The 55,680-nt window shown below is 74.2% G+C and carries 57 protein-coding genes (1 of these 57 only partly in view); 17 read left to right on the plus strand and 40 right to left on the minus strand.

Going from position 1 to position 55,680, the window contains the following annotated elements:
- Nucleotides 1–45: 45 nt before the first annotated feature.
- The 3 genes from ACVJO7_RS13185 to dxr are packed head-to-tail and all read right to left on the minus strand — an operon-like array spanning nt 46 to nt 3,001.
- A complete protein-coding gene (locus ACVJO7_RS13185) occupies nt 46–534 on the minus strand; it encodes a phosphatase domain-containing protein (RefSeq protein ID WP_344030249.1) in 489 nt (162 codons plus the stop codon).
- Nucleotides 531–1,859: a M50 family metallopeptidase gene (locus ACVJO7_RS13190; RefSeq protein WP_491673102.1), complete on the minus strand. Its 1,329-nt coding sequence runs from the start codon at nt 1,857–1,859 to the stop codon at nt 531–533. The genes ACVJO7_RS13185 and ACVJO7_RS13190 overlap by 4 nt, the downstream gene beginning before the upstream one ends.
- Complete coding sequence (dxr, locus tag ACVJO7_RS13195) at nt 1,856–3,001, minus strand: 1-deoxy-D-xylulose-5-phosphate reductoisomerase (protein ID WP_491673103.1); 1,146 nt, start codon at nt 2,999–3,001, stop codon at nt 1,856–1,858. Before dxr ends, ACVJO7_RS13190 begins: the two co-directional genes overlap by 4 nt.
- Before the next feature lie 77 nt (nt 3,002–3,078).
- Here dxr and ACVJO7_RS13200 point away from each other — a divergent pair, with 77 nt between their 5' ends.
- The 4 genes from ACVJO7_RS13200 to ACVJO7_RS13215 are packed head-to-tail and all read left to right on the plus strand — an operon-like array spanning nt 3,079 to nt 4,704.
- Entirely contained in the window at nt 3,079–3,339 is a 261-nt protein-coding gene (locus ACVJO7_RS13200) for a DUF2631 domain-containing protein (protein ID WP_491673104.1), read from the plus strand.
- A 7-nt stretch (nt 3,340–3,346) separates the two neighbouring features.
- Entirely contained in the window at nt 3,347–4,327 is a 981-nt protein-coding gene (gene ligD, locus ACVJO7_RS13205) for a non-homologous end-joining DNA ligase (RefSeq protein WP_491673105.1), read from the plus strand.
- A gap of 9 nt (nt 4,328–4,336) precedes the next feature.
- Entirely contained in the window at nt 4,337–4,495 is a 159-nt protein-coding gene (locus ACVJO7_RS13210; RefSeq protein ID WP_344030234.1) for a hypothetical protein, read from the plus strand.
- Between the two features lie 29 nt (nt 4,496–4,524).
- Complete coding sequence (locus ACVJO7_RS13215) at nt 4,525–4,704, plus strand: hypothetical protein (RefSeq protein ID WP_491673106.1); 180 nt, start codon at nt 4,525–4,527, stop codon at nt 4,702–4,704.
- Here ACVJO7_RS13215 and mug read toward each other — a convergent pair.
- Nucleotides 4,701–5,300 (minus strand): G/U mismatch-specific DNA glycosylase, encoded by a 600-nt coding sequence (gene mug, locus ACVJO7_RS13220; protein WP_491673107.1) that lies wholly within the window; start codon nt 5,298–5,300, stop codon nt 4,701–4,703. The genes ACVJO7_RS13215 and mug overlap by 4 nt on opposite strands.
- A gap of 105 nt (nt 5,301–5,405) precedes the next feature.
- On the opposite strand from mug, the gene ACVJO7_RS13225 reads away from it, so the two are divergent.
- The gene (locus ACVJO7_RS13225; RefSeq protein WP_491673108.1) at nt 5,406–6,476 is read left to right on the plus strand and encodes an ATP-dependent DNA ligase; all 1,071 of its coding nucleotides are present in this window, start codon (nt 5,406–5,408) and stop codon (nt 6,474–6,476) included.
- A 98-nt stretch (nt 6,477–6,574) separates the two neighbouring features.
- Here the strand turns inward: ACVJO7_RS13225 and ACVJO7_RS13230 are convergent, their stop codons facing one another.
- Nucleotides 6,575–7,561: a LacI family DNA-binding transcriptional regulator gene (locus ACVJO7_RS13230; protein ID WP_491673109.1), complete on the minus strand. Its 987-nt coding sequence runs from the start codon at nt 7,559–7,561 to the stop codon at nt 6,575–6,577.
- Nucleotides 7,562–7,760: 199 nt separating this feature from the next.
- On the opposite strand from ACVJO7_RS13230, the gene ACVJO7_RS13235 reads away from it, so the two are divergent.
- From ACVJO7_RS13235 to ACVJO7_RS13250, 4 genes are read left to right on the plus strand one after another with little or no spacing between them, the layout of a single operon-like run.
- Nucleotides 7,761–9,170 (plus strand): ABC transporter substrate-binding protein, encoded by a 1,410-nt coding sequence (locus ACVJO7_RS13235; RefSeq protein WP_491673110.1) that lies wholly within the window; start codon nt 7,761–7,763, stop codon nt 9,168–9,170.
- Nucleotides 9,167–10,138: a carbohydrate ABC transporter permease gene (locus tag ACVJO7_RS13240; protein WP_491673111.1), complete on the plus strand. Its 972-nt coding sequence runs from the start codon at nt 9,167–9,169 to the stop codon at nt 10,136–10,138. Before ACVJO7_RS13235 ends, ACVJO7_RS13240 begins: the two co-directional genes overlap by 4 nt.
- Nucleotides 10,138–11,019: a carbohydrate ABC transporter permease gene (locus ACVJO7_RS13245; RefSeq protein ID WP_344030219.1), complete on the plus strand. Its 882-nt coding sequence runs from the start codon at nt 10,138–10,140 to the stop codon at nt 11,017–11,019. Before ACVJO7_RS13240 ends, ACVJO7_RS13245 begins: the two co-directional genes overlap by 1 nt.
- Before the next feature lie 30 nt (nt 11,020–11,049).
- Nucleotides 11,050–12,174 (plus strand): ABC transporter ATP-binding protein, encoded by a 1,125-nt coding sequence (locus ACVJO7_RS13250; RefSeq protein WP_344030216.1) that lies wholly within the window; start codon nt 11,050–11,052, stop codon nt 12,172–12,174.
- A gap of 43 nt (nt 12,175–12,217) precedes the next feature.
- On the opposite strand, the gene ACVJO7_RS13255 is transcribed toward ACVJO7_RS13250, so the two are convergent.
- From ACVJO7_RS13255 to ACVJO7_RS13265, 3 genes are all read right to left on the minus strand, one after another.
- Nucleotides 12,218–12,841 carry a DUF1345 domain-containing protein gene (locus tag ACVJO7_RS13255; protein WP_491673112.1) on the minus strand — a complete coding sequence of 208 codons (624 nt, stop codon included), beginning with the start codon at nt 12,839–12,841 and terminating at the stop codon, nt 12,218–12,220.
- A 67-nt stretch (nt 12,842–12,908) separates the two neighbouring features.
- On the minus strand, nt 12,909–14,021 hold the full coding sequence (rlmN, locus tag ACVJO7_RS13260; RefSeq protein ID WP_344030210.1) for a dual-specificity RNA methyltransferase RlmN: 1,113 nt from the start codon (nt 14,019–14,021) through the stop codon (nt 12,909–12,911).
- Between the two features lie 32 nt (nt 14,022–14,053).
- Complete coding sequence (locus ACVJO7_RS13265; RefSeq protein WP_344030207.1) at nt 14,054–14,632, minus strand: hypothetical protein; 579 nt, start codon at nt 14,630–14,632, stop codon at nt 14,054–14,056.
- Nucleotides 14,633–14,820: 188 nt separating this feature from the next.
- On the opposite strand from ACVJO7_RS13265, the gene ACVJO7_RS13270 reads away from it, so the two are divergent.
- On the plus strand, nt 14,821–15,306 hold the full coding sequence (locus ACVJO7_RS13270) for a Rieske (2Fe-2S) protein (protein ID WP_491673113.1): 486 nt from the start codon (nt 14,821–14,823) through the stop codon (nt 15,304–15,306).
- Between the two features lie 18 nt (nt 15,307–15,324).
- Here the strand turns inward: ACVJO7_RS13270 and ACVJO7_RS13275 are convergent, their stop codons facing one another.
- From ACVJO7_RS13275 to rpsB, 5 genes are all read right to left on the minus strand, one after another.
- Nucleotides 15,325–16,086 (minus strand): class I SAM-dependent methyltransferase, encoded by a 762-nt coding sequence (locus tag ACVJO7_RS13275; RefSeq protein ID WP_491673114.1) that lies wholly within the window; start codon nt 16,084–16,086, stop codon nt 15,325–15,327.
- Nucleotides 16,083–17,018 carry a phosphatidate cytidylyltransferase gene (locus ACVJO7_RS13280; protein WP_344030198.1) on the minus strand — a complete coding sequence of 312 codons (936 nt, stop codon included), beginning with the start codon at nt 17,016–17,018 and terminating at the stop codon, nt 16,083–16,085. The genes ACVJO7_RS13275 and ACVJO7_RS13280 overlap by 4 nt, the downstream gene beginning before the upstream one ends.
- Nucleotides 17,019–17,024: 6 nt before the next feature.
- Nucleotides 17,025–17,582, minus strand: a complete 558-nt coding sequence (gene frr, locus ACVJO7_RS13285) for a ribosome recycling factor (protein WP_344030195.1) — start codon at nt 17,580–17,582, stop codon at nt 17,025–17,027.
- A gap of 103 nt (nt 17,583–17,685) precedes the next feature.
- Nucleotides 17,686–18,501: a translation elongation factor Ts gene (tsf, locus tag ACVJO7_RS13290; RefSeq protein WP_491673115.1), complete on the minus strand. Its 816-nt coding sequence runs from the start codon at nt 18,499–18,501 to the stop codon at nt 17,686–17,688.
- 108 nt (nt 18,502–18,609) lie between these two features.
- Complete coding sequence (gene rpsB / locus ACVJO7_RS13295; protein WP_344030190.1) at nt 18,610–19,494, minus strand: 30S ribosomal protein S2; 885 nt, start codon at nt 19,492–19,494, stop codon at nt 18,610–18,612.
- A 1,036-nt stretch (nt 19,495–20,530) separates the two neighbouring features.
- Between rpsB and ACVJO7_RS13300 the strand changes: the two genes are divergently transcribed.
- Nucleotides 20,531–20,923 carry a M23 family metallopeptidase gene (locus ACVJO7_RS13300; protein WP_491673116.1) on the plus strand — a complete coding sequence of 131 codons (393 nt, stop codon included), beginning with the start codon at nt 20,531–20,533 and terminating at the stop codon, nt 20,921–20,923.
- A 74-nt stretch (nt 20,924–20,997) separates the two neighbouring features.
- On the opposite strand, the gene ACVJO7_RS13305 is transcribed toward ACVJO7_RS13300, so the two are convergent.
- The 3 genes from ACVJO7_RS13305 to ACVJO7_RS13315 form a co-directional block, all read right to left on the minus strand.
- Entirely contained in the window at nt 20,998–21,954 is a 957-nt protein-coding gene (locus tag ACVJO7_RS13305; protein WP_491673117.1) for a FliA/WhiG family RNA polymerase sigma factor, read from the minus strand.
- Nucleotides 21,955–22,096: 142 nt separating this feature from the next.
- Nucleotides 22,097–23,035, minus strand: a complete 939-nt coding sequence (locus ACVJO7_RS13310) for a tyrosine-type recombinase/integrase (RefSeq protein WP_344028588.1) — start codon at nt 23,033–23,035, stop codon at nt 22,097–22,099.
- A gap of 31 nt (nt 23,036–23,066) precedes the next feature.
- A complete protein-coding gene (locus ACVJO7_RS13315; RefSeq protein WP_491673118.1) occupies nt 23,067–23,399 on the minus strand; it encodes a hypothetical protein in 333 nt (110 codons plus the stop codon).
- A 109-nt stretch (nt 23,400–23,508) separates the two neighbouring features.
- Here ACVJO7_RS13315 and ACVJO7_RS13320 point away from each other — a divergent pair, with 109 nt between their 5' ends.
- The 3 genes from ACVJO7_RS13320 to ACVJO7_RS13330 are packed head-to-tail and all read left to right on the plus strand — an operon-like array spanning nt 23,509 to nt 27,721.
- On the plus strand, nt 23,509–24,669 hold the full coding sequence (locus tag ACVJO7_RS13320; RefSeq protein WP_491673119.1) for a tyrosine-type recombinase/integrase: 1,161 nt from the start codon (nt 23,509–23,511) through the stop codon (nt 24,667–24,669).
- The gene (locus tag ACVJO7_RS13325; RefSeq protein WP_491673120.1) at nt 24,666–27,128 is read left to right on the plus strand and encodes a tyrosine-type recombinase/integrase; all 2,463 of its coding nucleotides are present in this window, start codon (nt 24,666–24,668) and stop codon (nt 27,126–27,128) included. Before ACVJO7_RS13320 ends, ACVJO7_RS13325 begins: the two co-directional genes overlap by 4 nt.
- Nucleotides 27,125–27,721, plus strand: a complete 597-nt coding sequence (locus tag ACVJO7_RS13330; protein ID WP_491673121.1) for a hypothetical protein — start codon at nt 27,125–27,127, stop codon at nt 27,719–27,721. The genes ACVJO7_RS13325 and ACVJO7_RS13330 overlap by 4 nt, the downstream gene beginning before the upstream one ends.
- Here ACVJO7_RS13330 and ACVJO7_RS13335 read toward each other — a convergent pair.
- The 8 genes from ACVJO7_RS13335 to trmD form a co-directional block, all read right to left on the minus strand.
- Nucleotides 27,711–28,607 (minus strand): DNA-processing protein DprA, encoded by an 897-nt coding sequence (locus ACVJO7_RS13335; RefSeq protein ID WP_491673122.1) that lies wholly within the window; start codon nt 28,605–28,607, stop codon nt 27,711–27,713. The two genes, ACVJO7_RS13330 and ACVJO7_RS13335, sit on opposite strands and share 11 nt — an antisense overlap.
- Complete coding sequence (locus tag ACVJO7_RS13340; RefSeq protein WP_491673123.1) at nt 28,604–30,118, minus strand: YifB family Mg chelatase-like AAA ATPase; 1,515 nt, start codon at nt 30,116–30,118, stop codon at nt 28,604–28,606. Before ACVJO7_RS13340 ends, ACVJO7_RS13335 begins: the two co-directional genes overlap by 4 nt.
- On the minus strand, nt 30,118–30,483 hold the full coding sequence (locus tag ACVJO7_RS13345) for a YraN family protein (RefSeq protein WP_491673124.1): 366 nt from the start codon (nt 30,481–30,483) through the stop codon (nt 30,118–30,120). The genes ACVJO7_RS13340 and ACVJO7_RS13345 overlap by 1 nt, the downstream gene beginning before the upstream one ends.
- 147 nt (nt 30,484–30,630) lie before the next feature.
- A complete protein-coding gene (locus ACVJO7_RS13350) occupies nt 30,631–30,954 on the minus strand; it encodes a DUF2469 domain-containing protein (RefSeq protein ID WP_085912401.1) in 324 nt (107 codons plus the stop codon).
- On the minus strand, nt 30,951–31,745 hold the full coding sequence (locus ACVJO7_RS13355; protein ID WP_491673204.1) for a ribonuclease HII: 795 nt from the start codon (nt 31,743–31,745) through the stop codon (nt 30,951–30,953). The genes ACVJO7_RS13350 and ACVJO7_RS13355 overlap by 4 nt, the downstream gene beginning before the upstream one ends.
- Nucleotides 31,746–31,834: 89 nt before the next feature.
- A complete protein-coding gene (gene lepB / locus ACVJO7_RS13360; protein WP_491673125.1) occupies nt 31,835–34,222 on the minus strand; it encodes a signal peptidase I in 2,388 nt (795 codons plus the stop codon).
- A gap of 42 nt (nt 34,223–34,264) precedes the next feature.
- Entirely contained in the window at nt 34,265–34,624 is a 360-nt protein-coding gene (gene rplS / locus ACVJO7_RS13365; protein WP_344028571.1) for a 50S ribosomal protein L19, read from the minus strand.
- 343 nt (nt 34,625–34,967) lie between these two features.
- Nucleotides 34,968–35,744 carry a tRNA (guanosine(37)-N1)-methyltransferase TrmD gene (trmD, locus tag ACVJO7_RS13370; protein ID WP_491673126.1) on the minus strand — a complete coding sequence of 259 codons (777 nt, stop codon included), beginning with the start codon at nt 35,742–35,744 and terminating at the stop codon, nt 34,968–34,970.
- 146 nt (nt 35,745–35,890) lie between these two features.
- On the opposite strand from trmD, the gene ACVJO7_RS13375 reads away from it, so the two are divergent.
- The gene (locus tag ACVJO7_RS13375; protein ID WP_491673127.1) at nt 35,891–36,541 is read left to right on the plus strand and encodes a hypothetical protein; all 651 of its coding nucleotides are present in this window, start codon (nt 35,891–35,893) and stop codon (nt 36,539–36,541) included.
- Nucleotides 36,514–36,813 (plus strand): hypothetical protein, encoded by a 300-nt coding sequence (locus tag ACVJO7_RS13380; RefSeq protein WP_491673128.1) that lies wholly within the window; start codon nt 36,514–36,516, stop codon nt 36,811–36,813. The genes ACVJO7_RS13375 and ACVJO7_RS13380 overlap by 28 nt, the downstream gene beginning before the upstream one ends.
- On the opposite strand, the gene ACVJO7_RS13385 is transcribed toward ACVJO7_RS13380, so the two are convergent.
- The 16 genes from ACVJO7_RS13385 to ACVJO7_RS13460 all read right to left on the minus strand — a co-directional run bounded on the left by ACVJO7_RS13385 (nt 36,755) and on the right by ACVJO7_RS13460 (nt 55,156).
- Nucleotides 36,755–37,291: a Clp protease N-terminal domain-containing protein gene (locus tag ACVJO7_RS13385; RefSeq protein WP_491673129.1), complete on the minus strand. Its 537-nt coding sequence runs from the start codon at nt 37,289–37,291 to the stop codon at nt 36,755–36,757. The two genes, ACVJO7_RS13380 and ACVJO7_RS13385, sit on opposite strands and share 59 nt — an antisense overlap.
- Nucleotides 37,292–37,304: 13 nt before the next feature.
- Nucleotides 37,305–37,520: a helix-turn-helix domain-containing protein gene (locus tag ACVJO7_RS13390; protein WP_491673130.1), complete on the minus strand. Its 216-nt coding sequence runs from the start codon at nt 37,518–37,520 to the stop codon at nt 37,305–37,307.
- 108 nt (nt 37,521–37,628) lie between these two features.
- Nucleotides 37,629–38,201 (minus strand): ribosome maturation factor RimM, encoded by a 573-nt coding sequence (gene rimM / locus ACVJO7_RS13395; RefSeq protein ID WP_491673131.1) that lies wholly within the window; start codon nt 38,199–38,201, stop codon nt 37,629–37,631.
- Nucleotides 38,198–38,437, minus strand: coding sequence for an RNA-binding protein (locus ACVJO7_RS13400; protein ID WP_344028556.1), 240 nt, complete (start codon nt 38,435–38,437; stop codon nt 38,198–38,200). The genes rimM and ACVJO7_RS13400 overlap by 4 nt, the downstream gene beginning before the upstream one ends.
- A gap of 34 nt (nt 38,438–38,471) precedes the next feature.
- Nucleotides 38,472–38,969, minus strand: coding sequence for a 30S ribosomal protein S16 (gene rpsP / locus ACVJO7_RS13405; RefSeq protein ID WP_491673132.1), 498 nt, complete (start codon nt 38,967–38,969; stop codon nt 38,472–38,474).
- A gap of 148 nt (nt 38,970–39,117) precedes the next feature.
- Nucleotides 39,118–40,251 carry a CPBP family intramembrane glutamic endopeptidase gene (locus ACVJO7_RS13410; protein ID WP_491673133.1) on the minus strand — a complete coding sequence of 378 codons (1,134 nt, stop codon included), beginning with the start codon at nt 40,249–40,251 and terminating at the stop codon, nt 39,118–39,120.
- Complete coding sequence (locus ACVJO7_RS13415) at nt 40,248–41,363, minus strand: amidohydrolase family protein (protein ID WP_491673134.1); 1,116 nt, start codon at nt 41,361–41,363, stop codon at nt 40,248–40,250. The genes ACVJO7_RS13410 and ACVJO7_RS13415 overlap by 4 nt, the downstream gene beginning before the upstream one ends.
- 15 nt (nt 41,364–41,378) lie before the next feature.
- Complete coding sequence (gene ffh / locus ACVJO7_RS13420) at nt 41,379–42,959, minus strand: signal recognition particle protein (RefSeq protein WP_491673135.1); 1,581 nt, start codon at nt 42,957–42,959, stop codon at nt 41,379–41,381.
- Nucleotides 42,960–42,969: 10 nt separating this feature from the next.
- Nucleotides 42,970–43,530: an AAA family ATPase gene (locus tag ACVJO7_RS13425; protein WP_491673136.1), complete on the minus strand. Its 561-nt coding sequence runs from the start codon at nt 43,528–43,530 to the stop codon at nt 42,970–42,972.
- 648 nt (nt 43,531–44,178) lie between these two features.
- Nucleotides 44,179–46,581 (minus strand): [protein-PII] uridylyltransferase, encoded by a 2,403-nt coding sequence (locus tag ACVJO7_RS13430; protein WP_491673137.1) that lies wholly within the window; start codon nt 46,579–46,581, stop codon nt 44,179–44,181.
- 140 nt (nt 46,582–46,721) lie between these two features.
- Nucleotides 46,722–47,060 carry a P-II family nitrogen regulator gene (locus ACVJO7_RS13435; protein ID WP_085912388.1) on the minus strand — a complete coding sequence of 113 codons (339 nt, stop codon included), beginning with the start codon at nt 47,058–47,060 and terminating at the stop codon, nt 46,722–46,724.
- 3 nt (nt 47,061–47,063) lie between these two features.
- Nucleotides 47,064–48,383 carry an ammonium transporter gene (locus ACVJO7_RS13440; protein ID WP_491673138.1) on the minus strand — a complete coding sequence of 440 codons (1,320 nt, stop codon included), beginning with the start codon at nt 48,381–48,383 and terminating at the stop codon, nt 47,064–47,066.
- Nucleotides 48,384–48,605: 222 nt separating this feature from the next.
- Complete coding sequence (gene ftsY / locus ACVJO7_RS13445; protein WP_491673205.1) at nt 48,606–49,862, minus strand: signal recognition particle-docking protein FtsY; 1,257 nt, start codon at nt 49,860–49,862, stop codon at nt 48,606–48,608.
- An 805-nt stretch (nt 49,863–50,667) separates the two neighbouring features.
- The gene (smc, locus tag ACVJO7_RS13450) at nt 50,668–54,270 is read right to left on the minus strand and encodes a chromosome segregation protein SMC (protein WP_491673139.1); all 3,603 of its coding nucleotides are present in this window, start codon (nt 54,268–54,270) and stop codon (nt 50,668–50,670) included.
- An 81-nt stretch (nt 54,271–54,351) separates the two neighbouring features.
- The gene (locus ACVJO7_RS13455; protein ID WP_491673140.1) at nt 54,352–54,771 is read right to left on the minus strand and encodes a VOC family protein; all 420 of its coding nucleotides are present in this window, start codon (nt 54,769–54,771) and stop codon (nt 54,352–54,354) included.
- A gap of 94 nt (nt 54,772–54,865) precedes the next feature.
- Entirely contained in the window at nt 54,866–55,156 is a 291-nt protein-coding gene (locus tag ACVJO7_RS13460; RefSeq protein ID WP_344028530.1) for an acylphosphatase, read from the minus strand.
- Between the two features lie 22 nt (nt 55,157–55,178).
- Between ACVJO7_RS13460 and ACVJO7_RS13465 the strand changes: the two genes are divergently transcribed.
- Nucleotides 55,179–55,680, plus strand: partial view of a CAP domain-containing protein gene (locus ACVJO7_RS13465; protein ID WP_491673141.1) — the 5' portion only. Its footprint extends 287 nt past the window's final position; 502 of the gene's 789 nt are visible here — the first part of the coding sequence; the start codon lies at nt 55,179–55,181; the stop codon falls past the right edge of the window.

The following is a 55,680-nucleotide window of genomic DNA, read 5'->3' on the forward strand; positions in this document are numbered from 1 at the left end:
TCGCCGCGGGCGGGCCGCCGTTCCCGGTGAGCGGACGCACCCCGGTCAGGTGCGGCCGTGCTTCTCCTGGGCGTCCTGCAGGGTCGACGAGTGCGGCAGCCAGGTGGCCAGCTCGACCGGCCAGCCGTCGTCGGCCAGCACCCGCACGACGGCCGGGTCGTCATCGATGATCATCGCGATCTCCCGGTCCCGCGCGAGCCGGCGCAGCACCTCGCGCTTGACGTAGCGGGCCGGGCGGTGGTCGTCGTCGGGCCGCATGTACAGCGGCCCGGTGGCCAGGCCGAACCCGGCCAGCCAGTCCTCGGTGAGCCGCCGGTTCCGCTCCGGGCGCCCGGTCAGGTAGACGACGTCGTAGCGCTCCAGCGCCGCCGCCAGCCGCTGGGCACCCTCCTCCAGCAGCGGATCGGCGTGCGCGGCGGCGAAGAACTTCTCCCACCGGTGCACGTCGAGGAAGTGCAGCCGGTGCGAGACGTCGGCCAGTACGCCGTCGATGTCGAACACCGCCAGCGGCCGGAGGTCGTGCTCCGGGCTCATCCGAAGATCCGCACCGGGTTGACGATGTCGGCGACCGCGACCATCAGGCTGAAGCCCAGGAACACGAGTACGAACACGTAGGCGAAGGGCAGCAGTCTCGCCGCGTCCACCGGCCCGGGATCGGGTCTGCCGAGCGCCTGCGCGGTGTTGCGTTTGATCGACTCCCAGATCGCCGGGACGATCTGGCCGCCGTCCAGCGGCGGGATCGGCAGCAGGTTGAGCAGGAACAACGAGATGTTGACCGCGGCCAGCATGCTGAGGAACAGCCCGAGATTGTCCTGCCAGGGCACGCCCTCCTGGGACAGGATCTCGCCGCCGATCCGGGACACCCCGACCACGCCCATCGGGCTGTCCTGGGCCCGCTCCTCGCCGAGGAACGCCGCGCCGAACAGCGCGGGCACCCGGGCCGGGATCTGGGTGATCGCCTCGGCGGTGCCGGTGATCATCTCGCCGACCCGTTCGACGACCTGGTCCGGCCCGAGCCGGTAGTAGCCCTGGCTCAGCTCCACGCCGAGGAAGCCGGCGGTCACCGTCTGGCCGCGGTTGCGCGGGTTCAGGTCGGCGAGGGTGTTGTCGATGACGTCGACGGTCAGGTTCTCTTGCTGCCCGCCGCGCTCGACGGTGATCGGCATCGGCCCGGACGACGCCCGGATCGACTCCTGCAGGCCGGGCCCGGCGTTCTCGGCGACCGGACGGCCGTCGAAGGCGACGATCCGGTCACCCGGCTGGATGCCGGCGGCCAGCGCCGGGGTGGGCGGGGCACCGGCCGGGCACTCGGCCGGCGGCGCCTCCTGCTCGGCGACGACCGCCGCAGGCACCACGCACTCGTTGACCGCCGCCACCTGGGTGCCGACCTGGAACGTCCCGACGCCCATCAGCACCGTCGCGAACAGCGCGACCGCGAGGATGAGGTTCATGAACGGCCCGGCGAACATGACGACGATCCGCTTCCACGGCGAGCGGGTCCAGAACTGTCGGTCGGCGTCCTCGGGCCGCACGTCCATCTGGGACTGGGCCCTGGCGTCGTCCATCAGGCCCTGGAACGGCCCGGTGCGCCGGCTGCGGCCGAGCCGGCCACGGCCCGGCGCCGGGGGCAGCATCCCGATCATCCGGACGTAGCCGCCGAGCGGGATCGCCTTGATCCCGTACTCGGTCTCGCCGCGGCGGACCGACCAGACCGTCCGGCCGAAGCCGACCATGAACTCGGGCACCTTGATGCCGAACCAGCGGGCGGTCGCGAAGTGCCCGAGCTCGTGCCAGGCGATCGAGATCAGCAACCCGACGAAGAAGATCGCGATCCCGACGATCGTCCAGAAGATGGTCACGAACCCGCCTTCTCCCTCGCATGGGCGCGGGCCCATTCCTCCGCCGCCAGCACGTCCGCAACGGTAGCCGGGTCACCCGTCCAGACGTCGGCCGCCTCCAGGACCTCGGCGAGCAGGTCGGTGATCCCGAGATAGCCGATCCGGCCGCGCACGAACGCCTCGACGAGCTCCTCGTTCGCGGCGTTCAGCACGGCGGGCAGGCAGCCCCCGGCGCTCCCGGCGGCGCGGGCCAGCCGGACGCCGGGGAACGCGTCGTCGTCGAGCGGCTCGAAGGTCCAGCTCTGCGCCCGGGTGAAGTCGCAGGGGGTGGACGCACCGGGCAGCCGGTCCGGCCAGCCCAGCGCCAACGCGATCGGCAGCCGCATGTCCGGCGGGGACGCCTGGGCCATCGTCGAACCGTCGGCGAAGGTGACCATCGAGTGCACGATCGACTGCGGGTGCACGGTGACGTCGATCCGGTCGTAGCCGATGCCGAACAGCAGGTGCGCCTCGATCACCTCCAGGCCCTTGTTGACCAGGGTCGCCGAGTTGATCGTGATGACCGGGCCCATCGCCCAGGTCGGGTGCTGCAGCGCCTGCTCGACGGTGACGTCGGCGAGCGAGGCCCGGGTGCGGCCGCGGAACGGCCCGCCGGACGCGGTCAGCACGAGCCGGTCCACCTCGGTGGCCCGCTCGCCGCGCAGGCACTGGGCCAGCGCCGAGTGCTCGGAGTCGACCGGCACGATCTGCCCGGGCTGCGCCGCCGCCAGCACCAGCGGCCCGCCGGCGACCAGCGACTCCTTGTTCGCCAGCGCCAGCCGGGCGCCGGTCGCCAGCGCGGCCAGGGTCGGGCCGAGCCCGCGGGACCCGGTGACCCCGTTCAGCACGACGTCGGCGCCGCAGGCGGTGACCAGCTCGGTGGCGGCCTCCGGGCCGTCGAGCACCTCGACGCCGGGCAGCGCGGCCCGCAGCTGCGCGGCCGCCCCGCGCGCGGACACCGCGACCCGGGGCACGTCGTGCGCACGTACCTGGGCGACCAGCGCGGGCACGTCGGACCCGCCCGCGGCCAGCCCGGAGACGGTGAACCCGCCGGCGCGGGTGATCACATCGAGGGCCTGGGTGCCGATCGAACCGGTGCTGCCCACCACGACGAGTGACTTCATCACTGCCCATCATCCCCGGTGCGGTCGCTGTGCGACGATGGCCCCGGTCTGCGGCGGGACGTAACGGGAGGAAGCACGTGGCGAGCAACACACGCGAGGTCGCGGTCCGGTCGGGTGTCGATCCCGAGGCGGAGCCCTCGGTCGACTGGGGCTGGCACCAGAACTTCACCAAGGCGCTGCCGATCGCGGCCGGTCTCGTCGGGATCACGCTGCTGCTGTTCACGATCGGGCACCCGATCAGCTGGACCGAGTTCCTCTTCATGGGCGTCCCGGCCCTGGTCTGCCTGGTCGGCGCCGTCGCACACCCGATCTACAAGCGGCGCAGCTGGCGCCACTGATCCCGCCGTGGCCACCGATGCGGGTGCGCCGGTCGAGCTGACGATCGGCGACCGCGTCGTGCGGCTGTCCAGCCCGGACCGGGTCTACTTCCCGGCCCGCGGCGAGACGAAGCGGGACCTGGCCGCGTACTACACCGCGGTCGGCGACGGCGTGGTCCGCGCCTTGCGCGACCGGCCGTGCATGCTGCACCGCTTCCCCACCGGCGTCACCGGGGAGAAGGTCCACCAGAAGCGGCTGCCGCGCGGCGCGCCGGACTGGGTGCGCACCGTGCGCGTGCACTTCCCGCGCTACCAGCGCACCGCCGACGAGCTGTGCGTCGCGCACCTGGCCGACGTGATCTGGGCGGTCCAGATGTCCACCGTCGAGTTCCACCCGTGGAACTCCCGCGCCGCCGACGTCGAGTCCCCCGACGAGTGGCGGATCGACCTGGACCCGATGCCGTCGTCGTCCTGGGCGGACGTCCGGCGGGTCGCCGGTGTGGTGCACGAGGTGCTCGACGAGCTGGGCGCGACCGGCTACCCGAAGACCTCCGGCGGCGCCGGACTGCACGTGTACGTGCGGATCCCGGCCGATCACGGGTTCGCCGACGTCCGCCGGGCCGCGCATGCGTTCGCCCGCGAGGTCGGCCGGCGCTGCGACCGCGTCGACCTGTCCTGGTGGCGCAAGGACCGGGACCCGTCGAAGATCTTCGTCGACTACAACCAGAACGCCCGCGACCACACGATCGCCTGTGCCTACTCGGTGCGCGGCACCCCGGACGCGCGGGTCTCGGCGCCGGTCCGCTGGGACGAGATCGACGCCTGCGAGCCCGGCGACTTCACGATCGCGACGATGCCGGCCCGCTACGCCGAGCTCGGTGACCTGCACTCCGGTATCGACGACTCCGCGTTCCCGATCGACCCGCTGCTGGAGTGGGCCGACCGGGACGCCCGCGACAGCCCGCCCGACCTGCCCGACCTGCCCGACCTCGACGATCCGGGCACGTAGGGCCGGGCCGTGGAGGAGAACCCGGGGATCGCGTGGGGCGTGGCGTTCGGGCTGCTCGCCGGGGGCGCGCTCGCGGTGCTGTCCGGCAACTGGTGGCTGTTCCCCGGGCTCGGTCTGCTGGCCGGGCTCCTGATCGGGATGATGGTCGACCGGCGCGGCTCCGCCTGATCCGCACCGCGAACGGGAGGGGACAGCGGATGGACGACGAGCACCGCCGCAACCAGCTGCACCGGCTCGGCTACGGCATCGGCGGCGGGCTGGTGGTCGGCGCCGTCGTCCGGACGCTGACCGACACCTGGTGGTGGGTTCCGGTGTTCCTGGTCGTCGGGTTCGGCGTGGGGCTGTTCCTGCGCGCGACGACGCCGCCGGCCTCCTAGCCGCGCGCGCCGGACCCCGGCTCCCCGGCGCGCCCGCGCAGCCTGCCGAACTCGGCGGCCATCGCCGCGCGGCTCCAGTGCGCGTTCAGCCCGGACGGGTTGGGCAGCACCCACACCCCGGTGTCCCCGAGCCGGTCGGGCTGCTCCCCCACCCGGGCGTCGCGGCGCCCGAACGCGGTCCGGTGGGCGCCGATCCCGACCACCGCGAGCCATCCCGGACGGTGCCGCGCGACCAGCTCGCGCAGCCGCCTGCCACCGGCGACCAGCTCGTCGTCGGTGAGCTCGTCGGCGCGGGCGGTGGCCCGCGGCGCCATGTTCGTGATCCCCAGGCCGAGCCCGGCCAGCTCGCCCTGCTCGCCGGGACGCAGCAGCCGCGGGGTGAACCCGGAGTCGTGCAGCACCGGCCAGAAGCGGTTCCCGGGCCGCGCGAAGTGGTGGCCGGTGGCGGCCGAGAGCAGGCCCGGGTTGATCCCGCAGAACAGCACCCGCAGCGGCGGGTCGCCGGGGCCGGGGAGCACGTCGGGGATAGTCCGGTCGCGGGCCCGCTCGAGCTCGGCCCGGGACGGCCCCGGATCGTGACCGTCGGCGCGTCCCATCGGGGCAGTCCAGCACGCCGCCGATCAGTTCGCGCCGCCGGGCCGGTCCACCCGAGTGGGTGCGCCGTCGTGCCGTCGCGCCCGACCGAGAGGAGACTGCCCGCCGTGGACCTGCCCGTGATGCCCCCGGTGAAGCCGATGCTGGCCAAGCCCGCGCCGTCGATCCCGGACGGACGGCTCTACGAACCCAAGTGGGACGGCTTCCGCTCGATCGTCTTCCGGGACGGCGACGAGGTCGAGATCGGCTCCCGCAACGAGCGACCGATGACCCGCTACTTCCCCGAGGTCGTCGAGGCGGTGCTGGCGAACTTCCCGCCGCGCGCGGTGATCGACGGGGAGATCGTGGTCGCCGACCGGGCGAACAACACCCTCGACTTCGAGGCGCTGCAGCAGCGGATCCATCCCGCCGCCAGCCGGGTCACGCTGCTCTCGAACGAGACACCGGCGTCGTTCGTCGCGTTCGACCTGCTCGCGCTCGGCGACGAGGACCTCACCGGGCTGCCGTTCGCGCAGCGCCGGGCCCGGCTGGAGGAGGCGCTCGCCGACGCCGCCCCGCCGGTGCACCTCACCCCGATCACCGACGACACCGGCACCGCGCGACGCTGGTTCGAGCGCTTCGAGGGCGCCGGCCTGGACGGGCTGATCGCGAAGGACCCGCAGGGCACCTACCAGCCGGACAAGCGGGTGATGACGAAGGTCAAGCACGGGCGCACCGCGGACTGCGTGCTCGCCGGGTACCGGGTGCACAAGTCCGGGCCGGACGCCATCGGGTCGCTGCTGCTCGGCCTGTACGACGAGCGCGGCGTGCTGGCGTCGGTCGGCGTGGTCGGCGCGTTCCCGATGGCGCGGCGGCGCGAGCTGATGACCGAGCTGGCACCGCTGGTCACCGACTTCGACTCGCACCCGTGGGCCTGGGCGAAGCAGCTGGAGGGCGAGCGCACGCCGCGCAAGTCGGAGGGCAGCCGGTGGAACGCGGGCAAGGACCTGTCGTTCGTGCCGCTGCGCCCGGAGCGGGTGGTCGAGGTGCGCTACGACTACATGGAGGGGGCCCGGTTCCGGCACACCACCCAGTTCGTGCGGTGGCGCCCGGACCGGGAGCCGGGGTCGTGCACCTACGAGCAGCTGGAACGCCCGGTGCGCTTCGACCTGGGTGAGGTGCTGGCCGGCCGCGGCTGACCCCGGGCCCTTCGCTCCGGCGAACCCGTTCCGCCGATCCCGCCCGCCCCGCGACGCCGCGCTGCCCGGATCACGCTCCGGGACTCCCGGAACAGAGATCATGGTCGGGGCGGGCAGCCGCAGGACTCGCGGTGCACGAACCGGGTGGGCAGCCGCACCGACCGCGGCTCGGCGTCGGGCTCGGCCATCCGGCGCAGCAGCAGCCGCACCGCCTCCCGGCCGATCCGGGCGAACGGCTGCGCGACCACGGTCAGCCGCGGGCTGAACGCGTCCGCCCACGGGAAGTCGTCGAACGCGGCGAGCGCGATGTCGCCGGGGATGCGCAGGCCGACGTCGTGCGCGGCCTGCACCGCGCCGATCGTCATCGCGTTGTTCCCGGTGACCAGCGCGGCCGGGCGGTCCGGCCGGTCCAGCAGCCCGCGAACCGCCCGGCGGGCCGGTTCCGCCTCCGAGTGGCCCTCCACGACCAGCGAGTACGTCAGTCCGGCGCGCTGCAGCCCGAGCCGGTACCCGGCCAGCCGCTCGACCGTGGTGGCCAGCCCGGCGTGCCCGGCGAGGTAGCCGATCCGGCTGTTTCCGGCCGCCGCGAGGTGCTCCACCAGCCCGGCCACCGGCTCGACGTTCTCGGTGCCGACCTCGTCGTGCCCGCCGCCGAGCATCCGGTCCACGAGCACCGTCGGCACCTTCTGCGCGGCGAGCGCGGCCAGGGTGCCGGCCGAGTCCGCGGACGGCGCGAGCAGCACCCCGTCGACCCGGCTGCGCAGCCGGGCGACGGCGGTCGCCTCGTAGCCGGGGTCGTCGTGCGGGTCGGCGAGCAGCAGCGTGTAGCCGGCCGCGGCGGACTCGTCCTCCACCGCGTGCAGCAGCTCCCCCAGGTACGGGTTGGAGATCGCGGACAGCGCGAGCCCGAGCGTGCGGGTGCGGGCGGTGGCCAGCGACCGGGCCGCCGCGTTCGGCGTGTACTGCACCTTCTCCATCGCCGCCAGCACCTGCCTGCGGGTGTCCTCCCGGACCGGGCGGGTGCCGTTCAGGACGTGCGAGACGGTCGCGGTGGACACCCCGGCGAGCCGGGCGACCTCGGCCATGGTCGCGATGGTGCACCTCCGGTCACGGTTCGACCGCCCGATGCAGGCAAGCGCTTGCGCAAGCGGTTACTTCGCGCATACCGTACACGAGTCCACCGAATGGACGTGTGCAGAATCACAGTGTTTGCCAGAAGATCACACCCCTCGACGACGAGGAGAGCGCCGTGAGGAACGGCCGAGCCGAACGGAACCAGTCGCCGTGACCCCCGGGACCACAACCCGCCGCCGACGGCCCGCCGTCGCCGCCGCCCTGCTCGCCGCCCTCTCACTCGTCCTCTCCGCGTGCGCCGGCGCCGGTGCGCTGGGCCTGCCGGAGGGCGCCCGGGTGGTGACCATCGCGATCGTCTCCAACCCGCAGATGGAGGACGCGATCGCGCTCACCCCGCGCTTCGAGGCCGAGAACCCGGACATCCGGCTGCGCTTCGTGAGCCTGTCCGAGAACGAGGCCCGCGCGAAGATCACCGCGTCGGTCGCCACCGGCGGCGACGAGTTCGACGCCGTGATGATCTCGAACTACGAGACCCCGCAGTGGGCCGAGAACGGCTGGCTGGTCGATCTCGACCCGCTGATGGCCGACACCCCGGGCTACGACCAGGACGACTTCACCCCCAGCATCCGGGACGCGCTCTCCGGCCCCGACGGCCACATGTACTCGGTGCCGTTCTACGGCGAGTCGTCGTTCCTGATGTACCGCACGGACCTGTTCGCCGAGGCCGGGCTGACCATGCCCGAGCAGCCGACCTGGCCGCAGGTCGCCGAGTTCGCCGACCGGCTCACCGACCGGGACCAGAACCGCTCCGGGATCTGCCTGCGCGGGCTGCCCGGCTGGGGCGAGGTGATGGCCCCGCTGGACACCGTGATCAACGCCTTCGGCGGTCGCTGGTACGACGAGCAGTGGAACGCCCAGCTGACCTCGCCCGAGGTCCGCGAGGCCGTCCAGTTCTACGTCGACATGGTGCGCGAGAACGGCATCCCCGGCTCGGCGCAGGCCGGCTTCTCCGAGTGCGGCACCCAGTTCAGCCAGGGCAACGCCGCGATGTGGTACGACGCCACCGTCGCCGCCGGCCTGGTGGAGAACCCCGAGGAGTCCCAGGTCGTCGGGAACGTCGGCTACGCCCCGGCCCCGGTCGGCGACGACGGCCGCCCGTCCGGCTGGCTGTACTCGTGGGCGCTGGCCATCCCGCAGACCACCGCGGACAAGGGTCCCGAGCAGGTCGACGCGACCTGGAAGTTCCTGTCCTGGATGACGTCGAAGCCCTACCAGCAGCTCGTCGGCGAGGAGTTCGGCTGGACCTCGGTGCCGCCGGGCGCCCGCCGGTCGACCTACGAGATCCCCGAGTACATCGAGGCGTCGGCGGCCTACGCGCCGCAGACCCAGCGGGCGATCACCGACGCCGACCAGGAGAACCCGACCCGGGACCCGGTCCCCTACACCGGCGTGCAGTTCCTCGCGATCCCGGAGTTCCAGGACCTCGGCACCCGGGTCAGCCAGCAGATCTCGGCCGCGATCGCCGGTCAGCAGACCGTCGACGAGGCCCTCGAACAGGCCCAGAACTACGCCGAGACCGTCGGCGAGAGCTACCAGGAGCAGGAGGGGGTGAACCCGTGAGCACCTCGGAGACGAGCACCCCGCGCAGCGGCACGGCCGACGTCGCCGAACCCGCGCCGTCGAAGCCCGGGCGGCCCGCGGCCGGTCCCGGCTCGCGCCGGGACGGCTGGATCCGGCGCGGTCCGCTGCTGCCCGCGCTGATCTTCACGATCGTCGTCACGCAGCTGCCGTTCCTGTTCACGATCTACTACTCGACGCAGTCCTGGAACCTGGTCAACCCGGGCAGCCAGCGGTTCGTCGGCTTCGACAACTACGTGACGGTGTTCACCGACTCGCAGTTCCGCGGCGTGGCGCTGAGCTCGATCGTCCTCACGCTCGGCTCGGTGCTGATCGCGATGGTCCTCGGGCTGGCGATCGCGCTGCTGCTCAACCGGAGCTTCCCGGGGCGCGGCCTGATCCGGACGCTGATCATCACGCCGTTCCTGATCACCCCGGTGGCCGGAGCGCTGATCTGGCAGACGGTCATGTTCGACCCGACCTACGGCCTGGTGAACTTCGTCCTCGGGCCGTTCGGGGCCGGCACCACCGACTGGATCTCCAGCTACCCACGGGCCGCGGTGATCGTCGCGCTGGTGTGGCAGTGGACGCCGTTCATGATGCTGCTGCTGCTCGCCGGACTCGGCTCGCAGCCGCCCGAGGTGGTCGAGGCGGCCCGGATGGACGGGGCAGGCGGCTTCGCGGTGTTCCGCGAGGTCACCCTGCCGCACCTGCGCCGGTTCATCGAGCTGGGCGTCGTGCTCGGCGCGATCTACCTGGTGAACACGTTCGACACGATCTACATGATGACCCAGGGCGGCCCGGGGACGGCGAGCGCGAACTTGCCGTTCTACATCTACCAGCGCGCCTTCCTGGGCTTCGACATCGGCGAGTCGGCCGCGATGGGCGTGGTGACCGTGGTCGCGACGATCATCGTCGCCACCCTGGCCCTGCGCCTGATCTTCCGTAGCTTCTCCACCGAGGAGGCGTGATGACCGCGGTCTCCGACGACGCCCGGGACACCCGCACGACGCCGGGCGCGGGCACCCCCGCCCGGCCGACCGGCCGCGCCACCGGCACCCTGCTGACGGTGCTGGCCTGGGTCGTCGGCATCGGCTTCTTCTTCCCGGTGCTGTGGATGGTGCTCACCGCGTTCAAGCAGGAGCGCGACGCCTACACCGACCCGCCGACCCTGTTCTTCACCCCGACGCTGGACCAGTTCGCCGGGGTGTTCGGCGGCGGCGTCACCCCGTACCTGCTGAACTCGCTGTTCGCGACGCTCATGTCGACCGCGCTGGTGCTGCTGCTCGGCACGCCGGCGGCGTTCGCGCTGAGCCTGCGCCGGGTCAAGCGCACCCAGGACGTGCTGTTCTTCTTCATCTCGACGAAGATGCTGCCGATCGTCGCCGCGATCGTGCCGATCTACGTCGCGGTGAACTTCATCGGCGCGCTGGACAACATCTGGACCCTGGTCGTGCTCTACACCGCGATGAACCTGCCGATCGCGGTCTGGATGATGCGCTCGTTCTTCCTGGAGGTCCCCAAGGAGCTCCTGGAGGCCGCCAGCATGGACGGCGCCTCGCTGTGGCGGTCGCTGCGCGAGGTCGTGCTGCCGATCATCTCGCCCGGCATGGCCGCCACCGCGCTGATCTGCATGATCTTCAGCTGGAACGAGTTCTTCTTCGCGGTGAACCTGACCGCGTCCCAGGCCGCGACCGTGCCGGTCTACCTGGTCGGCTTCATCACCTCCGAGGGCCTGTACTTCGCGAGCCTGTGCGCCGCGGCCACGGTGGCCGCGCTACCGGTCGTCATCATCGGCTGGATCGCGCAGAACAAGCTGGTGCAGGGCCTGTCCTTCGGGGCCGTCAAGTGAGCCCCCGTCCCGTTCAGAGAGGAACCCGCCGTGGCTGACGTGGTGTTCGACCAGGCGAGCCGGATCTACACCCCGGGCGCCAAGCCGGCGGTCGACCGGCTGGACCTGACCGTGGAGGACGGCGAGTTCGTTGTCCTGGTGGGGCCGTCCGGCTCCGGCAAGTCGACCGCACTGCGGATGCTGGCCGGGCTCGAGGAGATCGACGGCGGCGCCATCCGGATCGACGGCGAGAACATGGTCGGCGTGCCGTCGAAGGACCGGGACATCGCGATGGTGTTCCAGAACTACGCGCTCTACCCGAACAAGACGGTCGGCGAGAACATGGCGTTCCCGCTGAAGATGGCCGGCCTGGACAAGGACGCGCGGGCGACGAAGGTCCGCGAGGCGGCCGAGATCCTCGGGCTCACCGACTTCCTCGACCGCAAGCCGCGGGCGCTGTCCGGCGGGCAGCGGCAGCGGGTCGCGATGGGCCGGGCGATCGTCCGCGAGCCGCGGGTCTTCCTGATGGACGAGCCGCTGTCCAACCTGGACGCCAAGATGCGGGTGTCGACGCGCACCGAGATCGCCGCGCTGCAGCGCAGGCTCGGGGTGACCACCGTCTACGTCACGCACGACCAGGTCGAGGCGATGACGATGGGCGACCGGGTCGCGCTGCTCGCGGACGGCAAGCTGCAGCAGTTCGCCACCCCGGCCGATCTCTACGACCGGCCGGACAACGCCTTCGTCGCGGGCTTCATCGGCTCGCCGTCGATGAACCTGTTCACCGTGCCCGTCACCGAGCGCGGCGTGCGGCTGGCCGGGCACGAGATCGGCCTGCCGCAGGACGTGCGGTCGACGATCGGCGCCCAGCAGCTCACCACGGTGACCCTCGGCATCCGGCCCGAGCAGTGGAGCGTCGGCTCCGACGGCGGCGAGGGCATCCCGGCCCGGGTGGACGTCGTCGAGGAGCTGGGATCGGACGCCTACCTCTACGGCACCCTCGCCGAGTCGTCCGGGGACCTGTCCGCGACCGCGTCGCTGACCGGCTCGAAGGACGACGCGGTCGTGGTCCGGACCGGCGGCCGGTCCGGGGCGCGCCGCGGGGACCGGGTGGCGCTGACGCCGTCGGTGGAGGGGCTGCACCTGTTCCACCCGGAGACCGGCGCCCGCCTGTGAGCACGCCCGCCCGGCGGCGCGAGGGGGCCGCCGGGCGGTGCCGTCACCGGTCGTTGATCACGCCGATCGCGATCGCCAGGATCGCGGCGTTGTAGACGAACGCCAGCACGCTGTGCGCCAGCAGCCGGAACCGGACGGCCGAGCCGTTGGTCTGCACGTCGGAGACGTTGAACGAGGTGCCGACGCCGAACGAGAAGTAGGCGAAGTCGACCAGCGTCGGCCGGTCGGTGCCGGGGAAGACCAGGATCCGCTCCGGCAGCGCCGCGTAGTAGTCGCGGGCGTACCGCTCGGCGTAGCCGAAGTGCAGGATCGCCCAGGCCAGCAGCACCGCGGGCACGGCGGCGAGCTGACCGGCGAGCTCCAGGTCCGGGTCCGGGTCGCCGATCACGATCATCAGTCCGGCGGTGATGCCGGCCAGGCTGGTGATGGTGGTGAGCAGGAACCCGCTGCGCCCGCCGAGCGCGGACCGCAGCCAGCCGCCGTCGGTCCCGCCGCGGTCGCGGGCGCTGCGGACCAGCCGCCGCACCCGGATCGTCAGGTAGAGCACGGCGAGCAGGTCCCAGAGCAGCAGGATCGCCAGGTTCTCGTCGATGAACACGGCGACGCCGAGCAGCACCAGTGCGAACTCGATCACCCGGGAGGTGATCAGGGACAGTCGTGCGCTCACGGACCGTTCCTCGTCGGGTGCCGCACCGGACCAACCTAGCCCGGCGACGGCCGCCGGTCGCCGGGGATCACCCGGCCGGGTGCGAGGCGGCGAGCTGGCCGCAGGCGGCGTCGATCTCCTGGCCGCGGGTGTCCCGCACGGTGCAGGCGACGCCGGCGGCCCGCACCCGGCGCACGAACTCCTCCTCGACCGGCTTCGGCGAGGCGTCCCACTCGCTGCCCGGGGTCGGGTTGAGCGGGATCAGGTTGACGTGCACCCGGGAGGTGCCGATCCGCTGCCGGAGCAGCTTCCCGAGCAGGTCGGCGCGCCACGGCTGGTCGTTGACGTCCCGGATGAGCGCGTACTCGATCGAGACGCGGCGGCCGGTGGTGGTGGCGTAGCGGCGGGCGGCGTCGAGCACCTCGCCGACCTTCCACCGGTTGTTGACCGGCACCAGGGTGTCGCGCAGCTCGTCGTCCGGGCAGTGCAGGGAGACCGCCAGGGTGACCGGGATGCCCTCCTCGCGGAGCCGGTCGATCGCCGGGACCAGCCCGACCGTGGAGACGGTGACGCCGCGGGCGGAGATGCCGAACCCGTCCGGGGCGGGCGAGGTGATCCGGCGGACGGCGGCGACCACCCGCTTGTAGTTCGCCAGCGGCTCGCCCATGCCCATGAACACCACGTTCGACAGCCGGGTCGGCTCGTCCAGCACGCCGTCCCGGGCGTCGGCGGCGGCCCGGCGCACCTGGTCGACGATCTCGGCCGTCGACAGGTTGCGCTGCAGACCGCCCTGGCCGGTCGCGCAGAACGGGCAGGCCATCCCGCAGCCGGCCTGGCTGGAGATGCAGACGGTGGCCCGGTCCGGGTAGCGCATCAGCACCATCTCGGCGAGCACGCCGTCGTGGCCGCGCCACAGCGTCTTGCGGGTGGCGCCACCGTCGCAGGCCTGCTCGGTGAGCGGGGTGACCAGCGGCGGCAGCAGCGCACCGAGCTTGCCGCGGGCGTCGGCGTTGAGATCGGTCATCGCCTCGACGTCGGCGGTCAGCCGGCCGAAGTAGTGCCGGGACAGCTGGTCCAGGCGGAACTTCGGCACCCCGAGGTCGGCGGCGGCGGCCGCCCGTTCCGCCGGGTCGAGATCGGCGAGATGGCGGGGCGGCGTGCCGCGGCGGGGGGCGTCGAAGACGAGCGGGAGGCTGGACATGGCACCCACCAGTGTGCCAGCCCGGCGCCGGGCTACCGCAGGCCGGGGATCCGCAGGTTGTAGCGCCGTGCGAGGTCCTCCAGGATCCCGAGCCTGCGCAGCGCCGCCACCCACAGCACGATGCCGGCGCCGAGCCCGATCACCGGCTGCGAGGAGCCGGTGCCCTGGCCGGTCCAGGTCAGCGCGAGGAACGCGCCGAACGCGGCGATCAGCAGCACCAGGGCGCCGGTGGCGACCAGGCTGCGCTCCTCCAGCACGGTGGACGCCTGGATGAGCAGCACCCCGACCAGCGCGGCGGACACCGCGATCGAGATCTCCCGGTAGCCGACCAGCCCCAGGATCGCGGGCAGCAGCACGAGGCCGGCGACACCGATCAGGATCAGCCGCTGCATCCGGCGCTTGCGCTCCGGGTGCAGGGTGACGGCCATCGCGGCGTTGCGCCGCCGGACGACCCACATGTAGGCGGCGAGGAACAGGCCGAGCGCGACGAGCACGGTGCCGAACCCGCTGGCCAGACCGCCGGCGCCGACCGTCCAGGCCAGCGTGCCGAGGACGATCTCCAGGCTCGGGGCCGGCACACCGAGCGAGGGCTGACGCGTGGTGTACGGCATGGGTCCACGGTAGCGAGACCGGTCGCCCGTTCGCCGCCACTCCCCCGCCGCCGGTGAGCGGTCGGGCTTGACGCCCACCCCACCGGAAATCGGACATCGTGGGACGCTGACCGCTCGGGTGGGCCCCGAACCCCGCCCGGCACACCACCACCGAGGCCGGACCGGTCCGGCGCACGTCGAGGAGCACGATGACCCACCCCGAGAAGGCACGACCGGTGACCGACGACGTCCCCCGCGCGACCCGGCCCGGAGTCGGCAGGCGCACCGTGTTCGCCGGCGCCGGCGCGGCGGTCGCGATCGGCGCGGTCGCGGCCTGTGGCGGCGGCACCACGACCACCGACGACGGCGGCGGCCAGCAGCAGACCGGCGACGTCCCCGACGGCGCGCCGGGCACCGAGCTCGGCCCGGCCTCGGAGGTCCCGGTCGGCGGTGGCACCATCTACTCCGACGAGCAGATCGTGGTCACCCAGCCGACCGAGGGCGAGTTCACCGGCCTGTCCGCGGTCTGCCCGCACCAGGGCTGCGCGGTCGGCTCGGTGGCCGGCGGCGTGATCGTGTGCCCGTGCCACGACAGCCGGTTCGGCCTGGACGGTGCGGTGCTGCAGGGGCCGGCCCGGCAGCCGCTGGAGTCGCGGCCGGTGACCGTCGCCGACGGGACGATCACCCTCGCCTGAGCCCGCCCGGGCCCGGCGTCAGGGCAGGATCAGCCCGGCCGGGCCGGTCGTGGCCCGGCGCCGGGTGTGCACCCGGTAGCCGACCCGGAGGGTCAGCCCGGCGACGTCGTCGATGGCGCGGCGGGCGGTGCGCTTCGAGAACTCGATGCGCAGCACCTCCTCCAGGTCGGAGCGCTGCTCGAAGCGCCAGGTCGCGACGACCCGGCGCAGCGCGAACCCGTGCCGGGCGAAGAACCGGTCCACCGCGGGCGGGTCGTAGCGGGGCAGCTCGGCCCGCAGCCAGGTGCCGTACGGCCGGGACGTGAAGTCCAGGTCGACGACGGCGAGCACGCCGCCGGGGCGCAGCACCCGCTGCGCCTCGGCCAGGCCCGGCTCGCAGCCCGGCCCGAAGAAGTACGCGGTGCGGGCATGCACCAGGTCGGCGGAGGCGTCCGACAGCGGCAGCGCCTCCGCCCCGCCCTCGAGCACGGTGATCCGGTCGTCGCCGGCGCACCGGCGGCGGGCCCGCCGCACCAGCGGCGGATGCGGTTCGACGCCGGTGACGGTGGCCGCGTCGTCGGCGAACCTGGGCAGGTGGAACCCGTCGCCGCAGCCGACGTCGACGACGTCCCGCCCGGCCCAGCCGCCGGTCTCCTCGCGCAGGGCGGACCAGAGGGTGCCGTCGGCGTCCTGCGCGCGGTTCTCGATCTCGTAGATCTCGGGCCAGTTCCAGATGTTCGGGCTCGGGATGGCCGGGCCCGGCCGCGGTTGCCCGCCGAAGCCGGCGTAGCTCCGGCTCACGCGACCGGGACGACGAGCCCGAGCACCGCCCAGGCTACGAACGCGGTGGGCAGCAACGAGTCCAGCCGGTCCATCAGGCCACCGTGGCCCGGCAGCAGGGTGCCCATGTCTTTGATCCCGAGGTCGCGCTTGACCAGCGACTCCACCAGGTCGCCGAGGGTCGCGGTGGCGACCAGCAGGGCGCCGACCAGGATCCCCCAGTACCAGGGGACGCCGAAGAACAGCGCCACGCACAGCGACCCGGCGATCATGCCCGCGACCAGCGAACCGGCGAAGCCCTCCCAGGACTTCTTCGGGCTGATCGTCGGCGCCATCGGGTGCCGGCCGGCGACCACCCCGGCGGCGTACCCGCCGACGTCGGAGGCGATCACGCAGAGCAGGAAGGTCAGCACCCGGCCGACGCCCTGCGGGGCGACCGTCAGCTGGACCGCGAAGGCGACCAGCAGCGGCACGTAGACCGCGACGAACAGCGACGCCCCGATGTCCCGGACGAAGTGGGCGGCGCCCTCGCGCATCCGCCAGATCAGGCAGCCGAGGACGGTCGCGGTGAGCGCGATCGCGGCGCCGCGCACACCGAACGGCCAGGACAGCCAGACGACGGCCTGCCCACCGGCCAGCAGCACCGGCAGCGAGACCCGGATCCCGGCGCCGCGGCGCAGCGCGCCGGCCAGCTCCCAGGTGCCGATCGCGGTGACCGCGGCGAGCACGACGACGAAGCCCTCGGGCACGATCAGCAGGCTGAGCAGGATGATCGCGCCCAGCCCGACACCGACGGCGATCGCCGCGATCAGGTTGCGGCCCAGCCGGGACCGCTTGTAGCCCTTCATCCCGCGGACCAGCTGGGGCTCGCCGGCCGTGGCCGCGGCGCCCGCCGGTGCCTCACCGGGCAGGTCGGACGTCACGGGGACGGCGGCGTCGGGAGAAGGGGTCACCGGGCGTCAGACCTCGAGGAGCTCGGATTCCTTGTTCTTCACCAGCTCGTCGACCTGGGCGACGTACCGGTCGGTGAGGTTCTGCAGCTCCTTCTCGGCGCGCACGACCTCGTCCTCGCCGGCCTCGCCGTCCCGCTGGATGCGGTGCAGCTCGTCCATCGCCTTACGGCGCAGACCGCGGACGACGACCCGGGCGTCCTCGCCCTTGCCGCGGGCGACCTTGACCATGTCGCGGCGGCGTTCCTCGGACAGCGCGGGGATGATCACCCGGATGATCTGTCCGTCGTTGCTGGGGTTGACGCCGAGATCGGACTCGGCGATCGCCTTCTCCATCGCCTTGAGCTGGCTGGCGTCGTAGGGCTTGATGACGGCCATCCGGGCCTCCGGGATGGAGACCGACGCGAGCTGGTTCAGCGGGGTCGCGGCGCCGTAGTAGTCGACGACGATCCGGGAGAACATGTTCGGCGTCGCCCGGCCGGTGCGTACGGACGTCAGGTCGTCCCGCGCGACGGTGACGGCCTTCTCCATCTTCTCCTCGACGTCGAAGAGGGTTTCGTCGATCACGGTTGCTTCACCCCGGCCTGTCGTACTCGCTGTTCCCACACCGATCCTCTCACCCTCCGCCCGGGCGGCGCGTACCGCACCGCCCGGGCGGGGTGAGACCGGATCAGTCCTGGCCGACCTCGAAGCGGACGAAGTCCTTGACCGTCAGGCCGGCCTCGTCGGCGACCGCCTTGACGGACTTCTTCGGGTCGAGCACGGACGCCTGCTCCAGGAGCACGATGTCCTTGAAGAAGCCGTTCACCCGGCCCTCGACGATCCGCGGCAGCACCTGCTCGGGCTTGCCCTCCTCGCGGGCGGTGGCCTCGGCGATGCGCTTCTCGTTCTCGACGAGATCGTCGGGGACCTGCTCGCGGGTGGTGTACTGCGGGCGCGCGGCGGCGACGTGCATCGCCAGGCTGCGGGCCGCCTCGTCGTCGCCGCCCTCGTAGGACAGCACGACGCCGATGCCCGGGGGCAGGTCGGTCGAACGCTTGTGCAGGTAGACGGCGGTCGGGCCGTCGACGTTCACGTAGCGCTTGAGCTCGAACTTCTCGCCGATCCGGGCGGACAGCTCCTGGACGGCCTCGCCGACGGTCTTGTCGTCGAGCTTCGCCTCGGCCAGCCCGGCCAGGTCGGCGGGCTTCTGCTCGACGGCGGCCTTCAGGATCTTCTCGGCCAGCACGATGAAGTCGTCGGACTTGGCGACGAAGTCGGTCTCGCAGTCCAGCTCGACCATGATGCCGCCCTCGGCGACGACCAGGCCGTTGGCCGTGGCGCGCTCGGCGCGCTTGCCGACGTCCTTCGCGCCCTTGATGCGCAGGAGCTCGACGGCCTTGTCGAAGTCGCCCTCGGACTCCTCCAGGGCCTTCTTGCAGTCCATCATCCCGGAGCCGGTCAGCTCCCGGAGCCGCTTGACGTCGGCGGCGGTGTAGTTCGCCATCAGGTGTCTCTCGTCCTCTGGGTCGTGACGGGAATGGGTCGCCCGGGAATCACCGGCAACGGCACCGGGGATCGGGCCCGGTGGTCACCGGGCCCGATCCCCGGACGGTCAGTTCTGGGTGCCGTTGCTGGAGGTGGCGGGCGCGGTCGCGGCGGAGGCGCCGTCGCCGCCGGTCGCGGCGGCACCGTCGCTGCCCGCGGCGGCGATGGCGGCACCGTCGGTGGCGACCTCGGTGCCGGCCAGCACGTCCTGCTCCCACTCGGCCAGCGGCTGCTCGGTGGCGGCCTCGCCCTCGCCGCGGCGGGCACCGCGGGCGACCAGGCCGTCGGCCGCCGCCTTCGCGATCACCTTGGTGAGCAGCGCGGCGGAGCGGATCGCGTCGTCGTTGCCCGGGATCGGGAAGTCGACCTCGTCCGGGTCGCAGTTGGTGTCCAGGATGGAGACGACCGGGATGTTCAGCTTCCGGGCCTCGCCGACGGCGATGTGCTCCTTCTTGGTGTCCACGATCCAGACGGCGGACGGGACCTTGGACATGTCGCGAATACCGCCGAGGGTCTTCTCGAGCTTGTCCTTCTCACGGGTCAGCGTGAGGATCTCGCGCTTGGTGCGACCCTCGAACCCGCCGGTCTGCTCCATCGCCTCGAGCTCCTTGAGGCGCTGCAGCCGCTTGTGCACGGTCTGGAAGTTGGTGAGCATGCCGCCCAGCCAGCGCTGGTTCACGTACGGCATGTTGACCCGGCCGGCCTCGTCGGCGATGGCCTCCTGGGCCTGCTTCTTGGTGCCGACGAACATGATCGTCCCGCCGTGTGCGACGGTCTCGCGCACGAACTCGTAGGCGCGGTCGATGTACGACAGCGTCTGCTGGAGGTCGATGATGTAGATGCCGTTGCGCTCGGTGAGGATGTAGCGCTTCATCTTCGGGTTCCAGCGACGGGTCTGGTGCCCGAAGTGCACGCCGCTGTCGAGCAGCTGCTTCATGGTGACGACGGCCATGGCCTGCGTTCACCTCTCTTCTCGGGCGCGGCGGACGCCGCGCGTGCGGTTCACTGCGGGACCCCGGTGGGGTGGACCGCCCTGGCGCCCGCGGCGGGACCGGACCCGGTTCCCCGCTCATCGAGACGAGCTCGACGACCGGATCCACGGGACCGCCCGGCCTCCGCTCCCGGCGCCGTACCCTGCAGGGACACTGCAAAGACGGCGACGCGGGCACGCGGGCGCGCGAAGTCACCACACAGAGCGTGGTGCGGGTACCAGTGTACGCCCGGCCCGTCCGGGCGATCGCGGCGGAGCCCGTTCGGCGCCGCACCGTCCCCGCGGGGGTGTGTCCACAGGTGCGGGATCCGTCCACAGCTGCGCGGTCCGCCGGTCGCGCGGGCCGCGGTGGCCGCAGGCTCGTGGGGTGGATCCGGCACCGCTGACCTCGCGTCCTGCGCCCGGCCCGCCGGGGCGGGCGCGGGCGGGCCCGGGTGGGCGGGGTGTGCCCTGCGTCCGGGGCGGGTGCGGGCGGAGGGCTGCGCGGGTGGTCGCGGTCGGGGTCGGGGTGGCCGTGGTGGTCACGCTGGCGGCCGCGGCGGGGCCGTGGTCCGCGCACGCCGGTTCGTGGTCCGCGCCGTCCGCGCACGCCGGCTCGCGGTCCGCGCCGTCCGCACACGCCGGGCCATGGTCCGCGCCGTCCGCACACGCCGGCTCGCAGTCCGCGCGCGCGGGGCCGTGGTCAGCACACGCGGGCCCGCTCCGGGATCGCGGCTCGGCGGCCCCGGCCGGACCGGTTGCGCCGGTTCCTCCGGCCGGCTCCGCCACCCCGGCTCCCCCGGCTCCCCCGGCCGGCTCCGCCATCCCGGCTCCCCCTGATCCCGCTGCCGGCTCGGAGCTCCCTGCCGGCCCGGTTCCACCCCCCGGTCCGGCGCTCCCGGACGATCCGGGGCCGGCGGTCACCTCCGTCGCCCCACCCGCACCGCCGCGCCCGGCGGGTGCCGGGATCCCGGCTCCCGGCGCGCGGTACGCCTGGCCACTGCATCCGCCCCCGGTGGTGGCCGGGGCGTTCCGGGCTCCCACGTTCCGCTACGGGCCGGGGCACCGCGGCGCCGATCTCGCGGGCGGGCCGGGGCAGGCCGTGCTCGCCGCGCGGGAGGGGACCGTCGTCTTCGCCGGGCCGGTCGCGGGGCGCGGTGTCGTGTCGGTCGACCACCCGGACGGCCTGCGCAGCACCTACGAGCCGGTGACGGCGACCGTGGCCGCGGGCACCGTCGTCACACCCGGGGATCCGCTCGGGGTGCTGGAGGCCGGCCACCCCGGGTGCCCGGTCGCGGCCTGCCTGCACTGGGGTGTGCGACGCGACCGGCTCGACCATCTGGATCCGCTGGTGCTGCTGCGCCCGCCGCGGGTCCGGCTGCTGCCCTGGGCGGGCGCGACGCCCGGGTGACGCGGGCCGGGCAGGTCAGGCGCACGGGCAGGGGCCGGCGGCTCGGCCTGGCCCGGCACCGTGCCACCGGGCCGTCAGCCGGCGATCGCGTGCATCATCCGGCCGCGCAGTCGGGTGATCATCCGGGCGTGCAGCTGGCACACCCGGGACTCGGTGACCCCGAGCAGCACCCCGATCTCGGCCAGCGTCAGGTTCTGCAGGTAGTACAGCTGCAGGACGACCCGGTCCCGCTCGCCGAGCTGCGCAATCGCCGTCCTCAGCTCCTGCGAGGTCTCCCGGCGGACCGTGACGAGGGCGGGATCCCCCGAGTCGTCGCCGACCAGGGCGGACAAGCCGTCGTGGCCGGGCGTCGCGTTCTCCGCCAGGTCCTCGGCGCTGATCAGGTGCCGGGGTCGGACCGCGTGGCGCAGCTCGCGCACGCCGATGCCGAGTTCGGCCGCGAGCTCCCGGTCGGTGGTCGGCCGCCCCGCCCGGGACTGGAGGACGTCGCGCGCCCGCTCGACCTCCCGGATCCGGGCCCGCACGGTGCGCGGGACCCAGTCCTGGGCGCGCAGCTCGTCGAGCATCGCCCCGCGGATCCGCTGGGCGGCATAGCCCTCGAAGCGGACCCCGCGGACCGGGTCGAACCGGTCGACAGCCTCCATCAGGCCGAACGTGCCGGACTGCATCAGGTCGGCCAGCTCGATCGAGGCGGGCAGCCGGACGGCGAGCTTCGTCCCGACCCCCCGGACCAGCCGGGCGTGGCACTCCACGAGCCTGCGCCGGACGTCCGGGCACCGGTGCGCGAGGAACGCGCGCCACAGCGGCACCTCGCCGGCGTCGACGGTCTCGATCAGGTGATCCCGCGCGGCCCCGGGCGTGTCGCCGGTCGCGCCACCCGCCGGGACCAGGGCCATCCGGCCGTGACCGCCGGCCCGGACGGGCGCCGGGCCCGGGCGTCCGCCGCGCTGCCCGGCCGGTTCCCGGGGGCCGCCCGCAGGCGGATCGGGGACGGCGGCGAGCGCGGCGTGCGGCACCGGGGAAGGCAGCACGGGGGCAGGCAGCGCAGGGGCGGGTGGCACGGGGGCGGGTGGCCCAGCCACGGGCGCAGGCGCACCGTCGACGGCCCGGTCGAGGGCGGACGCCAGGGCGTCGGGGAACGCAGGAGGCCGGACGGACGCCGGGAGCGGCGCCTCACGCCCGAGGGTGGGCCTGGTCATGAACCACCTTCAGCCGATCAACGGTCACGTGGGTGTAGAGCTGAGTCGTTGACAGCGTAGCGTGACCGAGCAACTCCTGTACGTAACGAAGGTCGGCTCCGCCCTCCAGGAGATGCGTGGCTGCGGCGTGCCTCAGGCCGTGCGGCCCCACGTCGGTGGCGCCCGGGACCGCCCGCATCGCGCGGTGCACGACGGTACGGGCCACCCGCGGATCGAGCCGCCCGCCCCGCACCCCGAGCAGCAGCGCCGCCGGCGAGCGCGGCGTCGCCAGCGCGGGCCGGCCCCGTTCCAGCCAGCGCCGCACCGCCCGTGCGGCCGGGATACCGAACACGACCGTCCGCTCCCGATCGCCCTTGCCCCGGACCCGCAGCGTGCGACCGGGCTCGTCGACCCGGTCCAGGTCCAGGCCGCAGAGCTCGGCGACCCGGATCCCGGTCCCGTAGAGCAGCTCCAGGACCAGCAGGTCGCGCAGCGCCTCCGGATCGTCCTCGGTCGCCCCGGAGATCGCGGCGTCCAGCACGGCGGCCGCCTCGTCGGCGGCCGGGACCTCGGGCAGCACCGTGACCGCGCCCGGGGAACCGAGCCGGGCGGCGGGATCGTGGGCGAGCCGCCCGGTCCGGACCGCCCACGCACAGAACGTCCGGGCGGCGGCCGTGCGCCGGGCCACCGTCGCCCGCCCGGCACCGGCGGCGTGCGTCGCGGCCAGCCGCCTGCGCAGGTGGTCGAGATCCAGCGCGCCGAGCCCGGGCAGGTCGCGCAGCAGGTCGGTGAGATCGGAGCGGTACCCGCGCACGGTGTGCGGCGAGCGGCCGCGCTCGTGCAGCAGGTGCCCGGCGAACGCCGCCACCGCGGAGGAGACCTCCGGGGCCAAGCCGTCGCCGGGATCGGTCGCGCCGGGCCGTGTGCTCGCCATGCACGGACGGTGCGCGCCCCGCGGTGCCCGGTCAAGGACCGTCCCGGCGCGCCGGGCGCTGCCAGAGCCCCTGGTGGTACTCGGCGAGGCCCCGCCCCTCCAGCTCGACCAGTGCGATCCGCACCGCGTCCGGCGCGACGCCCGCGATCTCGCCGAGCCGGCGGGCCGAGCAGGCGGCCCGGGCGGGCAGCGCGTCGTGCACCGCGAGCGTGCCCGGGGCGAGCCCGTCGGTCGGGCGGCGCTCGGCGACCCGCTCCGGGGCGAGATCGACGCCGAGCCTGCCGATGGTCTCCAGCACGTCCTCCGGTCTGCCGACCAGCTCGGCCTGCCCGCTGCGGACCAACTCGTGGCAGCCGACCGACATCGCCGAGGTTATCTACGGGGGTGATCTACTGGTATCGACTGTCAGACACGGGGACCATCGCGGCGAAGGCTGACAGTTCTACGGGAATGTCAGTGACAGGTCGGGCGGGGTGCCGGTGACGGCCAAGGGGACGTTCGCGTTCCGGCGCGTGCGGTCGTCCTCGGGCGACGTGCTTCCGGTGGTATTCGATCGTGAGCAGGGCCTGATTCATGCAGGCGCGTGTGACTGGCTGCGTTCGCTGCAGGAGTCGGGCAGCTCGCCGAACACCGTTCGCAGCTATGGGCTGCGAGTAGCCGGGTTCCTGAGCTGGCTTCCGGCGCAGGGCCTGGAGTGGACACAGGTGCGCGCGTCGACGCTCGTGCAGTGGAAGAACCATCTTGCGGTGACACCGGTGCTGCGCGCGGGCGGTGCCCTCGGGCCGCGGCAGCCAGAAACGGTGGCGGCATGGCTGGTGGTGCTGGTCGAGTTCTATCGATGGGCGGCGCTGGAGGGGCTGGTGTCGCAAGCGCTGATCGAACGGCTGACCGATGAGCAGTTCGTACGGCCGGGACGGCGCGGCGGCGAGCACGGCCACACGAGGAGCGTGCGGTCCAAGCCATTGCGGACACCGTCGGTCAAGGTTGCGGCAGCGCCGCCGTGGCTGTCGGAGGCCGCAGACCGGGAGGCGCTGCTGGCGTTGCCGTTACGACCACGGGATCGGTTCCTGGTCGCGCTGCTCTACTACGGCGCGTTACGTATCGGTGAGGCGCTGTCGCTGTTCCGTGACGATCTGCATCTGCGAGCGGAGAATGCCGCGCACGGGTGCCGCGTGAGAGGTCCGCACGTGCACATCGTCCGCAACGTCTCGAGCAACGGGGCGCGGGCGAAGTCGCTGCGGGTCGTGCCGGTGCCTGCCGGGCTCGCGCTGGCCTACCAGGAGCTGCTCAGCGAGCGGTTGACGCTGCTGGGCGAGGACCGCAGCCCGAACGTGTTCGTCGCGTTGGAGGGGCCGACCGCGGGGTGGGCGCTGAGCTACCCGGCAGTCATGGACCTCTTCCGGCGCATCTCCCGGGCACTCGGGATGCGGGTGCGCCCGCACCTGCTGCGCCACACCCGGGCGACGATATGGGTGCGCGGGATCGAGGGCGAAGCGCTGGATCTGGATGTCGTGCAGGTGTTGCTCGGGCATCGTTCGATCTCCTCGACGTTGGTCTACACGCACGCTTCGCAGGAGGCGCTGCGAGATGCCGTGGCCCGCTCCGCGGTCGGCATCCAGGAGGTGCCGTCGTGAGCGTCGTCGCGGTGCCCCTGCCGCTGCCCGCCGATCGGGCTGAGCGGTGGCGCACGTTCCTGGCGGGGTTGATCGACGATGACTGGCCGGTCGGGACGTGGGATGCGGACTCGGGGATCTTGACGATCGACCCGTTCAACGAGTTCAACGACCTCAAGGTCTGCCGGCGGGAGGGCTGCGGCAATCCGGCGAGCCGGGTCGCGTTCTGCCTGTCGTGTCGCCGGCGGGCGAACCAGTTGGGTCTCGCGGTCGAGGAGTACGCCCGGGAACGGCCGAAGACTGACCCGGCCGAGCGGCGCTCCACCTGGGGATTCGAGCAGTGCACGGTCCGGGACGACACGGGCGCTCGGTGCGGCAGAGCCCGCAGCTCCCGGGGTCTGTGTGTCTCGCACTACGTGCTGTTGAGCAAGCAAGCCCGAGCCCGGGGCGTGAGCGTCACCGACGAGCTGATCGAGCAGTTCGCCGCCCCCACGCCAGGGCGGGTGCTGCACCCGACGGTCGCCTGCCGGGTGCCCTCCTGCGAGCGGTTCCTGTCGCGGTCAGCATCGAGCGGGCTCTGCGACTTCCACGACACCGGGTTCCGGGCCGCCAGACTGCGAGATGCCACGCTCACGCCCGACCACTACGTCCGCTCCGACGACGTGCTCGACCGTCACCAGCTGCCGTTGCGGACGCTGCCGGAGCCGATGCGCACCGAGCTGCTGTTCGTCATCCAGCAGTACGCCGCCCGCGGATACGGGCGAGTGATGGTGGGCAAGCTGCGCCCGTTCATCCAGGACGCCCGCCATGACGGGCACGCCAGCCTGCTGGAGTGCTTGCGTTCGCACCCACACGCCCACCGGCTCAAGGGCGTCCGAAGCGTCGGAGTGCTCTTACTGGAGAAGGCGCAGCGGCAGTTCACCGGCTACGACTCGCTGCGCGAGGACTTGGTCTATCTGCAGGACCTGCCCCTGCGCAAGATCAACTCGAACCAGAATCCGGACCTCGCCGGCGAGCCGCTGGACATGCGCCTGTTGATCCAGCCGTGGCTGGCGGCCGGGTTCCGGGCCTGGCTCGGGTCGACGCTGGAACCGCGAGTCAGGGTTCAACGGTGCTTCGAGACCTGCACCGAAATCTCGCACGCAGTGGCTGCCAAGCGCAGTGACGCGGGGATGGACCCGACCCGATTGTCCTATGACGACATGGCGGCCGCAGTCGCCCGCGTGGAGCAACGCTGGCAGGCCAGCGCCGCGAAGGGGCGACTGGCGAGCTGGTGGGAGCTCTGCCGAGCCGCTCGCGCGGTCGGGGCCTGGGCCGAGGTCCCCGAGAGCTTCGCGCAGCACTACGCCGCCCAGAAGCGGGGGGCCCAGCGTCGCGGCCGCACCGATCAGAAGGTCGAGAGCGATCGGGTCACCCCTACCGCGGTGATCGCGCACCTGCGTGCCCACACCGCAGCCCTGAACGTCGGTCGGCACTCGGACATGTATCGGTGCGTGCTGGAGCTGCTGATGGAGACCGGCCGTCGCCCCGGCGAGATCGCCTCGCTGGATGCCGACTGCCTCGTCCAGGACCGCCACGGCGGCTGGCTGCTGCGCTACACCGCCCACAAGACCGGCGGCGTCATCAAGGAGCTGCCGGTGGAGACGCCCGTGCTCGACTCCATCCGCACCTGGCAGGCGCTGCGAGAACAGCGTGGCATCCGCGCCCGGCATCTGTTTCCCTCCGGGCGGCGTCGGATGCAGGACGAGCACGTTCCCCACATCGGCGAGCGCTACTTCGGCAAGATCCTTCACCACTACGTTCAGTCGCTGCCGCCGGTTCCCGGACCAGTCCTCGACCAGGACGGCAACGCCGTCGACTTCGACCTCGACACGGTGCAGGTCTACGACTTCCGCCGCGCCTACGCGCAACGGCACGCAGACAACGGCACCGACCCCGACGTGCTGCGCCAGCTCATGGACCACATCTCGATGTCGACCACGATGGGCTACTACCAGGTCAGCTCGAAACGCCGCCGCCGCGCCGTCACCGCGCTCGCCCCGCTCGCGCACGACCGCCGCGGCCAGCAGGTCGGGATCGGGCGCGGCCGGGTGCAGATGAAGCTCACCCCGGTGCCCTACGGCGACTGCAGCGAACCGAGCAACGTCGCCGCCGGAGGGACCGCCTGCCAACTGCGATATCAGTGCGCCGGCTGCGGGTTCTTCCGTCCCAACCCCTCGCACATCCCCGAGATCGAGAAGGAGATCCTCAAGCTCCGCTCCCAGCTGCGGATCGCCGAAGCGGCCGACACCGCCGGCTATCTCCTGGACGCGCAACGCGGGCTCATCAACGACTACGACAACGTCCTCGCTGCAATGCGCGCTCGCCTCGAGCAGATGCCCGAGGCTGAACGTCAGGAGATCGACACGATGTCCGAGGTGGTGCGCCGCACCCGCAACGCAGCCCTGGCCGGGAAACTGATCGAGGTGAGAGAGCTATGACGACCAGCCCCGCCACCCGCGCCGGGAACGCAGCAGCACTCGCGAACGCGCGCGCCGAGACCAGCGCCCGCAAACACCGCGCCGTGCTGGCCGCGCTCGACCGCGCCGAGGAGCACGGCCACCCGCTCACCGTCGCCGGCCTCGCCGCCCAGGCTCGGGTGAGCCGCCAGTTCCTCTACAGCAAGCCCGACCTCATCAAGCGCCTACGCCGCCACCAGGAACAACACCCCGGCGACGGCGGTGAGCCGCTGCGCGCGGCCCGCACGGCCGATCTGGTCCGCGCCACCGACATCATCAAGCACCTCAAGAACGAGGTCCGACAGCTCAACCAGAAACTGGACGCGGGGCTGGCGGCTCAGATCGAACTCCGCGACGAGACCCGGCTGCGGGAACTCTACGAGCAGCGCGGGCACGAACTCACGCGACTCATCGCTCAGAACTCCGACCTGAACCGGACCGTCGAGCAACTACGCGAGACGGTCCGTGGACTCGAAGACGACCTCGCCGTCGAACGCACTGCGCTGCGCGACCTCACACGGCACAGCGACAACGTCACCGACCTCCGCCCCGCGGCTGATCCGTCTATTCGCTGACGTCGTTGACACCCGAAATCCCAGCAGGAACAGGCGAACCACTTGACAGACCCCAGATAACCGAGGTCACCGGGCCGGGCAGGGCCATGAGCGGGCGCCCGAGCGCCACCGAGTCCGACGCCGTCCGCCGGGAGCCGCTGCGGTGGCCCGCCTCCACCACCAGGCAGCCCGCCCCGAGCGCGGCCAGCAGCCGGTTCCGCACCAGGAAACGGAGCCTGCCCGGGGTGGCGCCGGGCGGGTACTCGGTGAGGACCAGGCCGGTGGCCGCGATCCGCTCGATCAGCCCGGCGTGCGCGGCCGGATAGACCCGGTCCGGGCCGCAGGCCAGCACCGCGACCGTGCGGCCGCCCGCGGCCAGCGCACCGCGGTGCGCCGCGGCGTCGATGCCGAACGCGGCACCGGAGAACACCGCGACGCCGCTGCGGGCGAGCACCGAGGCGAAGTCGGCGGCCGCGTGCAGGCCGTACCGGGTCGCCGCCCGGGCCCCGACGACGGTCACCGACCGGTCCGCCAGCGCGGACGGGTCCGCCGGGCCACGGGCCCACAGCGCCACCGGCGGGGCGAGATCGGCCCGCCGGGCGGTGCCGAACGCGGCGAACTGCCAGCCGGGCCACTGCGGGTCCTCCGGCACCAGCAGCCGGGCCCCGGCCGCCGCGGCGACCGCGAGATCGGCCTCGGAGCTGTCGGCCCCCCGCCGGGCCGCCGCCCGCTCCAGCAACGCCCCGGGCACCGCGCCCCGGCGCAACCGATCCGCGGCCTCGACCGGGCCGTGCCGCTCGACGAGGTGCACCAGCAGCCGGCTCGGCGGCTCGACCGTGCGCAGCAGGTAGGCGCGCGCCCGGATGATCTCCTCGGGCACCGGCGCGGGTGCGGTCGCCGCGGTCATGCGGCACCCCGGTCCCGGAAGTAGAGCGCGGCGTCGACGTCGGCCCGGCCGGGCCGGGCCGCACCGGCGAGATCGGCCAGCGTCCATGCCACCCGCATCGCGCGATCCGCTCCGCGCGCACTCAGCTCCCCCGCGTCCAGCCGCGCCTGCAGGGCGGCCAGCACCGCCGGGGGCAGCAGGAAGCGGGACCGGAGCACGGTGCCGGGGACCTCGGCGTTGCACCGCCAGCCGTCGGCCGACCAGCGCTCGGCGGCGGCCCCCCGCGCCGCCAGGACCCGGGCCCGGACGGTTGCGGTGTCCTCGCCGCGCTCGTCGGCCGCCGCCAGCACCGTCACCGGGGACATCTGCACGCGCAGGTCCACCCGGTCCAGCAGCGGCCCGGACAGCCGGGCCAGGTAGCGGCGGCGGACGTCGGGCCGGCACCGGCAGTCCCGGTCGACCGGCGGCGCGCACGGGCAGGGATTGGCGGCCAGCACGAGCTGGAAGCGCGCCGGGTACCGGACCGTCCCGTCGGCCCGGGACAGCCGCACCTCACCCTCCTCCAGCGGGGTCCGCAGCGAGTCCAGCGCCGTCGCCGGCCAGTGCGGGCACTCGTCGAGGAAGAGCACGCCCCGGTGGGCCAGCGACACCGCCCCGGGGCGCGCCACCCCGCTGCCGCCGCCGAGCAGCGCCGCGATCGACGCCGAGTGGTGCGGCGCCACGAACGGCGCCAGCACGCTCAGCGGCGCGGAGTCCCCGAGCCGCCCGGCGACCGAGCGGATCGCGGCCAGCTGCAGCGCCTCGGACCGGCCCAGCTCGGGGAGCAGGCCGACGATCCGCTGCGCCAGCATCGTCTTGCCGGTCCCGGGCGGGCCGACCATCAGCAGGTGGTGCCCGCCGGCGGCGGCGATCTCCAGGGCCCGCCGCGCGTCGTCCTGCCCGAGCACGTCGGACAGCTCGGGGACCGCCGGTCCGTGGCCCGCGGTGTCCGGCGGGCCGGCCCGGTCCAGCTCGCGCTCCCCCGCCGCCCACTCCAGCACGTCGGTGAGCCGGTCGGCGCCGCGCGCGTCGAGCCCGTCGACCAACGCCGCCTCGGCGAGCACCGCACGCGGCACGACCGCCCGCGCCATCCCCGCCTCCCGGGCGGCGAGCAGGCACGGCAGCACGCCGCGCACCGGACGCAACCGGCCGTCGAGCGCGAGCTCGCCGAGCAGCGCGGTGCCGCGCAGCCGGTCGGCCGGGATCGCCCCGGTGGCGGCGAGGACACCGCAGGCCAGTGCCACGTCGAAGCGGGAGCCCGTCTTGCGCAGGGTCGCCGGGGACAGCGCCAGGACGATCCGCTGGTTCGGCCACGCCCGCCCGGAGTGCACCACCGCCGACCGCACCCGGTCCTTGGCCTCCTGCAGCGAGGCGTCGGGCAGCCCGACCAGGTGCACCCCGGGGATCCCGCCCCCGACCACCGTCTCGATCTCGACCGGGACACCGTCGACCCCGTGCAGGGCGACCGACCACACCCGCGCCGGCGGGCCCATCAGAACGCCGCCGGATAGTGCACCAGCGTCACCGGTCCGCGCGGTGGCATCAGCACGGCCACGACGTCGAACCGGACCTCCGCCCAGGGCAGGCGGTGGGCGGCCATCCACTCCCGGGCGAGCCCCCTGATCCGCCGCACCTTGTACGCGGTGACCGCCTCGGCGGGCTCGCCGAACCGGGTGCCGGAGCGGGTCTTCACCTCGCAGACGACGACGAGCCGGCGCTCCCGGTCGGTCGCGACGATGTCGAGCTCGCCGGCCCGGCACCGCCAGTTGCGGGACAGCACGACCATCCCGTGCTCCCGCTGTAGGTACTCGGCGGCGGTGTCCTCACCGCGGCGGCCGAGCTCGTCCTTCGCAGCCATGCGTCCACGATCGGGCCACGCGGGCGTCCCGCACCCGCCGATCGCGGACCTGTGGACGGATCGGGCACCTGGGGACGGGCACCGGGAACCGCGGCCCCGTGCCGCACCGCGCTGTCGGGGGTGTGCGGCAGGCTCGGCGGGGGCGGCTCAGCCCGGGAACGCCTCGTCGCCCGGTAACCGCAGGTCCGGGGTGTCCAGCTCCTCGATGTTGACGTCCTTGAACGTCACCACCCGCACGTTCTTCACGAACCGCGCCGGCCGGTACATGTCCCAGACCCACGCGTCCGACATGCGCACCTCGAAGTAGACCTCGCCGTCGGCGTTGCGCGGCGCCACGTCCACCGAGTTCGCCAGGTAGAACCTGCGCTCCGTCTCCACCACGTAGGAGAACTGGGCGACGATGTCCCGGTACTCCTTGTAGAGCGTGAGCTCCATCTCGGTCTCGTACTTCTCGAGATCCTCGGCGCTCACCGGCCCGCTCCTCCTGTGACGATCTCCATCGGCTCCCATCGAGTCGGATCCGCCTCCTCGGCGGACCCGTCCGGGTCCTCAGGGACCTCCTCGCTGACATCCTCATTGTGGACCAGCCCGATCGGGACCCCGCGCCCGGCCACCGCGGCGACGTTCGCGAACGAGAACCGGTGCTCCGCGCACGGTCCGTGCTCGTGCAGCGCCGCCTCGTGTTCGGGGGTGTTGTAGCCCTTGTGCACGGCGAAGCCGTACCGGTCGTGCACGGTGTCGAGCTCGGTCATGATGCGGTCCCGGGTGACCTTCGCCAGCACCGACGCCGCCGCGATGCACGCCGCGACCCGGTCGCCCTTGGGCACCGCGAGGGCGGGACGGCCGAAACCGCGGACCGCGAAGCCGTCGGTGAGCACGTACCCGGGCGGCGCGACGGTCAGTGCGGCGACCGCCCGCCGCATCCCCTCGATGTTGGCGACGTGCACCCCGCGGCGGTCGACCTCGGCCGGCGGCACGACGATCACGGCCCGGTCCAGGGCCCGCCGCACGATCCGGCCGAACCAGTACTCCCGCGCCGACGGCGTCAGCAGCTTCGAGTCGGTCAGCCCGTCGAGCGCCTTCGCACCACCCGGGCGGAGCACGCAGGCCGCGATCACCAGCGGTCCGGCGCTCGCCCCGCGACCGGCCTCGTCCACCCCGGCGACCGGGCCGAGGCCGTGCCGGTGCAGCACCGACTGCAGGGTCCAGCTGCCGGCGTCGCGGACGACGGCGCGCGGCGGGCGCAACCCGTCGGGCAGCACCCGGACCGGGCGCCGCCGTGCGGGTCGCGCACGGCGGGTCGCCGCGGCCGGGCGAGCGCGGTGCGGGGGAACCGGCACGGTGCTCCCGGTCAGGATCTCCGGCGCCACCCCGACGGGGGACGCACTGCGGGCAGGAACCGCTCGGCCTCGGCGCGGGCCCGCAGCGTGCGACGCCGGCCGAGCGCGAACGGCAGGGCCCCCATCATGCCGAGGGCCAGCGGGAGGCCGTCGGGCAGCCCCGCCGCGGAGGCCGTCGCGGTCTGCGGGTTGGTCGAGCCGAGCCAGCCGAACCGGTCGAACGGCAGCACGATCAGCCGGGCCTTGCCGATCACGTTCGCGTCCGGGATCGGTCCGTGGCCGGCCGCCCGGGAGTCCGCGGAGTTGTTCCGCGAGTCGCCCATCATCCAGTACTCGCCCTCGGGCACCGTCACCGGACCGAACGGGATCTGCCGGGCCGGACCGGCCTCCGGCAGGTAGTAGACGTAGGGCTCCTCGAGGGGCTGGCCGTCCACCATGACCTGGTTCAGCGCGTCACAGCAGGCCACCGTCTGGCCGCCGACCGCGATCACCCGCTTGACGAAGTCCTTCTCGTCCGGCGGGGCGAACCCGACCAGCGAACCGACCGTCTCCAGGCCGCGCAGCAGCGGGTTGGCCGATCCCCCGCCGGTCGAGCCCTCGGCGCTCCACCCGTCGGTGCCCCGGAAGACCACGATGTCGCCCGGCGTCACGTCGGTGAAGTTGTAGGTCACCTTGTCGACGAGCACGCGGTCGTTGGTGCAGCCCGGGCAGCCGTGCAGGGTCGTCTCCATCGACCCGGACGGGATGACGTAGACCTTCGCCAGGAAGGTCTGGATCAGCACCGTCAGCAGCAGCGCGACGCCGGCGAGCAGCAGCAGCTCCTTCCAGAAGGCGAGCTGGCGCTTCTCCCCGTCCTCCCCCTGGGTCGCCTTCGACCGGCCGGTCAGGGCGGCGATCCGGCCGGAGATCCCGGCCGGATCGCCGCGCTTCCCGGCCCGCGGGGCGTCGGCGTCCGCGGCCGCGTCGTCGGGCTGCTCGTCGGGATCCGGCTCGACGGACGGCTCCGGCGCCTCCGGGACGGGCCGGGCGGACCGGCGACGCCGGCGCTCCGGCTCGAACGCCTCGGCGTCACCGGGCGGGACGGACCCGTCGTCGGGGTCCGGTGCGCCGCGGCGCGGACCGTCGCCCGGGCGGGCCGGGGCGGCCGGGCCGCCGAACACGGTGGTCTCCTCCGGCGGCAGCGGGCTGCGCGGGAGCGGGGCGGACGGCACCCGGCCCGACGGCGCCCCCGGCGGGCGGACGGAGGGTGCACCGGGCCCCTGTCCGGGGCCTGCGGGACGGCGTCGCGGAGCGCTGTCGTAGGCGGTGGGCGGGCCGGCATCGCCGCCGTGCCGCGCACCGGGCCGGGCCGGCGCGTCGCGACCGGCGTCGCGGCGCCGCGGGGCCTCGGGCTGCTGCGGCGGGTGAGCGTCGAACCCGGCGGGCCGGGCGTAGCCGTCCGGCCGCTCCGGGTGGACCGCGCGGCGGGCGTGGCCGTTGGGCCGGGCCGGGCCGGCGGGCGGCTCGAAGCCGGTGCCGACGCCGGGGGCGGCCCAGCGGCTGTTCGCGGTGTCGCCGTGGCGGCCCGGCGCCTCGGGCGGACGGTGCCCGGGGCGGGGATCGGCGCCCGGGTGCCTCGGCGGGGGTCCGGCCGGGCCGGGCTCGCGGCGGTGGCTGCCGGTGCGGGTGGGACGGGACCCGTCGCCGTCCGGGTGCCGGACGCGGCCGGGCCGGGCCTCGCCGCCCTCCGGGCGGGCCCGCCGGGGCGGCGGATCGCCCGCACCGTCGGCGCGGCGCGGGCGGTGGTCGTCGGCGTCGTCCGGCCGGGGTCGCCCGGCAGGCGGCCAGGAACGGTCCTCGGCCCGCCTGCGGCCGCCCGTCCCGTTGGTCCCGGTGTCGGCCAGCCGCCCGGCGTACCGGGCCCGCAGCGAGTCGGGGCCGTCGGTCACGGCCCCGTCCGCACCGCCGTGGCCCGGGTCGCGGCCGTTGTCGCGGCCGTTGCGGGCGGCGGGACCGCCGGCCGGGTCGTGGCCCGGGCGATGACCGTTGGTGTAGCCGTCCGGATCGGGTGCGACGCCGTTGCGCCCGGACCCGTGCCGGCCGCGGCGCTCCCCGGCGACCGTGCCGTAACCGTTGCGGTACCGGCCGGGCCGGTCCTGGTCGTCCTCCGGCCCGGGCTCGGCGTGCCGGGTACGCACCCCGTACGACGCCGGCTCGGCCGGGTCGTCGTCCGTGCGGGCCGGGACGCCGTGCTGCAGGGCCGCCCCGAGGAGCCAGTCCTGCTCGCCGCCGGCGCCCTGGGCGTCCGCCGGCGGCGGGGCCTCGGGGGCCCGTCGCCGGCCGGGGCGCTCGGGAGCGTCGCCACCGCGATACCGCCGGGGGCGGGCCCGGCGGTCATCGGGGAGCTCGGGGAAGGCCACGGTTCGAGATTACGTCACCCGCCCGTCACGACGGGGTGACGGTCAGGACGCGGACGGGGCCTGTCGGCGCTCCTTGATCTTCGCGGCCTTGCCGCGCAGGTCACGGAGGTAGTACAGCTTCGCCCGGCGGACGTCGCCGCGGGTCGCGACCTCGATCTTGTCGATGTTCGGCGTGTGCACCGGGAAGGTGCGCTCGACGCCGACCCCGAACGAGATCTTGCGGACGGTGAAGGTCTCCCGGGCCCCGGCGCCGTGCCGGCGGATGACCACACCCTGGAAGACCTGGGTACGGGTCCGGTTGCCCTCGATGACCTTCACGTGCACCTTGAGCGTGTCCCCGGGCCGGAAGTTCGGGATGTCGGAGCGCAGGGTCTGCGCGTCCAGAGCGTCCAGGGTGTTCATGTCGACGGTCCGTCCTCGTGTGTCGTGCGTGTTCGTGCAGGTCGTGCGGTGCCACCCCGGGTTCGTTCCGGGTCTGCTCCCGGGCCACCCGGGTGATCCGCACCTCGCCGGTGGGACACTCGACCGGGTGGCGGGCTCCGGTACGGCCCGCGCGGCGCACGATCTCCTCGACCGGCGCGCACCACCGTCACCGGGCACCGCACGCGGCGCTGGCAACCCGTCCATAGTGCCAGACGGGCCGATCGGCCCGGACACCCGGTGCTCCGGGCGCCCCGGAACCGGCCGCCGGGGAGTTCCGGCGGGCGCCGGACGGTCGTCCGGATCGCCGGGTGACCGGGCCCGGTCAGCCCTGCGGCCGGTCCCCGGCGGCGTCGTCCCGCCCGGCGGCCAGCACCGCGCGGTCGGCGGCGTCGAGCGCGTCCGGCGGGAGCGCGTCGAGCAGGTCGGGACGACGGTCGCGGGTCCGTTCGAGCGCCCGGTCCCGCCGCCAGCGGGCGATCGCGGCGTGGTTGCCGCCCCGCAGGACGTCCGGCACGGCGAGTCCGCGCCAGGTCTCCGGGCGGGTGTAGGAGGGGCCTTCGAGCAGGCCGTCGGAGAACGAGTCCTCGGCCGCCGAGCGCGGGTTGCCGAGCACCCCGGGCAGCAGCCGGGCGACCGCCTCGACCATCACCAGCACCGCGACCTCGCCGCCGACCAGCACGTAGTCGCCGATCGAGACCTCGTCGACCTCGACGCCCCGGTGGCGGGCGTCGAGCAGCACCCGCTCGTCGATGCCCTCGTAGCGGCCGCAGGCGAACACCAGCCGCCGCTCGTCCGCCCAGGCCCGCGCGGTCGCCTGGGTGAAGGGCCGCCCGGCGGGCGTCGGGACCACCAGCCGGGCCGGCTGCGGCCCGGCCGCCAGTACCTCGTCGAGCGCCTCGCCCCACACCTGCGGGCGCATCACCATCCCGGGGCCGCCGCCGTACGGTGCGTCGTCGACGGCCTGGTGCACGTCGTGCGTCCAGCGGCGCAGGTCGTGCACGGCCACCTCCAGCAGGCCGCGTTCGACGGCCCGGCCCAGCAGCGCCTCGCGCAGCGGGTCCAGGTAGGCCGGGAAGATGGTGACGACGTCGATCCGCACGTGGCGGATCGTCGCAGGCGGCCGTGATCCGCCCGCGGACACCTCCGGCGCCGGTGCGCTCACCCACCGGGAGTGAGGACGCCCCCGTCCGGACCCGCCTACCGTGTGGCGACCACCTGTCGCGCACCACCGAGCCGGGAGCGCCGATGCCGTCCGATCCGCCGACCGACCGGACGGCCCCGTCCCACAGCCGGCCGCCCGGCCGGTTCGGGGCGGTGCACCGCGACCGCCTCGGAGCGCTCTACCGCGGCTCGCTGGTCGGCCGGCTGGCCGCCCGGTTCGTCGCCGCCAGCGGCTACGACCGGGCGCTCGCGCTGGCCGCGCAGGCGTTCGTCGCGCTGGTCCCCGCGGTGATGCTGGCCGCCGCATACCTGCCGTCCGGCGCGGGCGGGCCGCAGGAGTGGCTGGTCACCCGGTTCGACCTGTCCGGCGAGGCGGCGGCCGCGGTCCGGGAGCTGATGCAGCCCCCGCCGGCCCCCGCGACGTCCGGGATCGTCGGCGGAACGGTGCTGATCCTGCTCACCGGGTTCGGTTTCACCCGCACGCTGCAGCGGCTGCACGTCGCCGCGTGGTCGCTGCCGCCGCTCGGCCTGCGCGGGTACCTGCACGGGCCGGTGGCGGTGCTCGCCCTGGTCACGGCGGTCGTCTGCAGCGTCGTGCTGAGCCCGTCGGGCGACCGGTTCCCGGCCACCGCGCTGGCCGTGCACGCGGCGCTGGCGATCATCCTGTGGCTGCCGGCGCAGTGGCTGCTGCTCGCGACCGGATCCGGTTGCGCAGGCTGCTCCCGGGCGCGCTGATCATCGCCGCGGGCCAGACCGCGATCGCCGCGCTGTCCGGGCCGTACCTGCGGCTGGCGATCGACTCCCAGGCGGACCGGTTCGGCGCGATCGGCGTCGCGTTCGTGCTGGTCTCCTGGCTGCTGCTGGCCTACCTGCTCGTCGCCGCGGCGGTGTTCGGCGCGGAGATCGCCGGCGCGCCGGCGCCGGGCGTGCCGGGACCGCCCCGGCGGCTCAGCCCGCCCGGCGACCGCGCCGCTCGGACACCGCCCGGCGCATCCCGTCCAGGGTGACGCCGTGCGCGGCCAGCACCCGGGACGCCGGGTGCTCGGGATGCAGCAGCCCGAGCAGCACGTGCTCGGTGCCGATGTGCCGGTCGCCGAGCCGGATCGCCTCGCGCAGCGCGAGCTCCAGGGACTTCTTCGACGCCTTCTCGAACGGGATGTGCCCGGCGAACCACCGGCGGCCGCGGGTGCGGTCCAGCGCCCCCGGGCCGAACGTCTCCTCGGCGGCCCGGCGCACCTCGTCGAGGTCGATGCCCAGCGTGGCCAGCGCCGCCGCGTCGCCGGTGGCCCCGGCCGCGAGACCGCGTTCGACCCCGGCGATCCCGATCCCCGCGTCCCGCAGCAGCTCCTCCCCCGGCGAGCCGGGGCAGCACAGGATCCCCAGCAGCAGGTGCTCCGGGCCGATCCGCCCGGCACCGCGCTCGCGCGCCTGTTCCTGGGCGAGCACCACGGCCCGCCGGGCCGGGTCGGTGAACCTCTCGAACACGGTCGTCTCCCCTCTACAGGCCGAGCCGGCGGTACTTCTTGTGCACCGCCTGCCGGCTGATCTGCAACGCGTCGGCGATCTGCTGCCAGGACCAGCCCCGGTCACGGGCGTTGGTCACCTGGAGCTCCTCCAGGGACTCCTGCAGTCCGCGCAGGGCCGCCACCGCCGCCAGACCGACGGCCGGGTCCTTGCTGGACGCCGCCGCGGCCACCGCCGTCGCATCACTCATGGGTGTCAACTTAGGTTGACGCGCACCCGTTGTCAACCTTGGTTGACGCACTGGGCGTGCGACGGGCCCGGCGGCGCACTGCCGCCGGGCCCGTCGGGAGAGGGAGGGTCAGTCCTCGGCCGGGTCGAGCAGACCGTCCGGCGGATCGAGCACCACGCGTCCGTCCGCGAGATCGACGGTCGGGACGATGGCGCCGACGAACGGCACCAGCGCGTCGTGACCCGCCGGGCGCCGGACCACCAGCAGCGAGCCGCCGGGGCCGTGCACGACGTCGACGACGGTGCCGGCCGCGGTGCCGTCGACCAGCTCGGCGCGCAGGCCGGTGAGCTGGTGGACGTGGAACTCGTCCGGGTCGGCCGGGGCGGCCAGCTCGTCGGTCGGGAGCAGCAGCTGGACGCCGCGCAGCGCCTCGGCGGCGTCCCGGTCGGCGACCCCCTCGAACAGGACCAGCCAGCGGCCGGAGTGCGGCCGGGCGGACGAGACGGTCAGCGTGCTCGTTCCGGCGCCGCCGCGCCGGGCTCCCCGCAGGACCGCCCCGGGGGTGAACCGCTGCTCGGGCGAGTCGGTGCGCGACTCGACGACGACCTCGCCGCGCAGGCCGTGTACACGCACGACGACGCCGACCAGGACCTCCGTGGAGGCCCGGCCGGCGTCGGTGTCGTGCGGGACGGGGCCCGTCACCGGTCGGTGTCGACCACGTCGACCCGGACCCCTCGGCCGCCCACGCCGCCGATGACGTTGCGCAGCGCGGTGGCGGTCCGGCCGCCACGGCCGATCACCTTGCCCAGGTCGTCCGGGTGCACGCGGACCTCGAGGATCCGGCCGCGCCGCCCGGTGACCAGCTCCACCCGGACGTCGTCGGGGTGGTCGACGATGCCGCGCACGAGGTGCTCGAGCGCGTCCGCGAGGACGCTCATGTCGTCGCCCCCGCGGGAGCCGTGGCCCGCCGGATCACGACTCGGCGGCAGGCGCGTCGGCGTCCTTGGTGGCGTCGACGACGTCGTCGCTCTTCGTGGCGGCCTCGGCCGGGGCGGCGTCCGCGGTCTTGCCGACCCGGTCGTTTCCACCCTTCTTCTTCGGCGTAGTGGCCGCGGTGGTCGGCTCGTCGTTCGCCTCGGCCAGCGCCTGCTGGAACCGGGCGAGCTTGTCGACCTTCTCCAGCTGCGGCTTCAGGGTGCCCTCGGTGCCCGGCAGGCCCTTGAACTTCTGCCAGTCGCCGGTGATCTCCAGCAGGTTCTGCACGGACTCGGTCGGCTGCGCGCCGACACCCAGCCAGTACTGCGCCCGCTGCGAGTCGATCTCGATCAGGCTCGGCTCGTTCTTCGGGTGGTACTTGCCGATCGTCTCGATGGCACGACCGTTGCGGCGCGTACGGGAGTCCGCGACGACGACGCGGTAGTACGGCTGACGGATCTTGCCCAGACGCATCAGCTTGATCTTGACGGCCACGCTGTGTTGCTCCTCGCGAATGTCGTGTCGTGCTGCGATGAGTCAGCTGGCGCTCGCGTGGGGTACGGGCTCGCTCACTCGAAGGTCATCGGCCGTGGCTGGTAGAGGGCCGGCCACGGACCCGACGGGTTATTCTGCCAGACGGCCCTCAGACCTGCGGCAGGGCCCCGACCAGCATGAGGGCCAGCGCCAGGCCGGGCAGGAAGTTGTTCACCGCGTGCGCCACGATGCTGGCGGTGATCCGGCCGGTCAGGATGCGCGCGATGCCCAGCGGCAGCGCGACCACGAACAGCAGCGGCGCCCGAAGGAACTCCAGGTGGGCGATCGCGAACACCAGCGTGGTGATCACGAAGACCACCCAGCGGTTGCTGATCCACTTGGCGACCGCGTTCCAGAGCAGCCCGCGGTAGACGATCTCCTCGCAGACCGGGGCGATCACCACCACCCCGAACATCACGGCGAGCGCGATCGGCCAGCCGGCGGTGATCCCCTCGAACGCCACCCCGACCGAGGTGCTGAGCTCCGGGCCGACCAGATACAGGTAGAGCAGCGCGGCCGGCACGGTGACGAACAGCCCGGCGATGCCGATCAGCAGCCCGACCCCGACGTCCTCCCAGCGGAACCGCAGACCCAGGTCGGCCGCCGGGCCGTCGCCGCGCCAGAGTGTCCACAGGATGCAGGTCAGCGCGGCCAGCATCGTCGGCACCGCGATCGCCAGCAGCACGCCCCCGGCGGAGTCCACGCCGGTGGTCCAGGCCATCACCGCCGACGCGCCGAGGAACACGATCTCGACGACGAGGAAGGCCCACAGCCCCCAGCGCACCCGCGGGGTCGGTGACGGGCTCAGCCCGAACGGGCCGGTCGGCGGCTCCGGCGGCGGGCCGTGACCGGCCGGGCCGTGGTGCGGGGCGCCCGGGCCGGGCCAGGGCGGTGCGTGGCCGGCGGCGGCGTACTGCGGGGGCGGGGCGGGCCGGGCGGTGCCGTAGCCGTACGGCGCGCCGTGGCCCGGCGGGCCGGGCTGCTGCGGCGCGCCGCCGTACGCCGCCGGACCGTGCTGCTGCTGCACGCCGCCGTATGTCGCCGGATCGGGCTGCACGGTGGGGTGGCCGGCCGGGTCGTGATACCGGTCGCCCGGGCCTGCTGCCTCGTGCGCCGCGGTGCCGTCGTCGGGTGGGCCCGGTTGCGCACCGGCGGGCCCGGCCCACCCCTCCTGACCGGACGATCGGTCCCCCGGGTCCGAGGTGTGGCCGCTGGGGCCCGGCGGCCCGGGCGTGGAGCTCATGCCCCCACAGATACCCGACGGCCCCTGATCACAACCACCGACGGGTCCCGGAGCACGCCGAGGTCGTCACGCGGATCACGGTCGTAGACGACGAGTTCGGCGGGCGCCCCCGGCGCCGGACCGGCCGGTCGGCCCAGCCAGGCCCGCGCCGACCAGCTGGCGGCACCGATCGGGTCGGGATGACCGGCGCGGGCCAGCTCGGCGACCTCGTCGGCGATCCGGCCGTGCCGGATGCCGCCGCCCGCGTCGGTGCCCGCGTACACCGGCACCCCGGCCTCGATGGCCCGGCCCACCGTCTCCCAGGCGTGTGCGTGCAGGTCCCGCATGTGCCCGGCGTAGCGCGGGTACCGGGTGGCCTGCTCGGCGATCGACGGGAACGTCTCCACGTTGATCAGGGTCGGCACCAGCGCGGTGCCCCGGCGGGCCATCTCGGCGATCAGGTCGTCGGTGAGGCCGGTGCCGTGCTCGATGCAGTCGATCCCGGCGCCGATCAGGCCGGGCAGCGCGTCGGTGCCGAACACGTGCGCGGTGACCCGGGCGCCCACCTCGTGGGCGGCGGCGATCGCCTCGGCGAGCACCTCGTCCGGCCAGAGCGGGGCCAGGTCGGCGCCGTCGCCGAGACCCCGGTCGATCCAGTCGCCGACCAGCTTCACCCAGCCGTCGCCGCGGGCTGCCTGGGTGCGGACCTCGTCGACGAGCAGCCGCGGGTCGTCCAGCTCGCTGGCCAGGCCCGGGATGTAGCGCTTGGGCCGGGCCACGTGCCGGCCGGCCCGGATGATCTCCGGGAGGTCGTCGCGCAGTTGCAGGGCCGAGGTGTCGACCGGTGAGCCGCAGTCCCGGATCAGCAGGGTGCCCGCGTCCCGGTCGGTGCGGGCCTGCTCCGCGCACTCCTCCAGGTCGGTGATCGGCCCGTTCGGTCCCAGCCCGACGTGGCAGTGCGCGTCGACCAGGCCGGGGACGATCCAGCCGTCGACGGTCAGGTCTTCGGCCCCGGGCAGCGGGTCCGGGCTGATCCGCCCGGACCCGTCGACGTAGAGATCGGCACCCTGCGCGCCGTCCGGCCCGAGCAGGGTTCCGCGCAGCCGCCACCCCGCGGCAGGAAGATCCGACATGGCCCGGAGGCTACGTCACTTGTTCTTGCCGAAGTTCAGCTTGGACGGGTCGAAACCGGGCGGCAGCTGGTCCATCGAACCGAGGCCGGGCGGCAGCTGCTGCAGGCTCGGCGGCAGGTTCGACAGGTCCGGCGCACCCTGCGCGGCCCGGTTCGCCGGGTTGCCGCTGCGCCGGCCCTTCTTCGCCTGGCGGGCCTTGCGCGGGTTCTTCGGGATCTTCTTCGTCGCGCTCCGCCCGCCACCGCCGAGGCCGAACTGGCCGGCCATCTGCTTCATCATCTTGCGGGCCTCGAAGAACCGGTTGACCAGGTCGTTCACGTCCGACACCGTGGTCCCGGAGCCGTTCGCGATGCGCACCCTGCGGGAGGCGTTGATCATCTTCGGGTCGTCCCGCTCGGCGGGCGTCATGCTCCGGATGATCGCCTGCAGCCGGTCGATCTGCCGGTCGTCGACCTGGTCCAGCGCGGCCTTCATCTGCCCCTGGTTCGCACCCGGGAGCATGTTGAGGATGTTGCCGATCGGACCCATCTTGCGCAGCTGCAGCATCTGCTGGAGGAAGTCCTCCAGGGACAGCTCACCGGAGCTGATCTTCTGCGCAGCGGCGGCCGACTGCTCGGCGTCGAAGTACTGCTCGGCCTGCTCGATCAGGGTCAGCAGGTCGCCCATCCCGAGGATGCGCGACGACATCCGGTCCGGGTGGAAGACGTCGAAGTCCTCGAGCTTCTCCCCGTTCGACGCGAACAGGATCGGCTGCCCGGTGACCTCGCGGACGCTCAGTGCGGCACCGCCGCGGGCGTCGCCGTCGAGCTTGGTCAGTACGACGCCGGTGAAGCCGACACCGTCCTGGAACGCCTCCGCGGTGGCGACCGCGTCCTGACCGATCATCGCGTCGACGACGAACAGGACCTCGTCGGGCTGCACCGCCGTCCGGATGTCGGACGCCTGGCGCATCAGCTCCTCGTCGACGCCGAGCCGGCCCGCGGTGTCGACGACGACGACGTCGTACTGCTTGTCGCGGGCGTGCGCGATGCCGTCGCGGGCGACAGCGACCGGGTCGCCGGGCGGGTGGGCCGAGGTCTCCGACGGCTCACCGGAGCCGGTGGCACCCGGGTGCGGCGCGAACGTCGGCACCCCGGCCCGCTCGCCGACGATCTGCAGCTGGTTGACGGCGTTGGGGCGCTGCAGGTCGCAGGCCACCAGCAGCGGGGTGTGCCCCTGCCCCTTGAGCCAGCGGGCCAGCTTGCCCGCCAGCGTCGTCTTACCGGCACCCTGCAGACCGGCCAGCATGATGACGGTCGGCGGTTCCTTGGCCAGGTTCAGCCGCCGGGTCTCGCCGCCGAGGATCGCCACGAGCTCCTCGTTGACGATCTTGACGACCTGCTGGGCGGGGTTCAGGGCCTGCGAGACCTCCGCACCCTTGGCCCGCTCCTTGACCCGGTTGATGAACTGGCGGACCACCGGCAGCGCGACGTCCGCCTCCAGCAGGGCGATCCGGATCTCGCGCGCGGTGGCGTCGATGTCGGCGTCGGAGAGCCGGCCCTTGCCGCGGAGGTCACGCAGCGTGGATCCGAGCCGCTCGGAGAGGGAGTCGAACACCCTTACCAGCCTACTTGGCCAGTGCCAGGCCCCGGCGGGCGCCGGAGCGATCCGCGGTGCGAACCGAGGCCCAGCCCCGTTCGCGGCCCGCACGCAGCCGTTCGGAGGTCGACCTGGCGCGCTCGACGTGCACCGCGAACGGCCGCGGACGCACCACCCGGCCGCGGGCCCGCTGCCCGGCCAGCGCCTGGTCCGGGGGCACGTCCAGCCACAGCAGGTGCGGGGCCCGGCGCGACGCCCTGGCCAGCACCCGGACCGCCGCCCGGACCGCGGCCGAGGTCGCGGGCAGGTGGACCACCACGGTCTCGTCCCGGCCGGCGCAGGCCAGCACGACGCCGGTCCGGTGCGCCAGATGGGTGAGCCAGCGGTACGACCGGTACGGCGTCGCCGCGGGGAGCCGGCGCGCCAGGACGCTGCGGGCGGCGCCGGAGTCGAGCACCCGGACACCGGCCGGCGCGGTCATCGCCGCCAGCAACGTGGACTTCCCGGCTCCGGGCAGCCCGGCGACCAGCAGCAGGGTCCGGCCGGGAAGCGGGACGAGGAGCGGATCGACGGCGCGCGCAAGGCTCACGCACGACGCAACGGTCCGGGGTCGCGGATCGTTCCATCACGAACACGGCCTGTCGTGCAGGGTGGGCGTGGCGTCGCCTCGGTTCCGTTCGGTGGGGATCGTCCTCATCTGTTCCGATCGTGTGGGCTGTGGGGCCCGGGTTCTGTTGCGCGGGGCGGGGTCTCGTGGCGTGGGGTCGGTCCTGGCAGCTCGCGCCGGGCTGTGGGCGCATCGCGCCGGGGCCGTCGGTGCTGCTCCTCGTGCCGGGGCGGTCGGCGCGGCCCTCGTGCCGGGGCCGTCGGAGCAGGTCCTCGCACCGGGGCGGTCGGCGCGGGCCCCAACACCGGGCCCGTCGGTGCAGGTCGTCGCACGGGGCCCGTCGGCGCGGGCCCTCATGCCTGGGCCGTCGGTGCAGGTCCTCGCACCGGGCCCGTCGGCGCGGGCCCTCATGCCGGGGCACCCCAGCGCGGAGCCCGGGATCGGGGCACACATCGCGCCGCTGCCCGCCCGCGCGATCCACACCCCGACCACAGCCGCACGGGTTCGTCACGTTCGCACGAAATCGAATCCCGTGCGAACGCGGCGAACCCGTGCGAACGCGGCAAGACCGCGCGGGCGCGGGTGGACACGCCGAGGGGCGATGCTCGCGGAGCGCGCAGCGGCCCGGGGTCAGCCCCGCGGACGGGCCGCCGCGGCGGCGAGCACCGCCCGTTCGATCTCCCGGCGGGCCGCCCGGTCCGGCGACCCGGCGATCCCGAAGGAGTCGACGATCGAGGCGCCGAGCGTCTCCACCCGGGCCCAGACCAGGTCCACCCCGGTCCGTTCGAGGGCGGCGGTGACGTGGTGCAGCAGCCCGATCCGGTCGGTGCCGCGCAGCTCCAGGACGACCGCGCCGCTGGCCTCGTCGTCGAACCAGAGCACCCGCGGCGGCGCGGTCCGCTCGACCTCCGGCGTCGACGGCGCGTAGTCGCGTTCCTTGCGGGCCAGCGCCTCGGACAGCCCGAGCGATCCGGCCCGCACCCGGATCAGGTCGGAGCGGACGAGCGCCGGATCGGGCAGCCCGCCGAACCGCGGGGTCACCGCGAACGTGAGGACCGCGACCGCCCCGCCGTCGCCGGCCGGGGTGATCGCGACGTCGGCGGTGTGCACCTGCAACGAGTGCAGGGCCACCACGCCGGCGACCGCGGAGAGCGCGCCGCGCCCGCCGGGCAGCGCGACGGCGACGGTCGCGACGTCGTCGCCGGTGGAGAACCGGACCTGCGGCGCCCCGTCCTCGACGACCGCCTCGATCATTTCCTTGTACGCCGGGTCGGGCGGGCCCGGCTCGACGAACGGCCGCCCGTCGAGCGCGCTCAGGCAACGTCCGGCCAACCCCTGGATCAGGGTGCGCCGCCACGGGCTCCACACCCCGGGCCCGGTGCCGAGCGAGTCCGCCTCGGCGAGGGCGTCGAGCAGCTCGACCAGTACCGCGACCCGCTCGTCGTCGACGCCGACGGCGGCCCGCAGGGTGTCCAGCACCCGGGTCACCGTCGCCGGGTCCTCCGGGTCACGACGGGTGGCGGTGTGCGGGAGCAGCAGGTGGTGGCGGACCATCGCGGCGAGCATCTCGACGTCGGACTCGCGCATCCCGAGCCGGTCGCCGATCTGGCGGACCAGGGACTCCCCCACCACCGAGTGGTCGCCGCCGCGGCCCTTGCCGATGTCGTGCAGCAGCGCGCCGACCAGCAGCAGGTCCGGCCGGGACACCCGGGTGGTCAGCCGGGCGGCCTGCGCGCAGACCTCGACCAGGTGCCGGTCGACCGTCCACACGTGCGTCCGGTCCCGCGGGGGCAGGTCGCGCACCGCACCCCACTCGGGGAACAACCGGCCCCACAGCCCGGTCCGGTCCAGTGACTCGATCACGTCGACGATCGCCTGGCCGGTGCCGAGCAGCGCGAGCAGCTCCGCCAGCGCCGCCCGCGGCCACGGTGTGCGCAGCTCGGGGGCGGTGTCGGCGAGCCGGGTCAGGGTGCCGGCCGAGATCGGCAGCCCGGTGCGGGCCGCGGTGGCGGCGACCCGCAGCACCAGGGCCGGGTCCTTCGCCGCCGAGGCGTCACGGGCCAGGCCGACCTCACCGCCGTGCTCGACGACGCCGGAGTCCAGCGGGCGCCGCACGGGCGCCCGGCGCAGCGCCGCCAGTCCGCGGCGGGGCAGCGCGTTGCGTGCCTGGCGCAGGCCGACCTCGGCGCTGAAGGCGACCGCCCGCGCCGCGCCGGACAGCGCCCTGGCCAGGTCGAAGCGGTCGCCGACGTCGGTGAAGCCGACACTCGCCGCGATCTCGTCGGCGTCCTGGGCGCGCAGCACGTCCCGGGAGCGGCCGGAGTGCCGGTGCAGCTCGGTGCGCACGTTCAGCAGCAGCGTCCTGGCCTCCACCACCTCGGTGGACGGCCGGTCGACCAGCTGGGCGGTCGCCAGCGCGTCGACCAGCTGGATGTCGCGCAGCCCGCCGTGACCGCTCTTGAGGTCCGGTTCGATCCGGTGCGCGACGTCGCCGTTACGCCGCCAGCGCTCGGTGGTGGTCTCCACGATCTCGTCGAACCGGCTCCGGATGCCCGCCCGCCATGCCTGCCGGACGGCGTCCCGGACCTTGCCCGACAGGGCGCCGTCGCCGGCGATGTGCCGCGCCTCCAGCAGCCCGAGCGCGGCGCGCAGGTCGGTGGTCGCGACCTGGACGGCCTGGCCGGGGGTGCGGACCGAGTGGTCCAGCCCGATGCCGGCGTCCCACAGCGGGTACCAGAGCTGTTCGGCGAGGGTGTCGATGCCCTTGCGCCCGTCGTGCAGCAGGACCAGGTCGAGATCGGAGTACGGACACAGGTCGCGGCGGCCCAGCGCGCCGACGGCCACCAGGGCGACCCCGCCGCCCTCGCCGCCGATGCCCAGCGTCGCGCAGCGCGACGCGAGCCAGAAGTCGTGCAGGTCGACCAGCGCGGCCCGCAACGCCTCCGGACCGTGGTGGTGCCGGCCGTTGGACTCCAGGAGGACCGACTTCGCCTTGACCAGGTCCGCCGCCTCACCCGACCCGAGGACCGTCATCTCCCCGCGCCACCCGCTTTCTGCTCGTTCGACCCCGGTCGCCTCGATGGCGCCGGTATGTCCGGTTCGAGCCCGGACGGCGGACGGGCCCGCCGCAACCCCCATGGGGATGCGACGGGCCCGCCCGCTGATATCCGAGCTCAGATCGCGTCGGTTCCGCGCTCGCCGGTGCGGACCCGGACGACGGTCTCGACGGCCGTCACCCAGACCTTCCCGTCACCGATCTTGCCGGTGCGGGCTGCCTCGACGACCGCGTCCACGACCTTGTCCAGCAGGGCGTCGTCCACGACGACCTCGACCCGGACCTTGGGCACGAAGTCGACCGAGTACTCGGCGCCCCGGTAGACCTCGGTGTGGCCCTTCTGCCGGCCGTAGCCCTGGACCTCGCTGATCGTCAGACCCAGCACGCCGATCTGCTCGAGCGCACCCTTGACGTCCTCGAGGACGAACGGCTTGACGATTGCTGTCACGAGCTTCATGGGTCAGGCCTCCTGCTTCGCCGGGGTGGTCGGCTCCGCCGAGGCGGGGGGCTTCGGCGCGGAGCCGAGGCCGGCGCCGCCACGCAGGCCGGACAGCTCGTAGCCGGTCTCGGCGTGCTCGGCCTCGTCGATGCCCGTCTGCTCGACCTCGTCCTCGACCCGCAGGCCGATGGTGAACTTGATGATGTAGACGATGATCGTCGTGACGATGGCGCAGTAGACGATGGTCGCGAGCGCCGCCAGCGCCTGGATCCCGAGCTGGGTCACGCCACCGCCGTAGAACAGGCCGTTGGTCTCGTCGGGCGCGATCTCGGTGCCGAACAGGCCGATGGCCAGGGTGCCCCAGAGACCGGCGACGAAGTGCACGCCGACCACGTCGAACGAGTCGTCGTAGCCCAGCTTGTACTTCAGGCCGACGGCCCAGGCGCTGACCGCACCACCGATCGCACCGATGATCAGCGCGCCGATCGGGGACACCGCGGCACAGGCCGGCGTGATGGCGACCAGACCGGCCACGATGCCCGACGCGGCACCCAGCGAGGTGGCCTTGCCGTAGCGGACCTTCTCGACGATCAGCCAGCCGAGGATCGCGGCGGCGGTCGCGGCGATGGTGTTGGTGAACGCGTAGGCGGCCGCCCAGTCGGCGGCACCGGAAGAACCGGCGTTGAAGCCGAACCAGCCGAACCACAGGATACCGGCGCCCAGCATGACCAGGGTCAGGTTGTGCGGCCGCATGGCCTCACCCGGCCAGCCGCGACGCTTGCCCATGATGATGCAGAGCACCAGGGCAGCGACACCGGCGTTGATGTGGACCGCGGTACCACCGGCGAAGTCCAGCGCGCCAAGACCGGCGGCGATCCAGCCGTTGTCCAGGTCGAAGACCCAGTGCGCGACCGGGAAGTAGACCAGCGTGGCCCAGAGGCCGGAGAACAGCAGCCAGGCACCGAACTTCATCCGGTCCGCTGCCGCACCGGCGATCAGCGCGGTCGTCAGGATCGCGAACATCGCCTGGAAGCTCACGAACGCCAGGTCCGGAAGGGCGTTGGCCTCCTCGTCGTTGGCGAGGATTGAGCTCAGGCCGAAGTTCTCGAACGGGTTGCCGAGGATGCCGCCACCGATGTCGGTGCCGAAGGCCATCGAGTAGCCGTAGAGGATCCACAGGACGCCGACGATCCCGAGCGCGCTGAAGCACATCATCATCATGTTCAGCACGCTCTTGGACCGGGCCTGGCCGCCGTAGAACAGGGCCACACCTGGCGTCATGAGCAGCACGAGCGCGGCACACGCCAAAATGAAGGCGGTATCACCGCTGTTGAGTTCCACTGGTTCGTTCCCTCCCACGTCTGTCGGTGTCCGACTGGGGAGGAAGGATGTAGATCCTGTGTTTCGCACTAGCCGCCGGCTAGTTTCCAGGCGGTTAACACGGTCCCTTGACAGATGACGCTTCTGTTACGCAACGGGATACCCCGCACGGAATGTCATCCGAATGGTCCGGTTTGTGATACTCCGCACGGAGCAGTTCGCTGCTCGTGGCCGGCTTCTGTATCAGTTCAGCAGAGCGTCCACGAACGCCTTCGGCTCGAATGGCGCGAGATCGTCCGGCCCCTCGCCGAGACCCACGAGCTTCACCGGGACGCCGAGCTCACGCTGCACCCGGAACACGATGCCGCCCTTGGCCGTCCCGTCGAGCTTGGTGAGCGCGATCCCGGTGACGTCGACGACCTCGCCGAAGACCCGGGCCTGGGTGAGCCCGTTCTGGCCGGTGGTGGCGTCGAGCACGAGCAGCACCTCGTCGACCCGGGCCTGCTTCTCCACCACCCGCTTGACCTTGCCCAGCTCGTCCATCAGACCGGTCTTGGTGTGCAGCCGGCCCGCGGTGTCGAGCAGGACGGCGTCGACGGCGTCGTCGGTGCCGCGCTTGACCGCCTCGAACGCCACCGACGCCGGATCGGCGCCCTCGGGGCCGCGCACGACCCCGGCCCCGGAGCGTTCGCCCCAGGTGACCAGCTGCTCGGCCGCGGCCGCGCGGAACGTGTCCGCGGCGCCGAGGGTGACCCGGCGGCCGCCGGCGACGAGTACCCGGGCGAGCTTGCCGGTGGTGGTGGTCTTGCCGGTGCCGTTCACGCCGACGACGAGCAGCACCGCCGGACGGCCGTCGTGCGGCAGCGCGTGCACCGACCGGTTCTGGCCGGTGTCGAGCGCCTCGACCAGCACGTCGTGCAGGGTCTGGCGGACCTGCTCGGCGGTGCGCACGCCGCGGGCGGCGAGCTGCTCGCGCAGCCGCTCGGTGATCTCCGCGGTCATCTCCGGGCCGAGATCGGCCTGGAGCAGGGTGGCCTCGACGTCCTCCCAGGACTCGTCGTCGAGGTCACCGGCGCCGAGCAGGCCGAGCAGGCTCTGGCCGAGCCCGGACCGGGAACGCGACAGCCTGCCGCGCAGGCGGCCGATCCGGCCCTCGGCGGGGGCGATGTCCTCGGTGGGAGTGGTGGCGGCGGCCGGGTCGGCGGTGGGGGCCGGGGTGGTCGGTGCGGTACCGCCGGGCGCCGTGCCGGTGTCCGGACGGGCGACCGGAGCGGTCGGAGCGGTCGGCCCGGTCCCGGGCGCCGGGAGCTGCTCGGTGACCGCCCCGTCGGGCGCCGGGAGCTGCTCGGTGGCCCCCGCGTCCGCGGCCGGACCGCCGCCGGGCGCGACGTCCGGGCGGGCGAGCTGCCGCGTCTCCGGGTCCTTGCTGGCCTCGGCGGTGTCGATGACCCGGCTCTCGCCGGCGGTGTCGATGACCCGGCTCTCGCCGGCGGTGTCGATGACCCGGCTCTCGCCGGGTGCGCCGCTACCCCGGTCCGCCGGAGCTGCCGGGGTGGGCTCGGTCCGGACGGTCGGGCCGCTCGGCGACCGGCGGGAGGTGACCGGCGGCGCGGTGCTCACCGGGATGCCCCCGGGTGGTGTCCGGGCCTCGGTCGCGCCGCCGACGACCGGCGTGCCGCCGGGCGGCGTGCGCACCTCGTCGGCGGTCGGGCCCTCGTCGAGAGCCGTACCGGCGCCGGAGTCGGTGCCCGAGCCGGAGTCGGTGCCGGATCCGGTGGCAGTGCCAGTGGCGGTGCCGGCGGCCGTGCCGGTGGTGCCGGTGGTGCCGGTGGCCGTGCCGGTGCCGGCGGCCGTGCCGGTCGCGGCATCGGAGGCCGGGCGCGAGCCGGAGGCCGGGCGCGAGCCGGGGGCCGGGTCGGTGCCCGGGCGCGAGCCCGGGGCCCGGTCGGTGCCCGGGGGCGAGTCCGGAGCCGCGCCGTCGGGTCCGGCGCCGGGGCGCTCGGGTCCGGCGGGGCGCTCGGGTGCCGTGGCCGTCCCCGAGGCGAAGTCGAACCCGCCGCCGGCCTGGTAGCTGCCGCCGCGCGGGGGTTGCCGGTCGGTCTCGAGCTCGGGTGTCGACTCGTCGTCGGAGCGCAGACTGATCCGCCGTCGCCGGGCGATCAGCACCCCGGCGAGGACGGCGACGAGCAGCACGGCGACGACGACCGCGACGACGATCCAGATGGTCTGCGTGGTCACCCGCACAACCCTGCCACGCCCGGGTTCCCGGCCGCGCGCGACACCGGGACGCGGCGCGGGCCGGACGTCAGGAGGCGGGCCGCAGCCGCTGCGAGATGACCTGGGTGATGCCGTCGCCGCGCATGGACACGCCGTACAGCGCGTCGGCGACCTCCATGGTCGGCTTCTGGTGGGTGATGACGATCAGCTGGCTGGCCGAGCGCAGCTCCTCCAGCAGCGAGATGAGCCGGCGGAGGTTGACGTCGTCGAGGGCCGCCTCGATCTCGTCGAGCACGTAGAACGGCGACGGCCGCGCCCGGAAGATCGCGACCAGCAGCGCCATCGCGGTCAGCGACCGCTCGCCTCCGGAGAGCAGCGACAGCCGCTTCACCTTCTTGCCGGGCGGCCGGGCCTCGACCTCGATGCCGGTGGTCAGCATGTCCTCGGGATCGGTCAGGACGAGCCGGCCGTCGCCGCCGGGGAACAGCGTCGCGAAGACGGTCTCGAACTCCCTGGCCACGTCGTGGTAGGCGGTGGTGAAGACCTGGAGGATCTTGTCGTCCACCTCGCGGACCACGGTGAGCAGGTCGCGGCGGGTGTTCTTGAGGTCCTCGAGCTGGGTGGACAGGAACCGGTAGCGCTCCTCGAGCGCGGCGAACTCCTCCAGCGCCAGCGGATTGACCTTGCCCAGCTGGGCAAGGTCCTTCTCGGCCCGCTTGAGCCTGCGCTCCTGGGTGGCCCGGTCGAACGGCACCGGCGGCGGCGCCGACACCTGCTCGCCGCGCTCGCGGGCGGCCTCGTACTCGGCGGTCTCCGCCTCCGACGCCGGGACCGGCACGTCCGGCCCGTACTCGGCGACCAGGTCGTCGATGCCGATGCCGTGTTCGGCGAGGACCCGCTCGGTCAGCTGCTCGAGCCGCATCCGGGTCTGCTGGCGCACCATCTCGTCGCGGTGCACGGCGTCGGTCAGCTTCTCCAGCAGCGCGGTCAGCCGGGTGGTCGCGTCCCGGGCCTCGCGGTGCGCCCGGTCCCGGTCGGCCCGGGCGGCCTGGATCTCGTCGCGCTCCGCCGCCGCGGCGGCGAGCGAGAGCTCGATCCGGGCGACCGCCGTCTCCCCCGCGTCGACGACCAGCCGGGCGATCTCGCCGGCCCGTTCCCGCTCCTGCGCGGCCGCCGCGGCCCGGGCCCTGGCCTGGCGCTCGGACTGCGCCTGCCGGCGCAGCGACTCGGCCCGGCCGGCGATCGCCCGGGCCCGCTCCTCCGCGGTGCGCAGCGCCAGCCGGCACTCGACCTCCTCGGAGCGGACCTCCTCGACCCGCTCGGCGGCCTCGTCGCGCAGCTCGGTGTCCGGCTCGTCGTCGACCGGGACGTCCTCGGCGATGGAGAGCTGGTGCTCGGCGGCCTCCAGCTCGATCAGCGACTCCGAGCGGCGGGCCTCCACGGTGTCGCGCCGCTCGCGCAGCCGCTGCGCCTCCGCACCGGCCGAGGTGACGACCTGCTCCAGCCGGCCGAGCTGGGCGGCGGCGGCCGAGCGCCGCTTCTCCGCCTCGGTGACCGCGGCCCTGGCCTGCTCCAGGTCACCGGCCCGGGCCCGCTCCTCGGCCCGGGCGCCCTCGCAGGTCGGCCGCAGCGACTCCAGCTCGGCGTCCACCCGGTCCCGCTCGGCGATCGCGTCGTCCACCGCGGCCTGCAGCTGCAGCGCGCCCTCCCCCGCACCGGCGCCGCCGCGGGCGGCGTGCGCGGTCAGCAGGTCGCCGTCGGTGGTGACGACGGTCAGCCCGGGGCGGGCGGTCAGCACGGCCGCCGCGGCGTCCAGGTCGTCGACCACCACGACGTCGTGCAGCAGTGCGGCGAGCGCCGCGCCGAGCGCGGGCGGCGCGGTGACGAACCGGGCCGCCCACCGGCCCGCCGGCGGCTCGCCCGCCGGGGCGGCGACCGGGACCGGCGGCCCGGCGGCGGTGCCGTCGCCACCGACCAGCAGCGCGGCCCGGCCGGAGTCCCCGGCGCGCAGCGCGCGCAGTGCGGCGGCCGCCGACGGCAGCGACGCGACCGCGACGCCCTCGGCGACCTCGCCGAGCGCGGCCGCCACCGCGGCCCGCCCCGCCGGATCGACGACGACGAGCTCGGCGACCGCGCCCAGCAGCCCGTCCGGCTCGGAGTCCAGCAGCGCCCCGGTGCCGTCCCGGCGGACCAGGCCGACGCCGAGCGCGTCCACCCGGGCCCGCCAGTGCGCCCGGCGCTGCTCGGCGTCCCGCTCGGCGCGCACCAGCTCGGCGACCCGCTCGGCGGCCGCCCGGTGTGCGGCCTCGGCCTGCTCGACCCGGACGGCGAGCGCGTCCCCGTCACCGTCACCGTCACCGGGTCCGACGCCCAGCGACTCCCGGGCCGACTCCAGCTCGGCCCGCGCCTGCTCGGTCCGGGCGGCCGCCTCGGTGAGCGCCTCGGACAGCCGCTCGATCTCCTCCGCGGTCGCCGCCGCCCCGGAGCGCAGCGCGTCGGCCTTGCCGGCCAGGGTCGCGATGCCGGCCCGCCGGTCGGCGAGCGCCCGGACCGCCGCCCGGTGCTCGCGCTCCGCGGCGGCCAGGGTGCGCTCCCGCTCGGCCTTCTCCTCGACCACCTCGTCGAGCCGGCGCCGGGCCTCGGCGACCGCGGCGAGCAGCTCCTCCTCCTGCTCGGCGATCGCGTCCGCCTCGGCCTCGGTCTCGTCCGGGTCCCGGCCGGGGGTGCGCTCGGCGGCCTCCGACGAGGTGAGGTGGCGGACCCGTTCCTGGGCCAGCCGGACCGTCCCGCGCAACCGCTCGGCCAGCGCGGACAGCTGGTACCAGGTGTCCTGGGCGGCGGCGAGCCGCGGCGCGTCCTCGGCGAGGGCGGCGGCGAGCGCCTGTTCGCTCTCCCGGGCCTCGGCGAGCTGCTCCTCGACCTCGGCGCGGCGCCGCCGGGCCTGTTCCTGGCCGGCCTCCTCGCGGGCGACCTCGCCCTGCAGGGTGACGACGTCGTCGGCGGCCAGCCGGAGCCGGGCGTCCCGCAGCTCGGTCTGCACCGACTGGGCCCGGCGCGCGATCTCGGCCTGCCTGCCCAGCGGCTTGAGCTGGCGGCGCAGCTCGGCGGTGAGGTCGGTGAGCCGGGTCAGGTTGGCCTGCATCGCGTCCAGCTTCCGCAGCGCCTTCTCCTTGCGCTTGCGGTGCTTGAGGACCCCGGCCGCCTCCTCGATGTAGGCCCGCCGGTCCTCCGGCTTGGACTGCAGCACGCCGTCCAGCTGGCCCTGCCCGACGATCACGTGCATCTCCCGGCCGATGCCGGAGTCGGACAGCAGCTCCTGGACGTCCAGCAGCCGGGCGCGGGAGCCGTTGATCTCGTACTCGCCGGCGCCGTCGCGGAACATCCGGCGGGTCACCGAGACCTCGGAGTAGTCGATCGGCAGCGCGCCGTCGCTGTTGTCGATCGTCAGCGTGACCTCGGCACGGCCCAGCGGCGACCGGCCGGAGGTGCCGGCGAAGATGACGTCCTCCATCTTGCCGCCGCGCAGCGCCTTGGCGCCCTGCTCGCCGAGCACCCAGCTGATCGCGTCCACCACGTTGGACTTGCCCGAGCCGTTGGGCCCGACCACGCAGGTGATCCCCGGCTCCAGACGCAGCGTGGTGGCCGAGGCGAAGGACTTGAAGCCCTTCATCGTCAGCGTCTTCAGGTGCACGGGTGCGGACTCCAGCTGCGGGGGAAGCCGCCAGGTTACCGGGGGCGGGGCGCCCACCCGGGACGACCCGCCCGGCGCCGGTCAGGCCGCCGGCGCCGTCGCGTTCACCAGCCAGCGCACACCGAACCGGTCGGTGACCTGACCGAACACGTCGCCCCACATCTGCTTCTCGAACTGCACGTCGACGACGCCGCCGTCGGCGAGCGCGCCGAACCAACCCTCCAGCCGGCCGATGTCGTCGCCCGAGATACTGATCGAGACGCCCGCCGGATCGGCCCCGACCGGCCGCTCCGGGTCGCCGTCGGACGCCATCAGCACGAAGCCGTCCGGTGTATGCAGGTAGGCGTGCATCACCCCGTCCGGCGGCGGCACCGGACCCTCGGAGCCCATGTCGCCGAAGGTCATGATGCTCAGCTCACCGCCGAACACCGAGCGGTAGAACTCCATCGCCTGCCGGGAGGCGTTGTCGAAGTGCAGGTACGGGTTCATCGAGACCGCCATGGCGCGCTCCTTCAAGCCGGTGTGCACCGTTGTAGACCCCGGTACCGACAGGAACTCGTCGGTGATCTCCCGGCCGTGACGCCCGGTGCCCGGCTCAGGCCTCGGTGAAGCCCTCGAACGCGCCTGCCGGCTCGCCCCACTGCTCGGCCACCGCGGTCACCCGGCCCGGGGTGTCCGGTCCGCGGAGCAGGTCCAGCAGCTGCCCGCAGGCCCCCCGGTCACCCTCCGCGGTCACCGCGACCCGCCCGTCGCGCAGGTTGCGGGCCTGCCCGACGAGTCCGAGCTCCAGTGCGCGGGCGCGGGTCCACCAGCGGAAACCGACGCCCTGTACGTCTCCCTGGACCCATGCGATGAGCCGAACGGCCGAATCTGTGCTGCTACTCACAGTGCTGGTACGTTACCCGACCGTGACAAGATCACGTACACCGCGCGCCACCAGAGCCGTGCTCGGCGGCGTCGGTGCGGGTGCCGTGCTGGCCATGGCGGCGCCACTCACCCCGCTGGGTACGTGGCTGCCCGGACCGGTGGGCCCGGTCGAGGAGACCGTCCCGCTGCGCCCGGTCGGCGCAGCATCGGCCGCGCTGCCCACGGCCGGACCGGCCCCGGCGGACCCGGCGCCGCCGCCGGCGCTGGACGCCGCGCGGGCCGCCCGGGACGCCTTCGCCACCATCCCGGCCGAGGCCGCGGTCGCCGCCGCGCAGGCGCACCGGGCTGCGCTCGACGCCGCGGCGGCGCGGGACCCCGCAGACACCACAGCCACCGCGCGCCCCGGGGCGGACGCGGGCGGGGCGGCGGGCGACGCCGGTCACCCGGTGCCGGCCGCGGCCGGGCTCACCGGGCAGCTCGCGCTGGTCGTGGAGCTCACCAACGTGGAGCGGGCGGCCGCGGGCTGCAGCGCGCTGCGGGTGG

This window comes from Pseudonocardia sp. DxW (assembly GCF_058448985.1).

Bases quoted from the DNA above. Each gene is read 5' to 3' on its own strand.
- ACVJO7_RS13245 (WP_344030219.1), top strand. From the start codon at position 10,138: ATGACCGCGGTCTCCGACGACGCCCGGGACACCCGCACGACGCCGGGC.
- ACVJO7_RS13270 (WP_491673113.1), top strand. From the start codon at position 14,821: ATGACCCACCCCGAGAAGGCACGACCGGTGACCGACGACGTCCCCCGC.
- ACVJO7_RS13230 (WP_491673109.1), bottom strand. From the start codon at position 7,561: ATGGCCGAGGTCGCCCGGCTCGCCGGGGTGTCCACCGCGACCGTCTCG.
- rpsB (WP_344030190.1), bottom strand. From the start codon at position 19,494: ATGGCCGTCGTCACCATGAAGCAGCTGCTCGACAGCGGCGTGCACTTC.
- ACVJO7_RS13185 (WP_344030249.1), bottom strand. From the start codon at position 534: ATGAGCCCGGAGCACGACCTCCGGCCGCTGGCGGTGTTCGACATCGAC.
- ACVJO7_RS13315 (WP_491673118.1), bottom strand. From the start codon at position 23,399: ATGTCGGTCGGCTGCCACGAGTTGGTCCGCAGCGGGCAGGCCGAGCTG.
- ACVJO7_RS13435 (WP_085912388.1), bottom strand. From the start codon at position 47,060: ATGAAGCTCGTGACAGCAATCGTCAAGCCGTTCGTCCTCGAGGACGTC.
- ACVJO7_RS13400 (WP_344028556.1), bottom strand. From the start codon at position 38,437: ATGAGCGTCCTCGCGGACGCGCTCGAGCACCTCGTGCGCGGCATCGTC.
- ACVJO7_RS13265 (WP_344030207.1), bottom strand. From the start codon at position 14,632: ATGCCGTACACCACGCGTCAGCCCTCGCTCGGTGTGCCGGCCCCGAGC.
- rlmN (WP_344030210.1), bottom strand. From the start codon at position 14,021: ATGTCCAGCCTCCCGCTCGTCTTCGACGCCCCCCGCCGCGGCACGCCG.
- ACVJO7_RS13345 (WP_491673124.1), bottom strand. From the start codon at position 30,483: ATGGCTGCGAAGGACGAGCTCGGCCGCCGCGGTGAGGACACCGCCGCC.
- dxr (WP_491673103.1), bottom strand. From the start codon at position 3,001: ATGAAGTCACTCGTCGTGGTGGGCAGCACCGGTTCGATCGGCACCCAG.
- ACVJO7_RS13410 (WP_491673133.1), bottom strand. From the start codon at position 40,251: ATGAGCTCCACGCCCGGGCCGCCGGGCCCCAGCGGCCACACCTCGGAC.
- ACVJO7_RS13415 (WP_491673134.1), bottom strand. From the start codon at position 41,363: ATGTCGGATCTTCCTGCCGCGGGGTGGCGGCTGCGCGGAACCCTGCTC.
- ACVJO7_RS13375 (WP_491673127.1), top strand. From the start codon at position 35,891: ATGCCGTCCGATCCGCCGACCGACCGGACGGCCCCGTCCCACAGCCGG.
- ACVJO7_RS13340 (WP_491673123.1), bottom strand. From the start codon at position 30,118: ATGGGCCCGCCGGCGCGGGTGTGGTCGGTCGCCCTGCACGGGGTCGAC.
- ACVJO7_RS13455 (WP_491673140.1), bottom strand. From the start codon at position 54,771: ATGGCGGTCTCGATGAACCCGTACCTGCACTTCGACAACGCCTCCCGG.
- ACVJO7_RS13430 (WP_491673137.1), bottom strand. From the start codon at position 46,581: ATGACGGTCCTCGGGTCGGGTGAGGCGGCGGACCTGGTCAAGGCGAAG.
- mug (WP_491673107.1), bottom strand. From the start codon at position 5,300: ATGGGACGCGCCGACGGTCACGATCCGGGGCCGTCCCGGGCCGAGCTC.
- tsf (WP_491673115.1), bottom strand. From the start codon at position 18,501: ATGGCGAACTACACCGCCGCCGACGTCAAGCGGCTCCGGGAGCTGACC.
- rplS (WP_344028571.1), bottom strand. From the start codon at position 34,624: ATGAACACCCTGGACGCTCTGGACGCGCAGACCCTGCGCTCCGACATC.
- ACVJO7_RS13215 (WP_491673106.1), top strand. From the start codon at position 4,525: ATGGACGACGAGCACCGCCGCAACCAGCTGCACCGGCTCGGCTACGGC.
- ACVJO7_RS13335 (WP_491673122.1), bottom strand. From the start codon at position 28,607: ATGACCGCGGCGACCGCACCCGCGCCGGTGCCCGAGGAGATCATCCGG.
- ACVJO7_RS13390 (WP_491673130.1), bottom strand. From the start codon at position 37,520: ATGAGTGATGCGACGGCGGTGGCCGCGGCGGCGTCCAGCAAGGACCCG.
- ACVJO7_RS13330 (WP_491673121.1), top strand. From the start codon at position 27,125: ATGACGACCAGCCCCGCCACCCGCGCCGGGAACGCAGCAGCACTCGCG.
- ACVJO7_RS13310 (WP_344028588.1), bottom strand. From the start codon at position 23,035: ATGGCGAGCACACGGCCCGGCGCGACCGATCCCGGCGACGGCTTGGCC.